Here is a 57,671-nt window from a genome sequence, read left to right as displayed (position 1 = left end):
GCTTATCAGTATCTGCGGCTTCACGTGCATTAAGGCCGTTGTCTTCCATAAAAACTCACTTTGTTGAATTTACGCTTAGCGTATTTCCTGCGCTGAATATCGCCAACAATGTCTTTTGCTAAAACGATACAATGAACACCGAATAATAACCCGTGGTTCAAAATAGGGTAAAGCTGATAGATTGGTTTTCTTTGATTGTCATTTTTTTTCACTGGGGTGGTATTGCTATAGTTTAGGAAAAAGGTTTCGGTAAAGCGGCCAGTCGCTCCTCAATGGCGAGAACTGCCGCTGTATAAAACCCACAAACAGGCAATTTCCGTAACGGATCGCACTTAAAACAAGCGATTGTTTGCCAATTAGTTGATGAAACCCGTTTTCATCGTTGAAGTTGTGCATACACTCGTTATAATCGGCCATCGAAAACATATTAATAATTCAACGTTTTGCTTTGTCGTTATCTTTTGTCGCTATTTATTATGTGCAAACGAACTCTACTAAAATTAGTGGTGTTAACCGGATAAATGCCAACGTTGGAAAAATACGAATAGCGTATTCCACGCTCAAACTTTAAATATGCAAGTGGCGCAGAGTAGGCGTCACCACTGTAAAGGAACATTCATGCCTGTAATTACCCTTCCTGATGGAAGCCAACGCGCTTTCGACAACGCTGTTTCTGTACTCGACGTTGCAAACGACATTGGCCCTGGTTTAGCCAAAGCAACGATTGCCGGTAAAGTAAACGGCGAGCTTGTTGACGCTGTAGACATGATTGACGCTGATGCACAGCTTCAAATCATTACCGCCAAAGACGACGACGGATTAGATATTCTGCGCCACAGCTGTGCTCACTTGTTAGGCCATGCCATTAAGCAGCTTTGGCCCAATACAAAAATGGCAATTGGACCCATTATCGACAACGGGTTTTACTACGATGTTGATATGGAAGAAAGCCTGACTCAGGAAGATTTAGCCAAACTTGAAAAGCGTATGTTAGAGCTTGCCAAAACGAACTACAACGTTGTAAAAAACAAAGTGAGTTGGCAAGAAGCTCGCGATGCCTTTGCAGAGCGCGGTGAAGACTATAAAATTCAAATTCTTGATGAAAATATCAGCAAGGATGATCGCCCAGCGCTTTACATTCATGAAGAATACACCGATATGTGTCGCGGCCCTCACGTACCAAACATGAAGTTTTGCCATCACTTTAAGCTAATGAAAGTGGCAGGCGCTTACTGGCGCGGCGATAGCGATAACAAAATGCTGCAGCGTATTTACGGCACAGCATGGGCAGATAAAAAACAATTGAAGTCGTATTTACAACGACTTGAAGAAGCTGAAAAGCGTGATCACCGTAAAATTGGTAAAGCACTAAACTTATTCCATTGGCAAGAAGAAGCGCCAGGAATGGTGTTTTGGCACAATGACGGTTGGTCTATATACACCGAATTAGAAAGTTTCATTCGCACAAAACTTCGCCAATACAACTACGACGAAGTAAAAGGCCCATTAATGATGGACCGCAGCTTGTGGGAAAAAAGTGGACACTGGGACAAGTACGCAGAAAACATGTTTACTACTGAGTCGGAAAAGCGCGAGTATGCGGTTAAGCCGATGAACTGCCCAGGACACGTTCAAATATTTAACCAAGGTCTTAAGTCGTACCGCGATTTACCGCTACGTATGGCTGAATTTGGTTGTTGCCACCGCAACGAACCATCAGGCGCACTGCACGGTTTAATGCGTGTTCGTGGGTTTACCCAAGACGATGCTCATATTTTTTGTACAGAAGAGCAGATCTTAGAAGAGGTTAGCGGCTGTATAAGAATGGTGTATGAGACCTATGCAGCATTTGGTTTCGACAAAGTGGCAGTAAAGCTATCTACGCGACCTGAAAAGCGAGTAGGGGCTGATGAAATTTGGGATAAGTCGGAAGCGGCACTAGCTGAAGCATTAAAGGCCAACGATATTGAATTTGAATATCAGCCTGGTGAAGGTGCGTTCTACGGTCCTAAAATTGAATTTACTTTGCACGATTGTCTAGACAGAGCATGGCAATGTGGTACTGTGCAGCTCGATTTCTCGATGCCTGGTCGTTTAGGGTCTACTTATGTTGCTGAAGATGGCGAACGTAAAGTACCTGTCATGATCCACAGAGCGATTTTGGGTTCGTTAGAGCGTTTCATCGGTATACTTACCGAAGAGTTTGCCGGTTTTTATCCGTTGTGGTTAGCACCACAACAGGTGGTAGTAATGAATATTACTGACAAACAGGCAGATTATGCGCAAGATTGTGTAAAAAAACTGCATGATTTAGGGTTTAGAGCAAAGTCTGACTTGAGAAATGAGAAGATTGGCTTTAAAATCCGTGAGCACACACTTAAGCGTATCCCATATATGCTAGTAGTAGGCGATAAAGAAATGGAATCGGGCGAAGTAGCAGTGCGCTCACGTCGCGGCGATGACCTAGGCAAAATGAGCCTGGAAGACTTTATTGCCATGTCTCAACAAGAAGTTATGGCAAAGACCATTAAGTAGTTGAGCAAAATTTGTGTATAATGCACACCGGAGTTTGTTTTTGGCTTTTAATAATTGCTGATATCCAGCATCACAAAAACAAACGAAAGAATTAAATGTTTGGAGGAATACCACATTAAAGGCGCTAACAATAAGGCTCAGGGCGACAAAGCCCGCATTAACGATGAGATTAAAGCCAAAGAAGTACGTTTAATTGGCAAAGACGGAGAACAGGTTGGCGTAGTTTCACTCGCTGAAGCAACGCAGCTAGCGGAAGAAGCTACCTTAGATCTTGTAGAAATCAGTCCGAATGCTGAGCCGCCAGTCTGTAAAGTTATGGACTATGGCAAGTTCGTCTTCGAAAAGAGTAAAGCTCAGAAAGAACAGAAGAAGAAACAAAAGCAAATTCAGGTCAAGGAGATTAAATTTCGCCCTGGCACTGATGAAGGCGATTACCAGGTAAAACTGCGCAACCTGCGTCGCTTTCTCGAAGGTGGTGATAAAGCCAAAGTCACAATCCGCTTCCGCGGACGTGAAATGGCGCACCAAGACATCGGTATAGACCTACTAAATCGCGTTAAAAACGATTTAGAAGAGATCGCAAACTGCGAATCTTTTCCACGTCGCGTGGAAGGCCGCCAGATGATTATGGTGCTAGCCCCAACTAAGAAGTAGTAATGGTCTAAAGTTTTCGGGAATCTGCACCCTGAAACACCTTGCTGCAAACATTAACCGACAATTAAGCGACTGCACGCTGAACATGTCGATACAAAACAATGCGGAGTTTTAGCAATGCCTAAAATGAAATCTGTAAGCGGTGCCGCCAAGCGTTTCAAGAAAACGGGCTCTGGTCGCTTTAAAAGCAAGCAGTCTCACTTACGTCACATTCTGACTAAGAAGAGTACTAAGCGTAAACGCCAGTTACGTGGCAAAAAATTGGTTCATGATTCTGATACTAAATTAGTTCAGCGCATGTTGCCGTACGTTTAAGACTTAGGAGACTAAAGAATGGCTAGAGTAAAACGCGGCACGGTTGCACGTGCTCGTCACAAAAAAGTCCTCAAGCAGGCAAAAGGGTATTACGGCGCTCGTTCACGAGTTTATCGCGTAGCGGTACAGGCTGTAACTAAAGCTGGTCAATATGCTTACCGCGACCGTCGTCAGCGTAAACGTCAATTCCGTCAGTTATGGATTGCACGTATTAATGCTGCGTCACGTCAAAATGGTTTGTCATACAGCCGTTTCATTAACGGTTTGAAGAAAGCGTCTGTTGAAATCGATCGTAAGATCCTTGCCGACATCGCAGTTCATGACAAAGCAGCTTTTAGCGCACTAGTCGAAGCGGCTAAAGGCGCATTAGCTTAATTATTAACTAATTAAGTTTAAGTTCTTTCGGGGAAAGGCGAGCAGGATGCTCGCCTTTTTCTTTTCCGCAATATAAGTATTCGAAGTTGAAATATCACTAGCAAACAATTGCTTTTATCTATGTCCGAACAGCCGAACAGCCGAACAGCCGAACAGCCGAACAGCCGAACCCCTGAACACCAAAGATTCTGAACTCTTCAGCATTCAAACCTCCAAATAAACCTCAGTAGTGAATGTGCGCACAGATTTTTCACGTTATCGAAAGAAAAACGGATGTAAAGCAGGGTAAAACAATACCTAAGCTATAAACCTTTGCTGTGCTGAATAAGTTGGTAAACCATATAATTTTAGTTCAAGCGTACGCAAACGAGCGCACGAATTAGCTAATATAAAGCGAAATGTTGTTGAAGAATGGCTGTTTCATTGCTCGTTGAAGTATTGATAGTTTTGCTTAGGCTGCACCATGTGTGACTTTGCCCAAACCGATGAGCAAGATTAAACAGGTAAAAGAAGTAAATCTAAGTGTAAACAAGAGCACAGAGATGGACTCTCTGCGCTAAACATATCCGGTTTTCTAGTATGCGTTTTTATTTAAGAATCCATTGAATACGGTCATAAAAATAATCTTCATATCGAACCAAATAGACCAGCGATGAATGTAATCTAAGTCGTATTCGACTCTTTGTACCATTTTGTTAGTGGTTTCCGTTTCTCCACGCAAACCGTTTACTTGAGCCCAGCCGGTGATACCAGGCTTAACTTTGTGTCGCAGCATATAGCCTGTAATTATCTTTCTATATTCTTCATTATGAGCAACTGCGTGCGGGCGGGGGCCTACAATAGACATTTTGCCTTGCAATACATTAATAAATTGCGGTAGTTCGTCAAGCGATGTTCGTCGTAAAAAGCCACCTATCTTTGTTAAGCGGGCATCATTCTTAGTGGCCTGTTTTACTACTGGCCCGTTGTCTTGGGTTGTCATAGAGCGAAATTTATAAACCGTAATTTGCTTACCATCTAACCCATAGCGTTTTTGCTTGAATATAACCGGCCCTTTAGACGTCGCTTTTACCGCTGCAGCTATGCAAAGCATAGGAAGGGAAATTAATATAAGAATGGCAATACTCAAGACTATGTCTTCCATACGCTTTAATACATCACTGGCGCCCTGAAATGGAGTGTCGTAAACACTTAACGCTTGCACATTACCAACAGTTTGCCAGCGAGCGTTCAATAGGTTGTACATAAAGAAGTTTGGAATAACATAAACACTTGCGGTGGTATCGCTACACTGTTCTAAAATTGAGCGAATACGGTTTTCTGCGCTCATGGGCAATGCAATGTATATATAGTCAACCTCATTGCGTTTTGCCATCTCAATAGCATCGTCTATTTTTCCTAAAACCGTACTTTGTAGTTCGTGCTGGAGTCTATCACCACTTCGGTCGTCGAAAATCCCGTTAAAGCGAATGCCCAAATGTTCGTTGTTTTGAATTTGTAGAGCGACATTTGCGCCAAGCTGTGTAGCACCAATAACGATAGAGCGTCTGGAATTGTGCCCGCTTTTGCGGATTTTAAATAAAAATTTCCGCATAACGTAACGCCATACAATGAGCATGACAAAAGATGAAGCAAACCAGAGCAATATTGCAGTTGAGGAAATACTGATTTCGGAAACGAAAAAATACCCTAGGGTAAGCGTTGCAAATATACTAATAGCCCAGGTTATGGCTGCTGCTCTAAGCATTTCTTGCGTTCCATGACCACGCCAAGAGCGATACAGCTCTACACCTTCGGCAGAAATTTGGAAACAAACTACGTTGATGAATAGAAGAAGTAGGCTAGCGGCATCAATGGTAGACCCAAAATACATCGCACTGGCATAGTAGAGCATGGTTACGATAGCAAGGTCTACAATCCGATAGAACGTAGAGAAGCCGCTCTGATTCCTTACTATTAAGCCAGCATTCCCCGAGGGCTCCATAGAATGAGACTTTAACGCCTTATTAGATTCTTCTTTATTATCCATTAATAAATGTCTCGAAATACTCAGTTGGTTGTAAAATTGCTTCAATTATCTTAAAAAACAGCTCGAATATTTGTTGCTGCTGTCGCGTTATCTAACTGAGAATAACGACGGGCAAGAATTGCGCCACTACTTGGCAACTGAATTCACAACAAAAATCTATTCAATTTTCTACAAAATGAAACGAATGTCAGCCGATTTTGATTAACTTTAATCCCACTCGGTATCACACCGTGTCTTTTATGTAATTTTATTACAAATAGTATTACAGATCCGCTGTCGCAACTACATCTTTATCTGTTAAATCTTTCCATGTTAGCAATAAATGAGATAGCATAAGCTCTTATAAAAGGTTTATTACGAGCACAGCGGTAACCTATTTGAAAACACACCACCTGGTAAATAATAATTGCAAAAGCCTCGCAATCACTTCAATCGGCTAGGCTTATGAAGAACGACTTTATCAAGCCATGTTTTAAAGTAGTGAATATAGTTAATGGGCGCGTTGTTTGCATTAGTTTTGAAGCATTAACTCATTATTTGGCTAGATATCAGGTGTGTTTGTAGAAAAAAGACATATTTATTTCAAAAATATGCAAAAAAGTTACGCTAAAGTACTCAGGTTGCTTTCTTTTGAAGCAGCGGTGTTTGCTTTATGCACAGTTATGGCTCATTCGGATTTAAAATAGAGGAAAACTAATGTTGAGATGGACACGAAACATAGCAGTGATGTCGGCAATTTGCGCCACAGCACCCACCAATGTTTTTGCGCAGGAAGCTGGAAGAATAGAGGCTGGGCAATTTGACATCATTCCCTCTTTAAATTCGTCGATGAGCTATGTTGATAATGTGGCCTATGCTCGTGATGACTTGCCAGAAATTTACAGCTGGAGAGCGATTTTTTCGCCAGAGGTTATTGCAGCAACAGAGCTCGACGGAAACCCTGTTCAATTTGGTTATCGACTCGAACGTGGCGTCTATTTTTCAAGTAGTGCTGACGATTATACCGACCACTTTTTTGAAGCTTCAGGTGACTTTGAGTTAAACAGTCGTCATCGCGTTAATGCTTTAGCGCAATATGAAGACGGCCATGAAGATCGGGGTACTGGTTTCTCGTTAGGTCTTGGCACTAATATAGCAACTCCAGATCGGTATAAAAGTACATTTGTTGGTGGTGAGTACATGTATGGTGCAGCATCGTCTGACGGCATGATTACTTTTAAAGCTAACAGACAAACACTCGACTATGACAGAAGCGAACAAGCTTACCTAATTCGCGACCGAGTAATTAGCAGAGCGGGTGCTGAATTGGCCTACAGAATTGGGTCTGCCACCAATATGGTGCTCGATGTTACTCAAAGCTACGTGAGATATGATAATCAACAGGGAGTTACGACCCGTGATAGTGATGAGACTCGTATCTTAGTGGGTGTTACTTGGGAAACTACTGCCGCTACCACTGGGTTTGCAAAAGCGGGCTATAAAGAAAAAGACTTTAAAGCAGCGACCAGAAGTACCTTTTATGGCACAGATTGGGAAGTAGGTGTTGAGTGGCAGCCTGTTTCATACTCTACGTTTAAATTCTCTACAAGTGCAGACACAAGAGAAACCAACGGCGAAGGTAACTTTATTCGCGGTAGAGATTATACAGCATCATGGAATCATGAGTGGCTTGAACGCTTAAGTTCGTCTGTAAGTATTGCTAAAATTGACGATGAATACGTACTTACCGACAGCGTACTTGCCAATCGAGATGATGAACTAATGCGCTATTCAGCTGCGTTAAACTATAATGCAAGACGTTGGTTAAGTTTTTCTTTATTTTACCAGCTAGATGATAGAGACAGTAACCGTGCGCTTATAGGTTACGACAGAAATGTAGTGGGTATATCGGCAGAGGTAACGCTGTGAAACGTTATGCAGTATCGCTAGTATCAGTTATTTTCTTTAGTTTTATGTGTTCATTTGTTCAAGCCCAACAGGGGAACTTGAGCATGAGCCAATACCAGCTGGGCTCTGGCGATAGAGTTAACATAAGTGTTTTTGGCCAAGACGACCTTTCTATGGAGGTTAGGCTGCCTGATGTGGGCACCATCAACTATCCATTTTTGGGTGAAGTTAAGCTAGTAGGGCTGACTGCGGCAGAGGTAGAGCAACTCATTTATAACGGGTTGCTTGGAGATTACCTTGTTAACCCGTCTGTATCTGTAACAATTGTTGAATACCGTCCGTTTTTCATTGACGGTGAAGTGAAAAGGCCTGGTGGATATCCTTATCAACCGGGCTTGTCAGTTAATAAGGCCGCAGCGCTTGCCGGCGGTTATACTGAAAGAGCTGCGCGTGATAAAATTTCTATTGTGAGAGAAAAAGACGGACAGACCTTTGAATTTACGGTCACTGTCAGCGATATGATACAACCCGGTGACATCATCACCATTAATCAACGCTTTTTCTAATTTATTGATGTTTAGGAACAAAAATGGCAGTTAATAGCAGGGAAGAGCTGAATAATGGTGTGTTCGAAAACGAAACCATCGATATCGCTCATTACTTTGGAATTATAAAGCGCTACGCATTTAGAATTACGTCGTTAGCTATAGCGTTTACGATCCTTGTTGCTCTGTTGGTGATGAGAATGACACCAATGTATACGTCGGCAACGACAATATTAGTGGAGTCTGAAAAAGCAAATGTGGTCTCTATTGAAGAGGTATACGGCTTAGATACTAAACGCAAAGACTATATGCAAACGCAATATGAAATATTGCGCTCACGCCAAGTGGCTGAAAGGACAGTTGAGAGTATTTCGCTATATGACAACCCTGTTTTCATGCCTGTTGAGGAAGGACCTGGTTTTATTGATAACATAAAAACTCAGGCAGCGGAATTTCTGCCGTTTCTTCCACAAGAAGAGGCGGTTATTCTCACTGAAAGTGAGCTTTTAGCGAAGAAAAAACGCCAAGCAGTTTCTATTTTAATGAAGTCTGTAACTATTAAGATGGTAGATAATACCCAAGTTATGGAAATTTCAGTTACCACACCATCTTCTACTTTGTCTGCCACAATTGCTAATACTATCGCAGATGTCTACATAGAAAATTACTTGCAAGCCAAGCTCGATATGACAGCAAAGGCAACGTCGTTTTTAACAGAAAGCTTAGAGGGACTTAAAGAAAAGCTTGATATTGCAGAGCGAAATCTAGAAAAGTTTTATGAGCAAAATCAGGTAGTCAATATTGACGGAGTAGTAGGGTTAGCGGCAGAAGAGCTAGAGCGTTTGAGCGGGCAACTTCTCGATGCGCAAACCGCATTAAAACTAAATGCAGTAATTTACCGCCAGACTCGAAATGATACCTCTCTTGATGATGTGTCAAAACTGCCTGAAGTATTGAATCACCCAACTATTCAAGGAGTTCGACGAGACGAGGCGAAAGCGATGACTCGTGTGAACGAGCTTAGTAAAGTATTTGGTCCAAAACACCCTAAAATGATCGCGGTAAATGCAGAACTTTCTTCAATACGGGAAACGCTTAACAGCCAAATACGCGATTTAATAACCAGTATTACTACACAATACCAAGTTTCAGAAGAGCGCTTGATGCAACTACAGAAAGAAGTAGAGCGTGCTAAATCAGAATTTAGGGCCTTATCGACATTAGATAATCAACGTAAAGGCTTGCAACGAGAAGTTGATATCAATCAACAACTTTACAACTCCTTTTTCACCCGTTTAAAAGAAACCGATGAGCTTGGTGGGTTTGAGTCAGCCAATGCTAGGGTTTTAGATACGGCGATGCCCAATTACATTCCATCTAAACCAAACAAAAAACTCCTTATTGGTGCTGCATTTGTTTTTAGTATGGGTTTTGGTGTGTTTTTAGCTATTGCAATGGAAACATTAAATAGCGGTATTCGTTCTGTGGAGGATGTAGAGCGTAAGTTAGGCCAGCGCATGCTAGGTCTTATTCCTTGGCTTTCTCATAAGAAAAAGACCGATTTACCAATACGCTCATTCTTCGATGGCAAAAAACATCAGTTTGCTGAGTCTGTCCGTACCTTACGTACCAGCTTATCATTGCTTAACTTAGATAAAGACAGACAAGCAATAATGGTGACCTCCAGCGTTCCGAAAGAGGGTAAAACAACGGTTTCTATTAACCTAGCCTTCGCGCTTGGACAACTTGATAAAACAATTTTGATAGATGCCGATTTACGCCGACCGACTGTAGGAAAACAGTTCAACGTACCAAACTATCAGCCAGGGGTAGCCAACCTCATCTTAAAAACTCATACGTTTGATGAATGCTTGATAACAGACGAAGAGTCAAATATAGATATTCTTACTGCTGGCACCATCCCTTCAAACCCACAGGAGCTATTGTCTGATAAAGGGTTTGAAGCGCTAATTGTAGAATTGAAAAAGCAGTATAAATACGTGGTTGTCGACACGGCGCCGACGCAGGCTGTAAGTGATTCTATGGTGGTGGCTAATTCCTGTGATTCCATTATTTACGTTGTTCGTGCCGACAGTACGAGTGAGAAGGTGATCAATACTGGGTTATCTCGATTCCTTCAAGTTGGACATCGTCTTGATGGAGTGGTATTAAATCAAGTAGACTTACGCAAATCTGATGTAGCAAAAAGGTATGCAGGTTTTTATGACCAATATGGATATACCAGTCATAAAAATAGCTAACAGTATTATTTGATAGACGTTCATAGCCATATATTACCTGGCATCGATGACGGTGCCAGATCTTTAGACATTGCCCTTGAAATGGCTCAGCAGGCCGTTGATAACGGTATTTCACATATGGTGTGCACACCGCACATACACAAAGGCTTTTTTGACAATACTTACGCGACTATTGAAAGTGCGTTTGGTGAATTTAGTCAAAGCGTAGCGCAAAAAAATATTCCTCTTTCCCTCTCATTTGCAGCTGAAGTGCGTGTCAATGAGTTCATTCCTATATGGCTGAAGCAAAATCAGCTGCCATTTTTAGGTGCATTAAACGGTAAGCGAGTGCTGCTTTTAGAAATGCCCCATAGCCACTTACCTCAAGGACTAGATGCACTAGTAAAATGGCTATTGAGGAACGACGTTCAACCCTTAATTGCTCACCCTGAGAGAAATCGGGAGTTGCTAGCCGAACAGCATAAATTTTTATGGCTTCAGCGTTTGGGCTGTAAATTTCAGGCTACAGCGGGAGCAATTACTGGAAGGTTTGGAGAAAATGTTCAATCTTTTGCAGGGTCTTTGCTTCAGAAAAAAGCGTTTCATGTGGTGGCATCAGATACTCATGATTTGGTGAGGCGGCCAAACGATATGAGAGCAGCATATGAAAGCGTTGCTGAATTTGACGTAGACTATGCTGAAGAAATTTTTGTATCTACGCCCGCTGCTATTGTCAAAAATGCAACTAATTTATGACTAACAACTCAATGGCTATTCGCTTCTCAAAATACATATCGCTTTTTAAGATTGCGGCTCTTGCAAAGTATGCCACCGTGTTGATAGGTTTTTGGGGCGCATACTGGAGCGCTCAATTTTTTCTAGCGAGCAACGCTTACTACAGTGTAAAAAATAACGTTGAACAGTGGCAGCGCGAGCCAAATGAGGTAAGTGTTGAAAAAGCTAACGCTGCTCTCGCTAAAATTGACACATCAATTAGGTATTTTTCTGAGAATTCGCTGTACTTTCAAATGAGAGGGCAGGTATACGAGTGGCTTGCCTACACGGGTAGCGACAACAGTAACCAATATCTTAATGACGCTATAAGCAGCTATCAACAAAGCATACTGCTGAGGCCTTATTGGGCTGCAAGTTGGGTTGGTTTAGCGTCGTCTAAGTGGAAGCTAAATGAAGTGGATGATGAGTTTTATCACTACTTAGCCACAGCACAGGAAGTAGGCCCTCAAGATGCTGTATTGCATAGCTTTATTTCTGAGTTTGGCTTAAGTATGTACGAAGCCAGAAGCATTCATTATGTGAACGTTAAACCCATACTGACTAAGCACCTAGATTTAGGGCTGCAGAATCCACTAAGTAGGCAACGAATAGTGCAAAGCATAACAGATAAAGCACTAGAGACAACGGCGTGCCGATGGCTTAAATCATCGCAGTATTCGGTGAGAAAGCAAATTCCTGGATGTATTACTTACAATAAGTAACAAAAACGTCGTTATGCAGTTAGGAAAAAGGCTTAAGCGCTATTTTCAGCGGTACTTAATTGAAGTGATAATCGTTGTAATCGAATGAACTCTTTTTACTTTAGAGATTTTAAGTAGTCCCACAAGCCTAGTGAAAAATCTTCAAATAGGTTTATTCCCATCCAACTCTTTAATATATAAAGCAGTACTAAACCAAGTAACAGTGAAGTGCAAATAAATAGTGTAACCGCTGCGGCTAGCGCAAAGCGGCCCATGCGTTGCTCTGCTCTTGATAAGTCGCGCTTGTCTTTGCCTGCCAATAAAACAAAATAATAGCGACTTTTAAAAAAGCCTAGGGTGCCCCTCAAATCGACTTTGTGACTACCCCAGCGCCTTCCGGCCAGAGCGGTATTTAAATGAGTTAGCTGCTCATTAGAAAACGATTGCGCCACCTTTTTAGGCATACGTTCAAGCATGTGTTGCACGTTAGGCTCTTCATTGATGGGGCGTTTGATTTTAAGAACCACGTTTAATCCTTTAATAGCCAGTTAGCAGAATAAAAGCATATGTTAATGTTGCTCAACATTTTTCACTTTCGTTCGCATTGAAATCTCACTGCTGATTATGCCTAGTGAAAGAAGAACAACAAAGTAGGCTGCGTTTGCAGTAGCTTGTAAAGGAAAGTCGACTGTTGCATGAAGCGCCATGCCAATAACGGCCATAAAGCTTGCAAAGGCTGCACCTCTAGGCAGTGGATGCCGTCTTTTTCGAATTGCCCTAAAACTACAGACAGTACAGAGAACAACTAATAAGCCGAGTAACGCTACGCCTACAAAACCAAATTCTAGCGCAAACTGAAGATATTCGTTATGAGCATGATCATAAAAGTGTTGAATTTTTTCGTTCTGAACTCGTGGGTAAAGAGTGTAAAACGTACCACCGCCAGAGCCTAACAATGGATAGTCTGCCAATAAGGGAACTGAATCGGCAATTACTTCGTCTCTACTCTCCTGAGCGAAGCTCGTTTGCTCAAGTCGCTCTTGAACCTGCTTTAGTCCAAATAAACTACTTACAATAAGAATATCTATAATAAGCATACTTACAAACAGCGTGACATAGCTTTTTTGTCTCGGCTTGAAGTAAATAAGGCCAAGCGTTGCGGTAAGTGTCATGCTAATAAAGAACGCGCTATTGCCCATTCTAGAGCGAGACATCACCAACGCGATTACCATTATAATGATACCAATACGAAACAATACTTTATTACTTAGCCAGAATTTTATCATTCTACGTAAGCGTTCTCGCTTCGTCGAATTGTGAGTAAGGTGTAGGCTTGCTATTAAATAGCCAATAGCTGCACTTAATGAAAGTAATAAGTAATTTGCGTAGTGATTTTTATAGACAAAACTGCCAGTAGCGATGTGTGTTACTGGTAAGTCAAACAGCATGCTTTGCTGCATACCCGATAATACTTCTACAGAGCCGTAGATAGCCTGAAATATACCCGCTGCGCTAAGGGTGATTAGCGTCGCCTTAAGTCGTTTAGATGTATTGATAAGTGAAAGGGAAATAAAAAACAAAAAGCAATAGGCCAATGACTTCATGAAAGTAATATGACTTTGCCCAATATCAAAACTTAATGAGAGCCACGGCTTTTCGTGTGAAGGCGCAAATAATGAGTGCTGTGTAATAAAGCCGTGTAATCTCTCAGGCCTTACTAATTCAATGATAAAGAAGGGTAATGGAGTTATATTAATGAGTTGCCATATTAAAAACGCCGCCCACACCCAAATGTATTTCTTATAGGTTGTGTACCAATTAGCATATGAACCATGGTGGATAAGCACTAACAAGGCGCCCTGCATAAATAGGGATACTTGCATTAGTGACCAAGCCCAAGGGCGATTGGTACCAAGCGCAAGGGGGAGCCAAAACAACGTAAATAAAAGAAAACCGAAAAGAAACTTTTCGGTTTTTTGGAAGGGTTGTACTTTCAACTACATCAGTACCTTAAAAAGCGATTGCGTTTTGCCTATTTAGTTAGCTGAAACAGTAGTATCGCCACCGCCAGCACCAGCAGCACCTGTGCCAACACCTAAAGGTGATACAGAATTTCCATCCGCACCTGCAGCCGTGGCTGTTAATGTTGTTGGATCTATACCTGCATTAATTGCGGCTAGCAAAGCGTCATCTTCACTTAACACACCCATTTGAGATGCAATACTGTAAATTTCATCTGCACTTTCTGGGAAGAATATCATCGCTATCGTTACCACTTGGCTAGGCACATCTGGCATTTGGTCTAAACCAGCAATAGCAATCTCGAATCCAGTTGCATTCCCGTTCAGTAATGTCACCATATTTTCATATGATTCTCGGTTTTGTTCTAAATATGCAAAACCTGCGGCTGCAAAGAATAAACCTTCACTCAGCACTGTTTCACTGACTTCACTAGAAGCGATACCTAATGCTTTTCCTGCTTCAACTTCGTTTATTAATAGCCCTCTTACTTGGGTGCCAGGCTGAATTGAGGATGATTGGCCACTTGCTAACGTAGAAAATAACAATGCCGCGCCAACAATTAACGATACAAAAAAAGTGTTTCTCATAACATCTCCGGAAAATTCTACTTAGTTTCTAACTAAGATTGTGTGACATTGTATATCAAATGCGCGATATGTGCTGCTATTTTCTGCACTATACATATCTTAATGTAATGCGCCCTATAACTGCCATAACGTGGGCTTTGCAAAGTAAAAACCTTGCTGAAATTGAACATCAGCTGAAGACAGCGCCACTGACTCTGCTTCATTTTCAATTAACTCAGCAATAACCGATATTCCCAAGCTGCGGGCAACACTCAAAAGGCTACTTACAAACAATAAATTATCTTTGTCAGTATGAATTCCTTTCGTAAGTTTGCCAGAAATTTTTACAAAATCGGGCTGAATGGCACGTAATCCTGTAAGTGATGCAAGATTGTCACCAAAATGTTCAACGGTAACTCGACATCCTTTTTCGATTAATGCATTTGCCAATGTTATTGACTGTTCTTTGTGATGTATTAACGCAGAGTCTTCAATTTCAAACACGAGTTGCTTACACAATTTAGCATGATGAGCCAAAGTATCTATTAACCACTGCCTAAACGCCGTGTTTGCAATAGAGGCATTAGCAATATTGACTGCAATATTTCGGGAGGTGCCAGGTAGTTTTTGCAATATTAAACTAACGACTAGCTTATCCACCTCAGGAATTAAGTTAAGACGTTCAGAAGCGGGAATAAGCTGAGACATTGGAATAATGCTTCCTGTGTTCTTGTCTTTAAACCGCGCAAAGGCCTCAAAATACGTTGGACAATTTTCTCTCACGTTCATAACAGGCTGAACGAGAATATCAGCATATTGCAACTCTAAAACATCATTCAGTCGTTCTCGCCACGCGGTATTACTGTTAATAAAAGTAAGCTCAGAGGCAAACTGCCAGCCTTTCTCTTGTTTAGTGGCTGCCATCAGTGCGCTATCAGCATTTTCCATTATCTCTGAAAAAGATTGGTCATCGGTAAATTTAGTAACTCCCATCCATAGCGCTTTAGAACCATCTTTAAGCGGATTCACACTAACCAGTGCTTCACTAAAAGTTTGTAATCGATTTTCACACTCGCTTTGAGATGTGGCCTCTGTGATCATTACGAAGTCTGCACCAGACACCCTGAAGAGGAATGACTTTTCAGGAAAGCTATTCATTATTTGCTCGAGCTTCTGTGCCACACTAGATACATACGCATCACCCTCTTGAGCACCCAGTTTGGTATTAATGGTGTTTAAATGAGCAAGTCGAGCAATAATGATGTAGCCGTCGTCGCTGTTTGCTGTATTACTTAGCAGAGCTTTCATATGCCGTGTAAATGCATTTCTATTAGATAAGCCGGTTAAGCTATCTTCATAGGCTTGTGCTTTAAAATGTTCAACCTTTTGAGTCAGCTCTTTAAACATTGCTTCAATAGAAAGTGACAGTCTATTAACCGCTGTGGTTATAAAGCCTAACTCTTTAGTGAAGGGGGTATAGTCTATTTGAGAGAACTTTTGATTTTGAATGTCGTCAATTTTACTAACAACCGTATTTAGAGGCCTAGTTATAGCACTGATGATAAATATAAGAACGATATAGGCTAGAACAAACGCTGCAAAGAACATAAACGCACTTTGCTTTACACTTTCCCACAGTGTTTTATTTGCAAGGCCTGGGTGGCTTTGAACGGCTAGCTCACCGGCTATCGTCCAACCATCATTTAATTCGGTTTTTTCAACAGGTGGAGTAATTTCTACCATATCGGTAAACCAGGTGGGAACAGTCTCAACGGTTTTTGGGTTACGCCTTTCAATCAATAAGTTACCTTCCATATCGGTAATGGTTATATATTGATAAAAGCCTCTATCGAAAATAGCATTAACCATGGTCTCGGCAGTGGCTATTCCATTGGACTCAGATAAATAGGGTGTTACAGATAGTCCAAGCGATGTAGCGGTATCTTGGGCATGAGTAGCTAATTGATCGTTAACATACTCTCGCGTAAGCTTTACGTTAATAATAAACGAACCAGCAAACACAAATATTAAAAACACGAGCAAGCTTGTGCTCAGTTGGGTAGATAATCTCATTGTTATTTTTTATCTCCGTTCATTACGGTATCTAGCCGCTCTACCATGTCGTCCCACATTTTCATGGGGCCACCGCTTCTCAGTTTTTTTCCAGTTCCCATTGCTTTTGCAGCCCAAAGGCCATTGCCGTTAAAGCTATAGATGGGCACAAGGTCGCGCCGCTTATTGGCAGGTAGTATACGCCTATTTATATTGTCTAGTACTAAAGGAATGGAAGTAGGGGTTTCGTAATACGCTAGTACCATATGCGGCTGTCCGAGTTCTAAAGCTGTAACATACATAAGGCGTAGTTTGCTCTCAGGCACGCCAAGCTCTATTAACGAAAAGTATTTAGCAATTACGTAATCTTCGCAATCTCCAGCGCCCGTGGCGATAAGTTCTATGGGTGTTGCCCAGTAGTCTTTTTTCTTCCAGTGTACTACATCATCAACAAAATCGAATCGGTTGAAAAAACGATTAACAGAAAAGAGTTTTTCATCTAAATCCTCAGACTGAAGTTCGTTGATGAGTTGTCGCCAATCAGCAACAGAGTTAGATGCCTCACTGCCGTATACTGTTGCAATTCGCTTGTAAACGTTGGTAGTAAACACATTTGTTTGTTGCGCAATCAACGAGGGGAATGCAAGAAGACAGCACACCCCCAGCACTTTACGAAGCACATGAATATACACACGGCATGCGCTGTGCGTGTAACTGCTCTTGTGAGCAAGGGTGCTGTGTATACTTGTTTTTTGGTGCAAAGCGTACTTAATTAGTGCATGGATAGCTGTTGTCAAAAATGCTTCATTTACTTGCTATACATTTTCATAGCAGAACATACGTATATCATTGCAAAGTTACGTTAAACTTGAAAGATATTTACTGTGGTCTGATGTAATAGCTTTTTTCATTTGTGGCACGAATTGTGAAGATGCTATAGATGAGAAGGAAGTGAGCAAAGTATGTGGGCTAGACAAGTGTGAATATATCCTGACGAAGCTATCTGTGAATATTTGCCGGCTTGGCTAACAAAGAGTTGTTCTAGGTATAGACGTGATAAACTACGAAACAGTAAAATACAGCTGATTTTACTCGTCGTTTCAAGTGCTTCGCCCCCTTAACCTATATACTTGTCGATATAGTCGCTTAACGCGAACTAGCAAAAAAATGTATACGATAACGAATAGATAATATTTACGTTGAATTTTGTAGTTTTGTTACGTAAGCGGCCTTGGTCTGTTAGAATTTGCGTGAATTGTAGTAATTTGATCTAAAAAGGAAGGTTCATGGAACATTCAGCACGCCCTGCTGTTTTTATAATAAACTCGTTAGAGGGCGGTGGCGCTGAAAGAGTAATGGTGAAGCTTCTCTCTATTATGGAGAGTTACTTTGCGTTGCAGAACATTCCCGTGCACCTGGTGTTACTAGATAATCTGCCAGAGTCGCAAGTGTGCCCTGATTACGTTCATAAGTCGGTGCTTAATTCTGAAGGAAGCCTGTTACAGGGCTACAAGCAGCTAAAATCGCTGCTGAAGAAAATTGATCCAGCCTTTTGTTTCAGCTTTCTCACGCGCAGTAATTTCTTAAATGTTATTTTGGCTAAGCAGTTAGGGTATAAATCAATCATTAGCGAGCGAGTAAATACTTCCAGTCACTTTTCTGGTGGTAAAAAAGATGCTGTTAGTCGTTTGCTTGTAAAGCTTTTGTATAAGCGCGCTGATTCTGTTGTTGCAGTGTCTGAAGGCGTAAAAGCTGACCTAATTCAACATTACTCAGTGCCAGAATCAAAAATTTCTCTTTTATATAACCCTTACGATATAACGCAACTCAATGAGCTAGCGAGCGAAGTCGTAAATGATATACCTGACGCGCCCTATATTATTGGGGTAGGGCGATTAGTTAAAAATAAAAACTTTTCGCTGTTACTTAACGCCTATGCCAAATCCGCCATTGCGGAAGATTTAGTCATTTTAGGTGTGGGGAATGAAGAGGCCATGCTTAAAACCCTAGCTAAAACATTGGGCATTACAGATAAAGTGCATTTTCTAGGGTTTAAATCTAACCCCTATCCTTATCTTTGTAGTGCGGAATACTTTGTTTCAACCAGCAATGCTGAAGGCTTTCCAAATGCAATTGTTGAAGCTATGTGTTTAAACAAGCCAGTGATTGCTACTAATTGTGAATCTGGCCCAGCTGAAATTATTGCAGAAAGGTATCCTTATCGGGTAAACGGCGCGAGCGAAGAGAAGAACGGTATCTTGTGTGAAGTGAATAATGTTGACGGTTTCAGTAATGCTTTAATTTCATTTAATAGCAGCGTTAAGCGAGAGCATTACGTCAAAAAAAGCAAAGAGAGTGCGCAGCAATTTTCATACGCTGCGTTTTATGAGCGCGTAAAAGCCATTATAGAAAAAGACGACTGATTAATATGTTTGAAGCAATCAAACTTTTAGTAGCTCTGGTTAGCCTAGTGATGGTTTATAGAACTATTTCAGGCAACTGCAATAAGTATCTTGCTTTTGCTATCTGTGCTATTTGGCTTAGGTACTTCCTTTCTGCTTTTCATACTATTACTTACCCACCTTTAGTGGCCGGCTTCTCAATTAATGCATTGGGTAGTATTGGGGTTGCAGGTTTGGGATTACTGCTTATTCCCTCTGCAGTTTTTACTCTTAAAAAGCTTTTTCCTTTTTACGTGTTTTTCACGGCAATTGCGGTAAGTGGATTTGTAAATATGCAAATTCCAGGCACGATAAATGTTTTAGTTAAGTGGTGTTATTTTTTAGTGCTGGCGGGGGCTTTGTTTCTTTCTATTCGGGCCCAAGGGCAAAATGAAACATTTAAAAAATTGCTCGTTGCTTTTTTCATGCCGGTTACACTGCAAGTATTATCAATTCTGCTTGGGCAGGCAAAGGCTACCGAGGCAGATGGTTCTACCAGCTATATTGGTGGGTATAATCACGAAGCTGCGTTTTCTATGATAATAGTAAGCTTTATATTTGTTGTTGGATTAGTTGAACGTAACAGCATCAAATTCAGGACAAGTCTATTTTCAATGGCTGTATTTTTACTCGTTCTTGTAAACTATAGAACGGCAATCCTTACCATTCTTCCTATTGCTGCAGTGTTCTACTTCACATTAGTAGAGCAGCGTCTCAAGCCATCACAAAAAGCCCCAGTGCTTGTTGTTGTGTCTATCTTATTTTTCATGGTCTTTTCTGTACTTTCATTCACGATGCAAGAACGGTTTGCTGATGTGGGTGTATTACTAAGTAATTTGGACTTGATTGTTAAAGCTCCGATGTATTTTAGTGACGCTGAACGAGACATTATGTCGGCGCGGGTTTTCATTTGGAGTCAATACATTAATGCGTTTATGAATGCGGATGTTGTTCAACAAATCTTTGGTTTTGGCCCTGATTCTTGGAAGCAAAAGTTCGACCTATATGCGCATAATACGTTTGTATCCTACTTATACGAATACGGAATTTTAGGCCTTTCGAGTTTCTTTTTAATTTGTACTTCTGTGGTAATTCAGGCTTTAGCTATAAAAGATAACAAGCTATCTAAAATAATTGTTTTATCTTTTGGTGGTTTTTTAACAATGAACTTAGCAACCATGCCGCTTTGGAATATTGAGGGGTTGATCTTTTTTGCAATTCTCAGCGCGCTAGTTTTTAACGGACAGTTAAGTGCTAAGCGAAACGGATTAAATAAAACAATGAGTGCGACATACAATGGAAACTAACAGTGAATTAATGACTAAATTAAAATCGGGTGCAACATGAGTATGGGAGCAAATTCAGTATTTAATAAAAGCTTCGATAGCAATCTTACTATTGCCGGAGTGCATGTAAAAGCCATAAGTAATGTTGGACCTTTACACTATAGGGATGCGAGTAAATGAAAGTAGTTGTAGTCGGGTTAAGAGGCATTCCAAATATCATGGGGGGTATAGAATCCCACTGTCAAAATTTGTACCCACGAATGGCGAAAATGGGGTATGACGTTACGGTGATCGGTCGCACTCCCTATCTTCCTCAATCCGAGTACGAATATGAGGGTGTGAAAGTAAAGGGAGTATGGGCGTTTAAAAGCAAATTTTTAGAAACCTTTCTGCACACATTCGTCGCCATTATTTATTCGGGTTTAGTATTGCGGCCCCATGTTCTTCACATACACGCAATTGGCCCTGCATTGTTCACACCGCTAGCAAGGTTAATGGGGCTTAAAGTAGTGGTTACACATCACGGCGCTGATTATGACAGGCAGAAGTGGAACGGTTTTGCTAAGACTATTTTAAAACTTGGTGAGAGACTTGCCGTAAAGTTTGCCAATGCAATTGTAGTGGTGGGTGTATCTTTGACCGACAAGTTAAAAGAAGAATACCCACAAAGCAGTAAAAAGATAGAGTTTATACCAAACGGTACATTAGTTGGCTTTGCTGACGAGGTTACAGAACAAAACTTACCACAAGATTTAAGGTTGACTCCCGAGAACTACATTTTGGCAGTTACTCGCTTGGTTCCTGAAAAGGGAATTCACGATTTGATAGAAGCTTATGAAAAAAGTGGAAGTACGCTTAAGTTAGTGATAGTGGGTGATGCCGATCATTGTGATGATTATTCACAAAAGATTAAAAAGCATGCGGGTAAAAATATACTCATTGCCGGGCGAAGGAGTGGTGATGAGCTTTCCAGTCTTTATAAATACTGCTCGTTGTTTGTGTTGCCAAGCTATCACGAAGGGCACCCTATTGTTGCATTAGAAGCTATAAGCGCAGGCAGTAAAGTTCTACTTTCAAATATTCTTCCGAATGAGGATATTGGCTTGCCAAAAGAATGTTATTTTCCAGTAGGAAATATTGAAGCATTGGCAAATAAATTGGCCTCTTTGGCATCGCTCAATTTATCAATAGATAAAGAAAAATTTTTGGCAAAGTACGATTGGGATACCATAACTACTGAAACCATGCAGTGCTACTCAAACATTGTGAAGAGTGCTGCTTAATGGACGGTAATGAAAAGATTGATATTGTTTATATTTTGTCTGAAAAGTCATCAGGTTCGAGCTTTCTGTTTAGAAGCTTAAATGACGCTTTAGGCATTACTGCTTACCCAAAAACTAAACACTTCGAGTCAGAAACCCTCTATTGGACAAAAGCGGCATCGCTTCTAGATAAACCGCAACTAAGTATGTTAGCAAGTGCTGTTCCCTACGATAAAGAAAGAGCTAGAAGCGAGTTGACAGAGTTCTTGACCGATAACTTATCTGCCAGTGTTACGTTTAATTCAGATGAAGAATTAGTGTTTAATGGCTGGTACGAACTGATTAAAAAATTCGGTCCGGTTTTTATAGAAAAGTCGCCGCATCACCTTCTTCAGTGGAGTGCTCTATCCTTAATGCTGGAGTTTGAGCAGCGTTTTAGTGATAAAGTTAATTGTCATTATGTTTGTATTGCTAGAAACCCTAAAGATGTATTCTTATCCCAATTTAGGCGATGGAATGTTGATATCTCCCAACTAGAGAATCAATGGATTAATACTTATATGAATTGGCAGAGATTTAACGGTATAAGCAGTTCAAGTTCTAATAAGATATTTACGAAATATGAAGATTTAGTAGCCGATAGACAAAGTGTTATTTCTCTTATTTGTCATGCCGTACAAGTAAAACCTAAACGAAAAGGTGAAGAGAAAGTGAAGCGAAGTAAGTCTTCAAAACAATCTGACGCGTTCGGCTACGCTTTATCTCCTTCTGTTATTAATTTGGCCAAATCAATGGGTTACTCTAATGATGAACTTCGCCACACAACTTCGTTGAGGTGGACGGTATATGAGTTTTATATTCGATATTTTTATAGCCCAGCGAAATTTATATACAAACTGGTAAAAAGGAGCTAGCTATGGAGTTTAGTGTAGTAATAACCACGTATAATAGGCCAGACTATTTAGCCCAATCACTCGAAAGCGTGCTAAGCCAAACCGTATTAGCAAAAGAAATTATCATTATTGATGATAACTCAAGTACAGACTATTCAGCAGTATTAGGAAGGTTTAATGACCCTCGAATTCGCTATATAAAGCAACCCGTTTCGGGAGGCGCGAATGTCGCCAGAAATTTAGGGGTTAAAGAATCGAGTGGTGATGTAGTAGCATTTCTTGACGATGATGACGTGTGGTTACCTGATTATCTTAAAGCGCATAAGGCGCAGTATGAAGACGGAGCGGATGCAGTTGTTTCAGGTTTTAAACATTTGGGCAATGAGAAAGAAGTAAGAGTAAATAATGATAAGAAAGTTACGAAAAAATCATTGGTGCAGGGAAACAAATATTGCGGGATGAGCGGGTTTTCGTGTAAGAAATACATTTTGAGTGATTTCATGTTCGATATAAAACTGAACAATGGCCAAGATTGGGACATGTTCGTTCGATTGTATGAAAATAACGTAGCGATATTCAATGTCTCCAATCCTATCTTTTTATATCGTTTTCAGAACCCAGATGGTATTGGAGCAAAATTACGGTCTATGAAACCATCTGACATTGAAAAACGTTTGGGGTCGGCCAGAAAACATAGGGCATTTTTAGGTGAATATTGGTACAAGCAAAGAGTTGCGGAACAATTGCTGGTATCATTGAGACATAAATCAAATAGGATGAGTTGGCTATATAAAAGTGTCAAAATGGTCGGGATTCTAGCCTCATTTACATATATTGCACGCTCTTTATTCCGCCACATCAAGGCTAGAACCCTATTATGACAAAAAATAAAATCTTTAAGAATACGTCTTGGATGTTATTTGAAAAGTTTATAATGATGGGGGGAAATCTATTCATTACTATTTTCCTTGCTAGAATGCTCGGGGCAAAAGATTTCGGAAGTATTAATTATTTTCTAGCGTTAATTGCAATTATAGCGCCTTTTTCATCTTTAGGAATGAATTCGATATTAACTAGGGACGTAATCAACTCTCCGAAAGATAAAATAATGATTTTTTCTAGTGCAACAGCGATGCGAGTTCTTGGTAGTGTCATAGGGATTATATTATTACTTGTTGTTGGAAAATTTTTTCTAAATATTAATGAAAATGAATACTGGTATTTGGTTATTCTAACAATGTTGAGTGTCACTAGTGCTTTCCAAGGACTAGAGTTTTGGTTTCAATCAGAGGTAAATATGAAACCAGTAATCATTGGGCGCTTACTCATCTTCATTGTTTTTTTTGTTTTAAAATTTGTTGCGGTAATTCTTGGTTTACCTCTGATTTTTGTTATTTCGATATTCGGTCTAGAGCTGTTTTTTATAGGCCTAGTCTACTGGTTGATTTTTGCCTTGAATGGAGGTGGGTTATCTTTTAGTCATGTAGATTTATTATATTGTAAGCGACTTTTCAAAAAGGCAAGTTGGTTGATTCTATCGAGTATAGCTGCAGTCATTTATCTAAAAATTGATCAAGTTATGCTTGCAGAAATGTCTTCAAGAGAACAAGTTGGGATTTACTCAGTTGCTGTAAGGCTTTCTGAAGTGTGGTATTTTGTTGCCACCGCTTTAGTATCTTCCATTTTCCCCTCGCTACTGAAGGCAAAAAATAAAAACCAATCTTCTTATTACGAAAAGTTACAATATACTTGTGACTTACTCTGTTGGATTGCAGTATTTCTTGCGCTTTTCGTCTACTTTGTAAGCGACTATTTCGTTCCTTTGATCTTTGGCCAAGAGTATGTTGAAAGTGCTCTTATTCTTTCTATACACATCTGGTCCGGTGTCTTTGTTTTCATGCGTGCATTAGTCAGTAAGTGGATTTTAGCTGAGGACTGTCTGCATGTGTCGCTTATTAGTCAAGGCGCCGGCGCTGTTATCAACGTAATACTAAATTTTATTCTAATACCATATTACCAAGGCATTGGCGCTGCAGTTGCAACACTTATGTCATACTCCATATCAGGATTTTTGATTTTTTATTTTTCGGGCCACACCAGGCCGATGGCCGATATTATGTTGAAATCTATATTTTTGCCAATTTCAGGTGTTAACAGGTATAAAACTATTTTGAGGGGATTAAGATGAGCGGAAGAAAAGACTTGGTGATTACTAAACTCAAAAAGTTAAAGTCTAAGTTACTAAATTTTAAAAGCTCTCTTGAGTTGAAATTCATACCGGTAATTATGGGGTCAGGCTTTCTATCTTCTCTTTATTTTACTTTTTTCAGCACTAGTTTTTATAGAGAACATAAGTCTGTATTGAGTGGTAGAGTAAACTACGAGCGCTCTCTGAGCACCATTAAAGAGAGTTGCATTTTATTACGACGTAATATTCATAGACTCGAGAAAGGCTTAATAATGCAACCTAGACGAGATGTTTTCGCTAGTGGATATATCGACGAAACAGTAAATTGCTATTCGGTTGCTATTAAAAGCAATGAGCTCTGTGAAAGCGAAAAGAAATGGGCAACAGATGTTTTAGCTGAGTATTTTAATGTTGTAGCTGATGTGGATGATGTTCGAGCAAGTAGAGTAAAGTTTAACAATGTTGCGAAGATAGGAAGTATTACCTCAATACCATACAAATATTGCGAGCTTCCGGAAGCTGAAACTTCTTATGAACAACTTATCGTCGCATTTAAAAGAAGACGTTCGGTAAGGTGGTATCAAGATAAAGTGGTACCCAGAGAGTTAATTGAAAAAGCAATTAGTGCGGCCTCATTGGCTCCCTCTGCATGCAATCGCCAACCCTATAACTTTAGATTAACTACAAATGTAGATTTAGCATCGAAAGTAGCCAGCATTGCAATGGGAACTGGTGGATGGTCTCACTCAATCCCTGCGTTAATCGTAGTTGTCGGAAGTCTTAGTGCCTATCCGAAAGAACGCGACAGGCATGTAATATATATTGATGGGGCGTTAGCTGCCATGCAATTAATGTTAGCACTTGATAGCTTGGGCTTATCATCATGCCCTATAAATTGGCCAGATATTGAAAATCTTGAACGGAAAATGGGAAAAGCGCTCGATTTAGCTGATTACGAGAGGCCAATTATGCTTATATCGATAGGTTACGCGGATGAAACCGGAGGGATTCCATTCTCCGATAAGAAAACGAACAAAGTATTAGTAAAGGATATAATAGAATGATTATTGAGTTGAGAGGTTTACAGTTTGTAAACAAGGGCGCTGAATTGATGTTGCAGGCAATATTACAAGAATTGAAGAATTCAGGCATCGAATATCAATTGGCAATGAAGCACAATTCAAACTGCCCAGTACATAAAGTCGAAAATATTGGCGCGATAAAGAAAGTCATGCTTCAAAAAAATAGGCTAAATCTAAATTTTCTAACTTATTATATACCTTCAGTTCTAAGAAATTATTTAATACAAAAAAAGGGCATTGTACTTGAAGCTGATGTTGATGTAGTACTTGACGGTTCTGGTTTTGCCTATGGTGACCAGTGGGGGTCAATGCATATTAGGCAAGTATGTAGTGAAATATTAAGGTTTGCATCGCACGATAAGAAATTTATTTTTTTACCGCAAGCCCTAGGGCCTTTCACTAGACAGGCAGATATCAAAGCATTAAAAAAAGCTTTGCCAAAAGCTAGTTTAATATGTGCGCGTGAAGCAAATAGCTATAACAATATTTCTGAATTAAACTCAAATAAGTCAAATCTGAGGCAGTTTCCTGATTTCACAAACCTTGTGCCTGGCGATTTACCAGACTACTTTAGAAACGGGGAGGGTAAATTCGTTATAATCCCTAACAATAAAATGCTCAGCGGCCAAAACAATAATACAGAGTGGGGCCGAACTTATATTCAAAAGCTTGTTGAGCTTGGGAAATTAGCAAAACAAGCGGGTCTTTCAGTTGTAATACTCAATCACGAAGGTATTAAAGATAAACAAATATGTCTGAAAATAGAAGATGAACTAGGTTTTAGCGTTGAGCAAATTGAAGAAGCAGACCCATTAAAAGTTAAAGGTATAATCGGTGCTAGTAAGGCTCTAGTTTGCTCTCGTTTCCATGGTTGTGTAAGTGCCCTATGTCAAGGTGTTCCATGTATAGGAACTAGTTGGAGCTTTAAATACGAGCAACTTTTTCGAGAGTACGGGCAGGAAAAATTCCTTTTAGATAGTGGTATGAGTTCAGAAGAATTGTCAAAATTATTTATGATGGCTATTCAAAAAGCGCCTGGGGTAATATCGCCAGAGGCTAGTGGGTACAAAGCAAAGTCAAAGGAAATGTGGAGAGAAGTTTTAGGGCTGATTCGATCTTAACCTAATCGTCTGTTTCAATTCGATGTATGAGGCAAATATAGCTGTATTCTCAAATTGAGGCAAAATAGCTAAAATAGTGTCAAAGATATTTACATTTTATATTTCTTTGATTTGACATTTTAAATAACCCTTTATTTATCAGTCGTTTACAATTTGGCATGTGCTTTGCATTTAATTATTTGTAGTGAAACACGCTTTATTAATATCAGAGGCTTTATGAAGTATATAAATAGTTTAATTCTAGCTTGCAGTCTTTCGTTACTGTCTGCTACGGCTAACGCCACTCCAATCATAAGTTTTTTTATAGACGGTAATACGTTCTACAACTCGTTTGAAATACAAAACGACTCAACCGCTAATGAGAAAATTGAGAGTGCTTCTATAGATTTGTCTGGTCTTGGGGTAGTTTTTGACACAGTCAGTGGCGGCGTAGTAAATAATAGCGATGGCAAGCAATTTACACCGGTAGGCGGCTCTGATTTGGCCACTGGATTGGTTGGCCCAGTAGTTGTGGCTGATGGTGCCTCATTTTTTGAGATGTTTTTTACAGATTTTGATTCAGGTGAGTCGATTGTATGGGACATCGATTTAGATTTTATGCCTTCTCCTACTAGAGTTGATGGTGATGATTTGATTGGTGCTCTTGTGTCAATCGTTTTCTCTTCTGGAGAAACGCTTTTTGGTTCCTTAGAAGCAGTTTCTGGTAACTCCGACGCGTCTCAGTTTGTTGCAAGCGGCATCACTATTGGCGGTCCAGGGTCTTCGGTTGCTGTATCTGCGCCAGGCACTTTTGGTATACTAGTGTTATCTATGGCCCTTATGCTTGTAAGAAGATTTAGATAATCGACTTTGTCTTACAAAAACGAAAAAAGCCCTTAGGGGCTTTTTTTTTAATTTTTTTTAGAAATAGTCATAAGCTTGCGTGCTAATCGATTAACTATTGCAACCAAAACAATGCCCAATCCATAGAAGCCCAGATAAAAGATTTAATGGTTACATTACGAAGCAGTGATAAATTATGCGGCTAATCAGTGAGGTTCAAATGTGATTGTAAAAGCTTTTCGACATTTTCTACTCAAGTTAAAATCTTTTGTAACTGCACATACTTCATATACGGCTTAAATAAATTACAGAACAAATAACAGCTCTCTTAATAAGCTGCTATGAATTGTAGGATGTTTTTTGTATTAGCTAGCCATTGTCAAACTTCTATTTCAACTCATGCGCATTCTCGTGCTAGTTAAGTACTCGGATATCATCAAACTTAACTTTATCGCTGTTATGCGAACGGTTTACCTCGTCATTATCTAAGAGCAAAAGCAGATAGCTTATCTCACCGGTTATATGCTCGCCGATAGGAAACGAAATTATACTAGTTGGGGGGCTAAACGCACTTTCAGCATTTACGCCCCAGTCTTGAGAGCCAGTGAATTTTAAAACCCGCGAACTAGTGAGGCTTTTATTCGTTTCGAAACCAATACCTACTATTTCAGGGTTACCCTGTACACTCAAGGTTAGTTCAAGAACGGACTCTTTTGTTAGCGTTAAATCTACAGGAAATATCCGCCAGTTGTTGCCTGTTAGCGTTACAGAGTCATCTTTTGCAATTTGAGTAGTTCCGTACTTGTACTGCTTCGGAAAGCCTCTGTGCTTTTCTCTATTGTCATAGGCGTTAAACTTCCAAATAGTTTCGTTTTCTTTTATAGACGTATGTAAAACTACATCTTTTGTGAAGTTTGGAATTACGTGCTCGTCGGCTATAAACAGATTAGGATCATCAACTGCCTTCAATGAATCAATATATTCTAAATCATCTGAGTACACGTGCTCTGTAATATTGTCGTAGTTGAATTCGTATCTAGCATCCATCATGTTTTGGTTGTAACACAAATCATTAGTGCTAGTGCTGCCTATATACTTTTCTTTATCAAGTATGCAGTAGCCAACCGTGTTGCCCGCATTCTTTGTGAAAATGACATTGTTTTGTGACGTTATCCATATTGTTGAGTCTCCATTAACTCGGGATGCTGCAATACCATTGCGCTTTACATCAATAAAGTTTTCAAAAATAAACGTTCTACCTGCGGGCTTTGCTATTAACCCGCCGGCTTTTATTGCTGTCCATTCTTTTCCAGTTTCATCACCCAGATTGTGAATGTGATTATGAAAAATATAGCTGGGGCCCAACATGTTCGGTGCAATGCTAATACCTGCGTAACCTTGCTCCATCTCATTATCGTAAACTAGTACATTCTGTTGGCCACCATCAATTTCTATCAAATCGTCATTGGCGTAGGCTAGATAGTTTCCATATATGGCAGAATTTTTAACAAAGCCGCCACGACGTTCAAAATTCATTCTGCCTTCTATTACATCGTTAAATCTATGGCTTTGCGAACCGTAAAATTTGTTATTTCTAACTATAAATTCACCCCGGTATTTGTCGCTATCGTGATATGCCCATACTTGAAGCGCATTGGCCCCTTTTGGGTGCCCAACCCTCCAGGTATTCGCTGCCAAATTCGGGCTATGAACTTCACATTCCTCTATAACAGCAATCCCACTTCGCTCTAAATAAATGCCGGAGTCGTAGTTTATAGGTGAGTTAGAAGTAGTGCTTGAATATGCAATGCCGTTTCGAATATCTACCGCTTTGCGACCAAATTCAGACACATTGCATCCTTTAATCCATATGTGGTGAGCTTTTTTGGCAAAAATGCCATATCTCTTTCCACCCTTAACCGTTAGGTTTTCAAGCATGATATAAGACTGGTTACCAATATTGACTGCTGCCAATGCATCGTCACCAACCTCTATTGTTTGACCATCACCAATAATTTTTGCGTAGCCGTTTTCGTTGCCGGAAATATTTAAAGCTTCTAAGTCTAATTGGCCGCCTGAATAAATGTCTGACAAGTAATGAATGTTGTTAGGGTCAATTGGAGGAGAGTTTGGCTTTGTTGTTGTTCTGAATGAATGCGTAATGCTGTTACCACTCGCGTCTGCTATATCTACCTCAATATCGTATGTTGTATTTGCTTCAAGATATACGATGCTGCCAGCAAATGAGCCGTAAATAGGCTCCCAAGTTAAGTTCAAACCTTTTTTCCAATGTGTTTCGTCGGCAGACATATAGCGAACAGAGGCGGTGCTGTCTTCATCTTGGCCATATACAACTAAGCCAATAGAATTAATAAGTGGGGTCGCGGTATCTGCAAATCCCGATGCGGAAGCGGCGAATACTAAAGAGGGATCGAGACCTGCTGCTATAGCCGCTTCGTAAATATCATTCTTTTCTAGCTGAGAATGCTCAGAAACTAAATTGATCCATTTGGCGGCATCTACAGGGAATAATGCAAATAGAGCAGTGGCTTGTTTTGAACTCAAGTCGCGTAAGCGAGTTGGCTTATGTTGTTCATCACCACCTATTGCAAGTGAAAGAATATCCTTCTCAAACAATTGAGATATCTCGCTAGTATAAGTGTTAACGAGAGATTTTGCTTTCTTTGGTCCGCTATAGTTTTTTAAAAGAAGTAATGCACTATTTTCATTGGTAAGGTTTGAAGATAAATAGCTAAAAACTATTTCACCTGGCTGAGTATTATTTTTGTAAGAAACCTCTTCGTTTTTTACTGTTGCGCAAGAAGCAACAAAGAAAGAAAGAGCTAGAACCAAATAGTGGCCAATTTTCGGAAGCCTAACGTGAAAAGTATTCATTTAACGTTCCTGAAGTTTGAGAATGAAAAGGGAAGAAAAAACGTATAACTACTTAAATGGTAGTGGTTGCGGCTGAACGTAGCAAGGTAGGTTTAATTATTTGCGGTAGATAAATTATGTCTAATAGTTATGGTTAAAGTGTTACACATTGCACACAATTAATACAAAAGTTTAATAACTGCAGGGTTTTTCAAAAATAATAGTTATTCAAAGTACTTTGATCGTATTACTACTTTTTAAATCGTTATAAACTAAAAGAGTCATAAATAGATGAAGTAAGCTGAATTTCTAGCGTTAATCTTCTCTTTCTGATGATTTCTAACAAGATAAAGTTCTATGAGTAAGCAAGGGATGAATAAATGACGCATGTATGTGTAATCGGCACCAGAGGGATACCCGGTTTTGTGGGAGGGGTCGAAACAATTTGTCAAAAGCTCTACCCATTAATGATTAGGGATAATCCGTCTTATAAAATAACGCTTATTGCCAGACTGCCCTACAACAATCAAGATAGTTATCAGTACGAAAACGTTGATGTTAAAGTAATCAAAGCGCTTAAAATTTCTGGGTTTGAGACATTTTTTCACACGTTTGTCGCCTTGTGTTATGCCCGTATCTTCATTCATCCGAAAATTATGCATCTTCATGGAATAGGACCAGGCTTCTTTAGTCTACTTTCTCGACTGCTAGGGTTTAAAACGGTTGTTACACACCATTCCCCCGATTACAAAAGACCAAAATGGAAGTGGTACGCAAAGTTAATCTTGAAGATGGGGGAGCTGTTTACTGTTCTATTTGCTTCAAGAGTTATTTGCGTTAGTTCATCCGTGAAAGAAGAGTTAGATTCTCGCTTTCCGTTTTCTATGCAAAAACGTGTAGTTATTCGTAATGCAGGCTCTCTTAATGAGGAGCCTATTCAAATCGATCAAGAAGCGTTTTTAAAAGAAATAGGGGTAGCGCCTAAAAAATATATACTGGCTGTAGGAAGGTTAGATGCCACTAAAGGGTTTGATAACCTTATTGACGCTTACTTAGGCTTGGAGTCGACGGAGTTTAAGCTGGTAATAGTTGGCGATAATTATATTACTAACGACTTTGTAACGAAAATTACCGAGTATCGAAGTGACAAAATTATCTTTGCTGGTGCACACACTGGGGCAGACTTAGCAGTTATCTACCAGAACGCAGCACTTCTAGTTAACCCCTCATTTATGGAGGGATATTGTTTAGTAGTAGCAGAAGCGCTGTCAGCAAAAACACCTATAATAGCTAGTGATATACCAGCTCATCGCGAATTTAAACTCAATGAGGAAAGCTATGTGAAAAAGGGCGATGTGTCGGCGCTTACAGAAAAGCTTAGAGCTGAAGATTATTCGATTTACAGAAGCAAGTCAGCTGAATTACTTCAATCTAATAATACTTGGGAGAAAAACGCGAAAGAGCATGAAACTTTGTTTAGTTCTTTAATTTCTTAATTTATACGGCAAAAAAATATAAATTCTCAATAAAAAATAGCCTACTTACAGAAATCTCCGCCACACTTCATACTATCTAAGCGGTATGGATACGACGTTCTTCGCGCTACTCATACAATTACAATGTTCTTAGTAATATTGAGGTGCGATTAGCAAACGAATGTATATATTTATTTCAATTGTTAAGGACTGATTTTAAAAACTGCCAATAATCTGTAGCAATTTTATCGATATGAAAATCGCCAACCCGTTCAATGCTCTTCTCGCTGTAATGGCACCTAAGCTGACTATTCTGATATTGGTTTATTGCTTCAGTAAGTTGATGTTCATCGCCTAACGGCACTAGAATTCCGTGTTTAGCTAAATGGAGCTTTTTACTATCAAACGTTTCATCTTCTTCCAATATCTCGGCAGGACCAGAAGGGCAGTTCGTCATAATGACAGGCAACCCGACTGCCATTGCTTCAACGAGCGCATTTGGGAAGCCTTCGTTAGTCGAGGCTGATATATAGTATTTAGCTTTGGCGAGAATTGGAAAAGGGTTTTTTGCATACCCCAAAAGCAACACTTTATCTGCCGCATTTCGTTGCGAAATATAATCTAATAATTCTTCCTTTTGCTCTCCTTCTCCAAGTATGCAAAGTGGGCTAGGTTCTTTGGAAGATAGATAGGAATCAATGAGGTGTTTAAAATTTTTTGCAGGTGTTAAGCGCCCCGTACTAACGATATATTCATCAGGTGTGTTTATTTCCAAAGATAGTTCAGCTTTTTCTGCAATTTCTTGTGTGTTGTAGGGGTTATAAATTGTAAAAGCTTTGGCGAGAGGAAGTGAAAAATTCAATACAAGGTCATTTGTTACGCCTGTCGATACACCTACTACAGCGTCGGCATAACGGTATAATAATCTTGGTAAAAGTGAAGAAAGTTTTCGTTTAATACCCGAAAACTGATTATCCAAATGGCTACTCAAGTGCATTCGCTCGCAAAGTATTGACTTTGGGACCTGATTAAATAGCCTTAAAAAAGCGTTTGAAACGTTCGACCTAACCAAAAAGCTTACTACTAAATCAGGTGAAACTTGCCTTAAATATGAATGCAGGTTAACTACACTATTTAACATAGAACCTTTGCTATTTAGCTTAATTAAGTTAATGTTTTTTGGCATCTCACGTTCGAGCGGTTCGTCGTCAAGCAGCACTATTGAAACATCTAATCCGTCATACAATTCAGGCTTACTAAGAATACTGGCTAAAGCGCGTTCCGCGCCGCCATATTTTATTGAGTTTATTAGAAATATAATTTTTTTATTCATAAAAATTAGACGTAGCCCCTATTTTCATCACTAAGCTTTCAAGTTTTAGCCTGTAACGCCTCAATTTATTTACTTAATTTTTAGGTACGTAACTTAGGGCTGAACCCCAGTAGTTGTATTTACGATAAACAAAGCACCTTGATATGCAGAGGATGTTACTACATTAATCAGATAATCCAGTATCAGAATTATAGTCGATAAGTATAATCATCTATTGATATCATGGGTTGCCTACTAAAAATCTGCCAATATCAGCTATATAGGGTAGCGGTAATGTCTGTCACTCGTGTAAACTATCGTTTTTATTTCAAGCAAGCCTTTGCGCGCAGATTTATTCTAATTATGCGAGGGCCATGCAGTCATCATGCACATTGAGGAAACCATGGAGCTTGACGCGATTATCAATCAGGCGCAGAGCCAGATTGACGCTGCCGAAGATGCAGCCACATTAGACCAAGTTAGGGTCGAATTTATGGGTAAGAAAGGTAAACTTACCGACTTACTGAAAGGCTTAGGAAAGTTATCTAACGAAGAACGTCCTGCCGCTGGCCAAAAAATTAACCAAGCGAAACAGGTTATTCAGCAGGCTATTTCTGCCAAAGGCGAACATTTACGCACTAAAGAGCTTAATAAAAAGCTTAGCGAAGAAGCGGTAGACGTAACGCTACCTGGGCGTACTGAAAAACCGGGTAATTTGCACCCGGTTAGCCGCACCATTGCACGCATAGAGTCGTTTTTTGGAGAGTTAGGCTTTTCGGTAAAAACAGGCCCTGAAATTGAAGATGGTTTCCACAATTTCGATGCGTTAAATATTCCGGCCAATCACCCTGCGCGCGCCGACCACGATACGTTTTACTTCAACCCAGACATGATGCTTCGTACGCAAACTTCTGGCGTTCAAATTCGTACGATGGAAGCTGAAAAGCCGCCGCTACGTATTATCTCGCCAGGCCGCGTGTATCGTAACGATTACGATCAAACACACACGCCAATGTTCCACCAAGTGGAAGGCTTGATGGTAGATAAAAACGTAAGCTTTACCGAGCTTAAAGGTATTTTGCACGACTTCTTACATCATTTCTTTGAAGAGTCTTTAGAAGTGCGTTTCCGTCCGTCTTACTTCCCGTTTACAGAGCCTTCTGCTGAAGTAGACGTAATGGGTAAAAACGGCCAGTGGCTAGAAGTGCTTGGCTGCGGCATGGTGCACCCTAATGTACTTAAGTCTGTTGGAATAGACCCAGAAGAATACACTGGTTTTGCCTTTGGTATGGGCGTAGAGCGTTTAACTATGCTGCGTTATGGCGTTAACGACTTACGCGCGTTCTTTGAAAACGATCTTCGTTTCCTCAAGCAGTTCAATTAAGGCAGAGAGTACACATGAAATTCAGTGAAAAATGGTTAAGAGAGTGGGTTAACCCGTCGCTGTCGGCACATGAGCTGTCTGAACAGTTGAGCATGGCTGGCCTAGAAGTAGACGGCGTAGAGCCTGTGGCAGGCGAGTTCACCGGCGTTTTAGTGGGTGAAGTGGTAGAGTGCGGTCAGCACCCTAATGCCGATAAGCTTCGCGTTACCAAAATTAATGTAGGTGGCGATGAGCTGCTCGATATCGTTTGTGGCGCACCTAATTGTCGCCAAGGCATAAAAGTCGCGGTAGCCTGTGTGGGCGCGGTATTGCCTGGTAACTTTAAAATTAAAAAAGCCAAGCTTCGCGGCGAGCCGTCTTTCGGTATGCTGTGCAGTTTTTCTGAGCTAGGCATAAGCGACGATCACGACGGTATTATCGAGCTTTCGGCAGAGGCGCCAGTGGGCACAGATATTCGTGAATATCTTGGGCTTGATGATAACGCTATTGAAGTGGATTTAACGCCTAACCGCGCCGACTGCTTAGGTATTCGCGGTATTGCCCGTGAAGTAGGCGTGCTAAATAACTTAGACGTTTGCGAACCGTTAGTTGAAGACGTTGCACCATCTATTGATGATAAGCTTGCTATTACTCTTAGCGCAGACGATGCATGCCCACGTTATTTAGGCCGCGTTGTTAAAGGCGTTGATGTATCTGCAGCTTCACCACTGTGGCTGGTTGAAAAGCTACGCCGCTGCGGTATTAGAAGTATCGACCCCATTGTTGATGTGACTAACTTTGTGTTGCTTGAACTTGGTCAACCTATGCACGCATTCAACCTTGCAAGTATTGAAGGCAACGTAAATGTTCGCATGGCAAAAGAGGGCGAAAAGCTTACTCTGCTTGACGAAACAGAAGCAACACTTAAAGAAAACACGCTGGTAATTGCCGACGATAACAAAGCGTTAGCCATGGCCGGTATTTTCGGTGGCTTGCATTCAGGTGTTACCACTGAAACTAAAGACATTTTGCTTGAAAGCGCGTTTTTTAGTCGTGATGTGATTATGGGCCGTGCCCGTCAGTACGGTTTGCACACCGATGCATCGCATCGTTACGAGCGTGGCGTGGATCCACAGCTACAGCGCAAAGCCATGGAACGCGCTACCGCGCTTGTTCTTGAAATTTGTGGTGGTGAAGCGGGCCCAGTTGTTGAAGCGGTTTCAGAAGATAAACTGCCTAAACAAGCCACGGTTACACTTCGTCGCGACCGCTTAACTCGCGTGCTCGGTATTAGTATTGATGACGCAAAGGTAAGCGAGATGCTTTCTCGTTTAGGCTTAGACGTTACCGCTACCATCGAGGGTTGGAAAGCCGTTGCACCTAGCTATCGTTTTGATATTTCAATTGAAGAAGATTTGATTGAAGAGATTGCCCGCGTTTACGGCTACAACAACATTCCTAATGTTGCGCCTGCCGCAACGCTTGCCATGTTGCCTTCCCAAGAAGCGCAGTTGCCGCTAGGTACAATGAAGTCGTTGTTATTAAGCAGAGGCTATAACGAAGCTATTACGTATTCGTTTGTCGACCCTAAAGTACAAAACGCATTGTTCCCTGATGTAAAAGGCATGGTGTTACCACACCCAATATCATCTGATATGTCGGTAATGCGCGTAAGTTTATGGCCAGGTTTGTTAGGCGCTTCAGCATACAATCAGAAGCGTCAACAACAGCGAATTCGACTGTTTGAAACCGGATTACGCTTTATACCTCAACAAGATGCACCAAATGGTGTATTGCAACAGCAGGTAATTGGTGGTGTAGTAGCAGGGCGTCGTAACGAAGAACATTGGGACTTAGGCGATAGCCCAGTCGATTTCTTTGATGCAAAAGCAGATGTGGAAGCGTTATTGGCACTTACCGGTAAGCACGGTGAGTTTCAATTTGTTACTGGCGAACACAGCGCGTTGCATCCTGGTATGACTGCAAAAATTTTGCTTAACGATGAAGAAGTTGGCTATATTGGTGCTGTTCACCCACAATTTACTAAATTGCTGGGCGTAAACGGTCGTGTATTTGTGTTTGAATTAGCGGTAGACGCTATTAGTGAACGTAAATTACCGTCTGCTGCACCTATATCGCGTTTTCCATCTAATCGTCGTGATATAGCTATTACAGTGAAAGATGAAGTGCGTGTAGGAAATGTTCTTTCTTACATAGAAAAAATTGGCGTAAATCAACTAGTTGCTCTAAACTTGTTTGATGAATACAAAGGCAAGGGAATTGAACCTGGTTACAAGAGCCTTGCATTGTCACTTCATTTACAAGATCCAGAAAAAACCTTAGAAGAAGCTGAAATTCAGCATGCTGTCGATACTGTAGTTAAAGGTTTGGAATCTGAGTTTGGAGCCGCGTTAAGAGAGTAAACTATGGCATTGACCAAAGCCGAGATGGCTGAACACCTATTCGAGAAACTAGGCATTAACAAGCGTGATGCTAAAGATCTGGTAGAGCTTTTTTTCGAAGAAATTAAAGGCGCTCTGGAATCTGGTGAGCAAGTAAAACTGTCAGGTTTTGGCAATTTCGACCTGCGAGATAAGAACGAACGTCCTGGACGTAACCCTAAGACGGGTGAAGATATTCCTATTAAAGCGCGTAGGGTGGTAACATTTCGCCCTGGTCAAAAACTCAAAAGCCGAGTTGAAAACTCAGCACCTATCGACGAGTAATTTGCACTCTGCTGCAATTATAACGTTGTAAAAACATGAGAAGAGCGGGGGAAACCCTCGCTCTTTTGTGTTTCTTCTTTTTACAGTGCGCCCGCACTGAATTTCTTATGTTAAATCTTCGGAGGATAGTGTGAAAAAAGCACTTGTCGTTCTTTCTATTGTATTGCTCGTCATAGCGGCGTGGTTTGTGTTTTTATCGGTAGACGCTGATAATCGCGATCAGGATGCGGCTAGTGTACCCGTAATTACGGTAATGGAAATACTGCATGCAAGCGACTTGCAAGAAGGCGTAAAGCAGGCGGTCAATCAAAACAACGATGAAGAAATTCAATACTGGCTTCAGCAAGCTTCAAAGGTTGGTGAAGCGGCAAACTTAGCGGCTGACGACCTTGAATACTTGCGCTCTCGCGCTGCGAGAGACTATGTAGTGTTTAACGCGAAGCGCCAGCTTTTTAACGAAGAATTTGAAACTCATTACTATGCATTAGAAAGCATAGAAGGTCTTAAGGCTAGATACCCGGAAGCACAGGACTTGTTTGCCCGTGCTGATGCATTGCTTGAAAAGCGAGATGCTATTATTCAGCAAATCGCCGTGACCATTGCGGGTAATGACGCTCCCAGTGATGCAGTACGTAATGAGGCGAGAGAGCAATGGCTTCAACAAGCCAATGCGGTGCCTGTAAACTCTCGGTAGTAAGAGCTAGGTAAAACAGGCTCTTAAGCACTCACATCGATAGTGTATACCGAGTACTCATATGAATAGCTCACGTCGAGCGCTCATACCGAGTACTCATATGAATAGCTCACGTCGAGCGCTCATACCGAAAGCTCATATATATAGCTCATACAGATAGATTGGCAAATTTTGCATTAGTGAGTGCACCGAGGTCGGTGGCACTTAACGCAACCTCTAAACCACGTTTACCTGCACTCACATGAATGAGCTCGAGTTGTAGCGCACTTTCGTGAATAACCGTAACAAGTCGCTTTTTCTGTCCTAGCGGGCTTACCCCACCAAGCACATACCCTGTTGATGCGACTACTTCGTCGGCACTGGCCATGGTTACTTTCTTTGTTCCTAGCACTTTTGCCATTTTCTTTTCGCTCAGCTTAGTCGTAACGGGTACAACGGCTACTGCCAGTTCCTTATGCTCCTTATTTTCCTTATTCTCATACCTCACTACCAGAGTTTTAAACACGCTTTCAGCAGCCACGCCTAATTTCTCAACGGCTTCTAATCCATAAGATGAGGCGTTTGAGTCGTGTTCGTATTTTAGCACGCTGTGCTTAATACGCTTTTTGGATAGCAGCGTAATGGCAGGTGTCATTCTTCTTCTTTCTGATAAAATGTGCGTGAATAAATAATATCGCCAGGCAAAAGAGGCGTCGCCGCCTGAGTGGCATAGTCATCAAAACCTGCTGTAAAAAATTCTGACAGAGGATGGCCAGACTGCCCGCCAGGCAGAGTAAGAATAGCATTGTCTAAATGCCCTGGGCTTACAAAGAAACGCTCTGAAGCACCAAAGCCAGAAGACTGTACCGCGGGCATGTAGGTATCACCAAAACCTGAAACAGGGGCCATATTTAACTTATCATCTATTAACGGTATTTGTGCCGAGAAGGGGTGTTTAACTGTTAGCGCGTTTACACTTCCCCAGTTAAGCATGTCCATATTTGCCTCAAGAGGAGAGTATTTATTGAGAAGCTTATGCTTGGCTCGCCTGTAGGCATCTACCAACAACTCATCGAAAGTATCAGTTCCCTCGGGAAGCCAGCTGTTTGGCTGACTTTGTATTAGCTGCCACGTGGCAGGCTCGATGCCACGCAAAAGCGTTCGGCTTTGAACGCCTTGCTCATCGAGTGAGGATAAAATACCACCAAACAGTGTTTGTACTACTTCACGGCGAAAGTGCTTTACTAAGGTGTAACCCACAGAGTCGTCGCAAGCACAACTTTCCCATGTGTTTAAATAGGCTAGATCGGGCTTAAACTCTACATTTTGCATAGTTAAAAGGCCACTGAGTAAATTATGCCACGGAATAAGGAACTGAGCATGGTTGTCTAACTGGATGGCGTAAAAATCAGTTTCGGTGAAGGTGTCTTTTTCAAACAGTCGGTCTCTTATTTGTCTACCTCTTGCTCCAAGTGCGTATCCACCATCGCCTAGTCGAGATAAGTCTTTCGCTGCAATAACCCGAGCGTTGGCTGTCCATAGTCTATTAGATACAGGGTTTTTTACCATAGGCAGCATGGTTGCCGGGCGCGGGGGATTATTCCGCATTTCTTGTTCAGATATTGCGATATAAGACGCTTTTTCTCTGTGTAGTAAAGCGCCGCCAGGCATCCATGCCGTATTACCTTCACTATCAACCATCACCAAGTTTTGCGTTGGATTAGCAATTTGCTTCCCAATGTCTATTGCCTCATCCACAGATTTAGCGTTACCAAATTCGGTAATAGCTAAGTTGGCAGCAAACGCATGATGGGCTACCCAATTAAGGGCGTAGCGTTTACCGTTAAGTGTTTTTACCGGGCCAAATTCACTAACTTCCATGGTGTATTCATAGCTGCCAGAGGGAAGGGGAATGGTTTCTGTCACTGTAGTGGTTTCTGTATCGCTATTAAGCGCCACCCAATCTACGTTGTCTAAATTAGCATTGGTAAAACCCCAGGCAATATTGCCGTTAGTGCCCACAACAATACCGGGTATACCTGGTAGCGATACGCCCGTAATCGAAATATCTTGCCCAGCTTCACTGTAATTTAGCTGAGTGCGATACCAAATAACGGGAACACGAAGGCTTAGGTGCATATCGTTTGCCAGCAGTCCTGCTCCGGTTGGCGTAACTGCGCCCGACACCGCATAGTTATTGCTGCCTATGTCGGGAAGTTCAGTGCCACTATAGCTAAAACGAGCGCGGTTATAGCGAGCGCGGTTGCTATCAATATCGCCGCCTGAATAATCATAAATGTCACCTGACAGGGCTTTATTATTACCGTTGATATAGGCTCGAATATCTGCATTTTCACTTTCATTTTTACTTTCGTCCGCAGCTTTAAGCTTGCTAGGGTATTCGGGAATAGGAGCCGTAGACAAAGGGAGTTCGCTGCCATCGAGAGCGGCCTGAAAAGGACTTTGTTGGGTAACAAAATGATAAATTTCATCCCCAAAGGTATCTTTAAGGGCGGTTCTTGCAAGATCCAGCTTTACTTGCCCGTCCTGCAAATCTAAATACATGCTGTAAATAACCAAAATACTGTCGGTAGGCCGCCATTGTGTTATCTCCATACCGGCTGCAATGTATTCAAAAGGAAGAGTAGTGTACTCATCAATGGCTTCATTTACCCCGTGAGCATAGCGAATAAGCAGTTCTTGTTGTTTACTGGGTAAGTTTTCGAAAACGGTTTGTGCTCGTTGTTCAAATTGATGGAAACGGGCGTTTTTATCTATGTCTAAGGCTGCGCTGCCTACCCAGGCTGATAAATTGCCAGAGGCTGCTCTGCGCTGCAAATCCATTTGAAAAAAGCGGTCTTGACCGTGAGCAAACCCCAATGCATAGGCAGCATCAAATAGGTTATCAGCGTTTATAACGGCATGACCTAGCGAGTCTCTCGAAAGCTGGGTAGGCTGGGTTACGTGATAAGTGGCACTGTTACCGTCTAATTTGGGTAAACTTAAATGTAATGTGGTGTATACAGCAGTTGCGGCAATCGACAACAATAGTACCGCACCCACAACAAGCCACTTGATCCAATTTATCACGTGAATTACTCCGCTTTTTTCTCTATCCTACCCCAATAAACTCAACAATGAGAAGTGATGTTTTATGAGACTAATTGAACGCGCTATTCCTGATGAAAATAAGGATGTGCTGTGGGCCCATTAATGCTCGATTGTCAGGCAGAGGAGCTATCGCCTGAAGAAAAAGAGAAGCTGGCGCACCCCGTGGCGGGCGGCGTTATTTTATTTTCTCGTAATTACCATGATAAGCCTCAACTGTCGGCACTGATAAAAGATATTCGCCGGTATGCGAATAAGCCTTTGCTTATCGCAGTTGACCACGAAGGGGGGCGAGTACAGCGTTTTCGTGAGGGATTCACCGCCATTCCTGCCATGGGCGATATCTTGCGCCATACGAAAAACGAAGGCGAAAGTGCTGCTCTTGCCCACGCTTGCGGACTTGCGTTAGCCGTAGAGCTTAAAACACTGGATATCGACTTTAGCTTCGCCCCTGTATTAGATATAAACGGCGTGTCGCAAGTAATAGGCGACCGCGCTTTTGCTGATAATGCCACTGATGTAGTGCGCTTAGCCGCGTCTCTTATCGACGGGCTTAAAAGGGCAAACATGCCTGCTATTGGTAAGCATTTTCCTGGCCACGGCAGCGTTGCCCCAGACTCACATATTGCATTGCCCCTTGATGAGCGCGATTTTGACGAGATAAAACTCACCGATATGGTAGTGTTTGAACGATTACTAGAGCGCGAATTACTAGATGGCGTTATGCCTGCTCACGTTATTTATAATCAAGTGTGCTCAGAGCCTGCTGGTTTTTCTTCCCGTTGGCTTAAGCAGATACTAAAGACAGACCTTGGTTTTAGAGGCGCTGTATTTTCTGATGACTTATCTATGCACGGAGCGTCTGTTGCCGGCGGCTATGTCGAGCGGGCAGATGCGGCATTAAACGCAGGGTGCGATATGGTATTGGCGTGTAACAATGTTGAGGGCGCTGAACAAATTTTAGATGGATTGGAGGGGCGTATTGCCCAGCAGTCTCAAGAAGATATTCAAAAGCGCGACCGCGTCATGAAGCTGTATGGACGCGTATTGCCCTCTGGACTGCGTGAGCAGTACCAGAGCGCCGTGGCGCTTATAGAATCGCAGATACGCTTATAGAGAGCGAGTGGGGCGGTTGTTAAACCGCCACCTCGTCGACACCGGCTTCAATATTTAGAAAGCGTGCAAAGGTAAATAAGAAATCACTCAAGCGGTTTAGGTATGCATGCACCACTTCAGGTACGTCGTAGTGTTTGGCTAGGCTTATTACCGCGCGCTCTGCACGTCTACACACCGCGCGACACACATGGGCTTGCGCCGCATCTTCACTGCCGCCCGGCAATACAAAAGACGTATTCGGTGGCATTTGATTGGTTAACTCATCAATAAGGCTTTCAAGGGCTTCAATATCTGATTGGGTTAACGTTGAGCTAGCTGAAATAGCAAAGCCTGCCTGAAAGAGATTGCGCTGAATAGTGTGCAATTGGGCGCGATGTTGCCGCGCTACAGAAGCGGCTAATAAACCAATATGGCTGTTAAGCTCGTCAATATCACCGTAACTTTGTACCACTAAATCATCTTTATCTACGCGGATCGCTTTGTCTGCGTATATTTGTGTACTGCCTTTGTCGCCAGTACGAGTATAAATTTTCATATAACCGCAATCCTATTTATTTGTATCTGCCTGTAAAGGACGTTTGTAGCGTCGTATTTGCACAATAAATCCGTACAGCGGATGGTCGAAGTAATGTAGCTGGTTACTGATAACGCGACGTTGCTCTGCAAGAGGAATAGAAACCAGCTGATACTCAACTGTTTGGGGACCGGTTTCTAACACGCTGCTGTCAGCGTCGTCATTTAACGATGTACCGCTTTTAGATGAGGTAAGCTCTGAAGCACCATTAATACCGGTAAAATACTGTGTAGGCACTTGATGGCGATAAAACATTTCACTGTCGATGTGCAAATAGGGCACTCGGTTGATGTATTTTAAAAATACCTTCATTCGCCCGTCAATTTCCCAAATTGGCTCACGGAATGCATTACTCGTGTCTGCGGTCTTGTCGCTTAAATTGCCCTCTGTTCCCAAGCGTTGAAGGGCTTTAAATGAGACTGGTTCAGGTTGTGACAAACGCTGCTCTAACGACGTGAAAAAGCCGCTACGGATGTCGGCAGTTTGTTCATCCTCATTGAGAACACTTACCCTCACTTGTTTTTCAGAAATGAACGTATCGTCAGCTGTAGCGGGTTTATCTTTTATTTGCTCGCCGGCTTGATTAAAGCGACTCGCGTAATTAGTGCCGCCAAACAGACGCACGTTAAAGGCTTTATTTTTACCAAACTCTACGGGTTGACGCCACGTAACATGGAGCAGCCGTTCTAATTGACGGTTAGAGCGTATTTGCCGAGAAATAGAGGTTAGCTCTTGCATATCGCTAGACAGAAGGTGAGACGTGGATGCTAGCGGCCAGTCGTGGCCTTCAATTTCAACAGGTAATTGGTCTGGCGCTGGCATACTGTAATCAACGCTATGTCGCTGCCATTTAAATCCGTCTGGTTGCTGCTTTACGCTAAGCCAAGGCTTCTGAGTTTCGCAGTAAGTAGATTGAGGCATTGACACTGTTGGCTCTGAATGAGCACCAAAAAAATCAGTCCAGTTTACGCTTGTCCAATAGGATGCAATAGCTTCTAAAGAAGGTGATGATGGGCTTTGACTAGCCTCACCGCTTTGCGCAAAATCGCTGTTTCCGTAGCTACTATTTCCATAACTACTATTTCCATAGCTACTATTTCCATAGCCACTGTTTTCATAAGAGCTGCTTTCATAAGAGCTGCTTTCAACATCGCGGCTTTTATCATTTTTGCTTAATACAGCGGAATAATCATCAGCATTGCCAGAGGCTTTGAGTGATTCTGTGCTTTCTACCGTATTTGAGTCTTTAAACTGGCTTGGCTCGCTAAGTAGGTTACTACTATTCAACGCTACAAAGTCAGTATCGTAAGCAGGAACTAGTAAACCCAGATCTTTTGGCCAAGCGGGCAAAGCTGCTTTTTCAGGCTGGCCGTTGATATCGCAAGTGGCTAAGTTTTGTTTGATAAAACGAATATCCGGCATGATTACCGCACTGATCACATCGGCTTCACTCGCGGGTATTGCAAATGATTCAGCAAGGTCAAACTGCTCTTCTAACTCTGTGAGTGCTATGTTGCGCTTAAAGGCAACCACTTCTACATCAAACCACCAGTCGTCGCTGTTCGCTGAATTGGCCGTTAACGGATTAGTAAGACAAGCGGCCAACACAGCAGCTAATGTGCACCTGCGAAATAACATCATGTTATCGCGACTCCTTTGCAAAATCGGCAATGATATCGCTAACAAACGCAATGCGCTCTTTAGCTGTCTCGGTTTTCTTTACCAAACGAAGCTTTTGGCTACCTTCAAACTTAAAGGTGTTTGGCTTGGTTTGAACCTGTTTTATTATGTAGGCAGGGTCAACCTTGGTGGTTTCTTTAAACTCCATGGTACCGCCTGTAGCAGACAAGTCTACTTTTAGTATGCCTATGGCTGCGGCTCTTATTTTTATTTCAGCCACATCCACAAGGTTTTTAGCAGGCTCTGGTAATAGGCCAAAGCGGTCGATACATTCCACTTGAAATTCATCAATGTCGTCTTGGGTCATGCAGCTTGCAAGACGCTTATAAAGCGACAGTCGAGTATTGACATCGGCAATGTAATCTTCTGGCAGTAATGCTGGAATTCGCAACTCTACTTCGGTGTGACCAGACAACGCATCATCAAGCGACGGCTCTCTACCTTCTTTTAACGCATTTACCGCTTTATCCAGCATATCCATGTACAGGCTGAAACCAATGCTTGCTATTTGTCCAGACTGATCGTCGCCAAGCAACTCACCCGCACCACGAATTTCTAAATCGTGAGTCGCCAAAGCAAAACCAGCGCCTAAGTCTTCTAACTGCGCAATGGCGTCTAGGCGTTTGCCGGCGTCTTTGGTCATACGCTTAGGGTGAGGTGTTAACAAGTATGCGTAAGCCTGGTGGTGAGAACGACCCACACGGCCTCGTAATTGATGCAGCTGCGCTAAGCCCAAATGATCGGCTCTATCCATAATAATAGTATTAGCACTTGGCACATCAATACCGGTTTCGATAATGGTAGTACACACCAGTACGTTATAACGTTGATGATAGAAGTCGCTCATTACGCCTTCCAAATCGCGCTCACGCATTTGTCCGTGGCCTACAGCAATTCGAGCTTCTGGCACTATTTCGGCAATTTCTTCGGCGGTTCGGGCAATGCTATTCACTTCATTGTGAAGGAAGTAAACCTGACCACCACGCAAAATTTCCCGCATAATGGCTTCGCGAATAGTGGCTGTATTACGCTGCTGCACAAAGGTTTTTATGGAAAGTCGTCTTGCAGGCGGTGTCGCAATAATTGACAAGTCGCGCATGCCAGAAAGCGCCATATTTAGCGTTCGCGGAATAGGCGTGGCAGTCAGAGTGAGTATATCTACATCGGCGCGCAGCGATTTTAGCTTTTCTTTTTGACGAACGCCGAAACGGTGCTCTTCATCAATAATAACTAGGCCCAAATCTTTGTACTTAATGTCGCTTGATAGCAGCTTGTGCGTTCCCACCACAATATCAACTTTGCCTTCACCAATGCGCTGGGTGACGTCTTTTTGCGCTTTACCGCTTACAAAGCGGCTCATAACTTCTATTTCAAAGGCCCAGTCGGCAAAGCGATCTTTAAAGTTTTCATAGTGCTGCTGAGCAAGCAGTGTTGTAGGTACCAAAATCGCCACTTGTTTACCGTGGTTCGCCGCCAAGAAGGCCGCACGCATGGCCACTTCTGTTTTACCAAAGCCCACGTCGCCGCATACTAAACGGTCCATGGCTAATGGATTGCCCATGTCGTGCATTACCGCGGCGATGGCTTGAGCTTGGTCTGGTGTTTCTTCAAATGGAAAACTATCGGAGAATTTTTGATAGTCGTCCCAGTTTATTTTGTAAGCAAAGCCTGGTTTAGCGGCGCGGCGAGCATACACATCGAGCAGTTCAGCGGCCACATCGCGCACTTTTTCAGCGGCTTTTTGCTTGGCTCTCGACCACGCATCTGAGCCTAGAGAGTTAATAGGGGCGCTATCTGCATCACCGCCGGTGTAACGAGAAATTAAATGCAGTGAGGCAACAGGCACGTACAGCTTCGACTGTTTGGCGTACTCAATACATAAATATTCGGTAGCAACGCCGCCTGCATCAAGAGTTTGCATACCAAGATAACGACCAACACCGTGGTCGAGGTGCACCACCGGCTGGCCAACAGACAGCTCGGCTAAGTTGCGAATAATAGCGCTTTCGTCGGTGGCGGTGCGCTTGTCGCGAAGACGGCGCTGACTTACTTTATGGCCTAAAAGCTCGGTTTCAGTAATGAAAAGCAGCTCGCCTTCTTTGCTTTTCCAACGAAAGCTATGTTCTACCAAGCCAACGGTAATACCAATAGCATCATGATTTAAAAGAAATTGGTTAAATGAGTCTACGGGCTTAGGTTTAATACCTGCTTTTGCCAGTACCGTCATTAGCCCTTCGCGCCGGCCTTGAGTTTCGGCACAAAACAGCACCTTTGCGCCTTGTTTGGTTGCCTCATTAACGGTGGCAATTAAGCGCTCAGCCGGTACTTTTTTCTGCGAGTTTATGGCAATGTCGTCTAGCTTTTCGCACAGCAAGTTTGTACTGCCCGCTTTTTCTTCTAGCACTTCACTGCGCATGGAGGCGCGGGGCCACTGCTTTATTTCGCCGAACAACTCGTTAATAGGTAGAAATAAATCATCAGGTGCTAGCAGTGGGCGAGCTAGGTTATACCGATATTGTTCGTAACGTTCTTGTACATCAGCCCAGAAAAACTCACTGGCATCTTGCACATCGCCATGAAGCAGCAACATGCTTTTAGGGTGTAGATAGTCGAATAACGTGGCAGTTTTTTCAAAAAACAGCGGAAGATAATATTCTACGCCGCTAGGCATGGTGCCTTTGCTAACTTGAGAGAAAATACTTTCTGAGGCGTTGTTGGCGTCAAACTTTTCTAAAAATTGCTGCCTAAATAGTGTAATTGCGTCTTTGTCTGTAGGGAACTCACGAGCCGGAAGCAATCGAATGTTATCAACGGCATCGCCGGAACGCTGGGTTTCGGTGTCGAAAAAGCGAATAGAGTCTATTTCGTCATCAAATAGGTCTATTCTGAAAGGCTGATCGCTACCCATTGGGAACAGGTCGATAATACTACCGCGCACTGAAAATTCACTGTGGCTCATTACTTGGCTTACATGCAGGTAGCCGGCTTGTTCTAAATTGCGTCTAAATTGGTCTCTGTCTAGGGTTTCACCTTTATTTAGCATTAACAGATATTTGGCAAGATAATTTGTGGGTGCCAAACGCTGCATTAGGGTGTTAACGGGCACAATAAAAATACCGTCAACTTGCTGGGTAAATCTAAATAATGTTTCTAAACGCTGAGACACTATATCTTGATGGGGCGAAAACGAGTCGTAGGGCAGGGTTTCCCAATCAGGAAATAGGGTTATAGGAACATCTTTCGCAGAGGGCTTATTGGCCATAAAGAACGCGAGTTCTTTCTCTAATTTCATCGCCGATGGCGTATCGGCGGTAATCAGCACTATTGGGCCGTTATACTGCTCCTGTGCTTGGCTTATACAAAGCGCAGTACTGCTACCCTGTAATTGCCCCCATTGCTTATGATCCTGAGACGATGCGTCTTTCTTCTGCGCCGGAAGGGGCAGCGATAATAAGGTGGCTGTCATGACGTCCTATAACTGTTTAATACAATTTATACCAATGTAAGATGGCAATGAGTACTGCTTATGGTGCCAATTAGGATCCAGATTTTTTCTCTTTCGCCCGTTTTCTAAGCTGCTGAGTTTGAACATGCAGGCTAGCTCGCACCAATAATTCTTGATCTTGCTCTCGAATGGCACTGAAAATAAAGGCTATATGGTAGCTATCTTCCACACTCTCGCAAGTAATAACTTCACCGTAACAGAATATGGCTGCCGCTTCGGCATCTAGAAAGAGCTTGAGTTCAGCAAAAGACCCGACCTCTAAAGGAGAGCCTGACTCGATTACAACACCGCCGCCTCCATATTTCACAGAGCGATAGCGTTGCGCCTCTTCGTCTTGCTGATGCAGCACAAATGACATCATCAAATCTATTTTCCTAGATTGATGGTTAAGAAAGTCGGCTAACGATTCGGCGTGATCGCCCAAATTACGCAGGGGCCTTATGGCCTGCGCTTCAATAGTGGCCATTTCACTGGCAATACGAAATGCGTAAGGCATGGCTTCTTCAATAGCGTATTCATCCGGAACAACTTCGTTGTCTTCTAATGGCCTAACATTTACGTTGATGCCAGAGGCAATTGAAAAGTATTCGTCGAATTGGGCTTTTTTTTCATCTAGGCTAAGTTTACTCACGACATTCCCCTGCCACTAATTCTTGTGCAGCCAGTAGCTTACACGTAGTATAGCCACTTTACTATTTTGGGTGTATCTCGTCATCTCACCTTTTGACTAATTAAAGCTAGGTCCACACTAATGGGGTGACCACGCTACCGGTGGGCGAGACGTTAATTTCTTTTTTAAGCAAGGCGCCATGTCCTATCCTCTTTCAGCATCAATAGCCTATCGGTATGCCAAATCTAGCAAGAGCAATCAAACTAGCTTTGTGTCTTTTATTAATCGCTTTTCAGTAGCAGGGATAGCCTTAGGGCTTACGGCGCTTATTATTGTTGTATCGGTAATGAATGGCCTAGAAGGGCAGCTAAAGCAGCGCATTCTTGGCATTGTTCCCCATATCGAAGTCACCTCAGCGGCCAACGACAACATAGCGTCCACACTTGCCGAGTCGTCTATTCACGACGTAATCGCAGTAATGCCTTACCGAGAAACTGAAGCGGTTGTGCAGTCTAAACGAGATTTAAGAGGTGTGCAGGTTCACGGAATTCTTCCCGCACAAATGAAGCAACACACCATGGTAGCCAATAACATGGAGCAGGGGCGTTTTACCGACTTAGAAGCGGGCAGCTTTAGAGTCATCATAGGGCGGGCATTAGCGCAAAAGTTAGATGTGCGCGTTGGAAACCGCCTTCGCGTAATGGTTGCCGGTGCTAGCGTTTATACACCATTTGGCAGAATGCCGAGCCAACGCCTGGTAACAGTATCAGGTGTTTTTGATATGGGCTCGCAAATGGACGACAAAGTGTTGTATATGAACATCAGCGACGTCAATCGCTTGCTTCGCGACACCAAAGGACAAGGCGAGTCAGTACGGCTATTTTTAAACGATGCATTCAATTATTTAGCCACTGTCGAAACCCTTACCAGTGAATTTGGTATTAATGCTGCCGCTATAAAGACGTGGCGCGAGCGGCAGGGGCCTTTATTTGACGCGGTAAAAATGGAAAAGAACATGATGATGCTGATGCTGCTACTTATTATTGCAGTGGCGGCGTTTAATATTATATCTGCTCTTGTAATGGTGGTATCGGAAAAGCAGGGCGATATTGCAGTATTGCAAACCCAAGGCATGACGCCTAACACCGTGATGTGGATTTTTGTTTTAAATGGTTTATTTAACGGTATTAAGGGCGCAGGAATTGGGCTGATATTGGGCTGTATTATTACCAGTCAGCTTAATAATCTGTTAGCACTGGTTAACTCGCCACTTGCTCTAGCTGCCGATGGTAGCGGGCTGCCTATTGATATGGATGTCGTACAAATTGTCAGCATTACAGGTTTTTCTGTTCTGCTATGCGTTTTGGCAAGTATTTACCCTGCCTTCAAAGCAATGAAAACTCAGCCTTCCCAGGTGCTACAAAATGAGTAATTTACTCACTGGCTTTTCAAGCCAATAAAAGAGGTAGTCAACTACGTGGCCCAAAAACGCTAAATCGTTTTGGCAACTAAATCGATTACTAGTTTGTGTCTGATTTGATAACAGCTGAATTAACCGAGTTTTCCGTGCAAAATGCCCTGAAATTCACTATACTCGCGGTCTTTTAAATTTCGCCGAATGAGACGTTATGAACAAGAATTTTATCACCTCGCAATCCCTATTACAGGACTCCTTTCGTTTAGCTGCAAAGGTGTATGACGACGGCTTTCGTCCAGATTTCATTATAGGTATTTGGCGTGGTGGTGCACCGATTGGTATCGCTGTGCAGGAGTTCTTTGAATTCAAAGATACGTCGACTGATCACATTGCCGTTCGCACTTCGTCTTATTACGGGATTAATCAGCAGGCAAAAGAGATTCGCGTGCACGGTTTGCATTATTTAGTTGAAAAGGCGAATGCGGGCGACAAGCTTCTAATTGTTGATGATGTATTTGATTCAGGCAGAAGTGTTGATGCGCTTATTAATCAAATCAACAAGTTGATGCGTTTAAATACTCCAACAGACATTCGAATTGCATGCCCGTGGTACAAGCCGCAAAACAACAAAACCGACATAGTGCCTGATTACTATATTAATGAAAGTGACGAATGGCTTGTGTTTCCTCATGAAATTGCAGGGTTGTCTGAAGAAGAAATTCGCGCTGGAAAAGGTGAGTTGTCTGAGGTAATGGATATTCTGTTCAAAAAATAATGTTAGTAACGTGAGTGTTGAGTATCGTTGCTTTGAATAACGTTTTTTTGAAGCTGCGATGCAAAAAGCTTTGAAAGCCTAAAATGAAAGGCCGTGTTGATTGGTAAGTCGATGCGGCTTTTTTGTTTAGGGCGCCTTATTGTTTAGGCAGATCGTTAGCATTGTGTTTTTGCTCTGCTGAATCAGCAAATTTAGTGCGAGTAGGGTTAGTATTATCCGCAGCGTCTTCGCCTGTAACAGGCAGTTGAAGAATGAAGGTGGTGCCCACATTGACTTCACTTTTTACCTTTATTGTCCCGCCCATAGACTCAATAATTGAGAACGAGATATACAGCCCTAAACCTGTGCCTTTACCCGTTGGCTTTGTTGTGTAAAAAGGGTCAAACAGTTTTTCTAAGTTGTCTTTCTCAATACCGCTACCAGTGTCTTGCACACTCACTATCACCACTTCCTTGTTGTCTTGATAGTCGCATTTGGTTTTGACGGTTAACGTACCGCCAGTGTCCATCGCCTGCGCGGCGTTTACAAAAAGATTGACCAAAACCTGATTCAGTTTACCGGTTTTCCCGCGAATTAACGGTATTTCCGCGAGGTCGGTATTGATGGTTACCTTGTGCTTGAGTTCGCTATTAACTAACCGTAGTCCGTTAGTTATACATTCATTGATATTTACAGTGTCGTCATCTGATACATCTGAACTGTGGGAGAATGAACGCAGGCTCGTAATGATCTCAGTAACGCGATTTAATCCCTCTGCCGATTCTTCGCAGATATCGGCTATTTCATCAACAATAGGGCCTATTTTATTGCTGTTAGACCACTGTTTCGCTTGTTCGGCTAAGGCCGCACGCTCTTCGTCACTGGTGGCCGCGGCAAGTCCCTGTACAATATCCTGCATGCTTGTTAAAGAGGGTAGTATCTCTTTAATAAACATCATGTTGCTATTAACAAAGGCAATTGGGTTGTTTATTTCGTGGGCTACACCGGCGGCAAGCAGACCTAGTGACGCCATTTTTTCCGACGAGATCAGGCTCTTCTCAACCTGCGCTTTTTCTTCTTTTAATTTAATCGTTTCAAGTGCCATTAATTTGGCCTGAACACTCATAGACATTTGTTGAGTAAAGGTGCGGTAGCGGTTTGCCATATCCACATACTCTTGGGTATAGAACCCCAAGGTTTGATGACAAAACACCATAACCGCCTGCTGGTGCACTCTAAATGGGCACAGTAATGCAGAGGTTACCGGAGTATCAAAAAGGTGAAGGTGTTCGCGCCATGTTGGCTGTAGCTTTACATTAAAAAGCGCCACTGGAGAGCTTTTTATGGCCCTGGAAAGTGTTTCGTCCACATTCCACATGGTATCTAATAACGCAGGGTGTGTGGTATTGGTGCAGCGCATTTTACCTTTACTGTCGTTTTCCAGTACAAAGCAAACATCGTAGCTATAAAGGTTGCGAAAAATACCAAACATTTTGGTATACAGCTCTTTTTCGTTTCTTGCGGTAAGCAAAGCCCGAGTGCCAGCCAGCAGCGCATCGCTTTCTTTTTTGTGTGCTTCTGCTTGTTCTTTCAGCCGGTATACGAGGGCTAGGTCTTCGAGAACGTTTTCGTAATCTTTACTCATTTAAAAGCTGCCATCAAAAAACACCTTCGATACAATTCACTGTGAAAAAAGAACTGCCAGTTAACAATCATTATTCCAAAATCGCTAATACTTAGAACCTATTTGGCACCATTATCTTCTTGTAGAATCATTTGGAAAAGACAACCGCCGAAATCATCAAATTGCCATGTCGGCTTTTACCGTCTAAAAACCGGCCTTGTTCACCAAAGGTGTAAGTACCGCAAATAGGCAAGCTCTCAAATTTTTGTTGTAGCGATGTCAGCATAGGGTGAATCTCATCGCCAACAGTCAACCGGCATCCAGCACAATAAACCAAGAGCACACCAACGGCCTTACTGTTATCGGGCAGCAGCATTATAGCGTTATTGATAACCCGTTCTGCCCGTGCTGTTAAACTGGCGATGTTGCCCTCCATGAGCACCAACTCTTCGCCTTCTATCACCTCAGAGAATACGTTTAAGCCGCCATCTTGGCAAACCTCATCGGGGTGACATAAAAGATAATTGAGTGCACCATTTTCCAGCTGAACCGGTTTGCCTAGTGGTGCAGTAGAGGTTAGGCCCAGAATTTGCCCCCCTGTCAATTCGTTAGCTATTAAGCCATTAGTAGCCTCGTTATACGCCTTGGCAGCAGGCACACCGTTGAGTTCTACTATGTGCCTGTTGTGGGCTTTTGATGCTTTGAACGCTATATCAGTTGGTTTGTAACCAGAACTGTAGCTAAGCCCTAGCGGCGAGGAAGGATACATCACTGCCACTGCTAAGCAATTGGCGCCGCTGTGTGATGAAGTGCTGATATACCAATTGCCCTCTACGGTATTGTCTGCGGCCGAGCCGCCAAAAATAGGTACTTGCTCGCCTACAACGCTGGTAAAACCATTGAGTATGGCTTCTTCCTCACCGGGTGGAAGCGCGCACCATATAAGAGAGGGGCTTTCAAACGGACGTCCTGCACTCATAAGCGCATTCTCAAGGGCGCTAGCACCTGCACTAAAGGCGTCAGTTTCTGAGCAATCGGCGCTTCCAACACCAAATGCGCCGGTTTTATCAAAAATTGAAAAAAGACTAAGTCCAGCGTCTGCTTGGGCGCGGGACTCATCGCACAATAAACTTCCAAGACACGACGTCGCCAATAAATAGGGGACGTTAATGTCGTTGAGCGCTGCTACTAATGTACTGGGGTCATGGTCGGCATTAGTAAATGCAATAACCAATGATGTTGGTCCATCGCTTTGAAGTGCATCGCACACTTCTTTTGCGGACGCCAATGTGTCTTTTTCATCTGATGAGTAGGTTTTTATGCGCATAGAATTAACTACATAATTGCTGATAGGCATAGTGTAGATTAAAAATAATTAAAATCTCATTAACAATTAGTTATAGAAATTCGGCTGCTAGAGTATGTCTACCTATCATCAGTTATCGAGGTAAAACTTATCGTGGAAGGTATAAACCCATGTGGGCTGATAAATAACAAGTAACGTAATTGCCATGCCGTTAAGCAATGCTTCAGGAAAAATAAGCAGTGGAATAAGCACCACGTAGTTTGAGAAAACAATGTCCCAGGAGTAGACGCCTTCAATAAAGAAATAACCGCCTAATGCAAAGGTTTTTAGTGCAATACCCACTGCCGCTGGGAAAAAAGCGCACACAAATATGTAAACAAAAAGCTGTCTTGGAATACGGTGAAACGACAGCATAAAGAAAAAGTACGTAACGGCGATGGGAAGTACGGTGCCGAGCAGGCCATTTACCCCAAAACTCTGCCAGGTTCCGTATCCAATGATGTGAGCGCCAATAAGTGCAATAAAAGATGAAATAACCGCGTAGCGAAAGCCGAGCATGAGCGTGAGTACAGACAGGCCAAGGAAGTGTACGTCTAACCCTTCAAAGATACCTGCCTTTAGCAACCACAGCACAAAAAGTGCAGCAGCAGTACCAAACACCAGATGTTGCTGATGTTTGGTTTTCGCGAAATGAACGAGGTCTATGTTTTTAAGCGAGCCTAGTACGAAAAGCCCGTAAACAACCATCGCCAACGTTTGCAATGTACTCACTGTTTCTCCTGTGTGTAGTATTAGCTAAGCGCTACGCGTTTTAAGTACTACTAGTTTTAATACTACTAGTTTTAGTATTACTAGTTTTAGTATTACTAGTTTTAGTACAACGCGTTTGTGCACTTAAGAGCGTTTAACGTTTACCAATGAGTATGAGTCACTAATTTACTCATACGTTGCCCAAATGGGGGCGTGATCAGAGGGCTTTTCAATTCCCCGTAATTCGTAATCTATACCTGCGTCTTTAAGTGCGTTGTGCAACGATGGCGTAGCGAGGATCAAATCTATTCGCAGGCCGCGGTTATCGTTAAACCCTTTAGAGCGGTAGTCGAACCACGAATACTCATCGTCTCTTTGTGGGTTTAGGCTTCGGTAACTATCTTCAAAACCCCAAGACATGAGTGTGTTTAGCCACTCACGCTCTTCTGGTAGGAAGCTACATTTTCCCGTTCTTAACCAGCGCTTTTTGTTTTCTTCGCCAATACCAATGTCTAAATCGGTGTGCGACACGTTAACGTCTCCCATAACAATAACTTTCTCGTCAGGCGTATGGTTGTCGTTAAGGTATGTCATTAAATCTTGGTAATATTTTTTCTTAGCGGGGTATTTGGTTTCGTGCTTTTGATTCTCACCCTGCGGAAAGTACCCGTTCAAAATGGTAACGGGGTCGCCTGCATCGTCGATGGTTTTGAGAATTATCATGCGGCGTTGGGCATCCTCATCGTCTGTAGGGAAGCCCTTTATGACAGCCGTTGGCGATTTCTTCGCTAAAAAGGCCACACCATAATGGCTTTTTTGGCCATGAAAAAAGACCTCATAACCCATGTCCTCAACAGCTTTCACAGGAAACTGTTCATCGTGAACCTTTATTTCCTGCAAACCAATAACGTCGGGTTGGTGAGCATCTATTAATGCTTGTAGCTGATGAAGACGGGCACGGATCCCATTTATGTTAAACGATACAACTTTCATATTTTTCTTTTCTAACAATTCAATGATGGGCCTAGAATACCAGAAACTTGCGACACGCTTAACGGGCTTGATGCATATCGGCGCTAATGTTTGGTGCTAATGTTCGGTGCTTGCCGCTATTTATAAATTCTTTAAGAATAATATACCAACAAGCAGAGAGGGTTGATTAAGATAATTTATACGTTGGAGAATAAAAGGAGAGATTCAGGGCTTACTTACCTGTCTGGGCCTTGCCTAGGGAGATTAAAAATGAAAACCACGAGTTTGCATCTTCCACAATATCTCGAATACCCTTGTCATCATCAAGCTTTAATTCAGCCAAAATATGTTCAACGGTTTGCTTAAACGGGACCCACGCTTTAGCGCATCCTGCCATTGCTGAATAATACGCTGTTGGAACATCGTTATTGAGCTTTTCAAGACGTCTGCTAATCATGTTGGCTCCCATGGAAGATCCTAGCCATACATATATGGCTGCGATAGCCGCTGAGTTTTGCCCGCGAAAGCTGAGTTGGTTCTCAAGCGCATTGACTGTCTGAATATCTAGGCTTTGGCTAGTTTGTGCCTGATTCTCAACGTTCGTCTCAGTATCAAAGCTTTCGGCAAAATTAAATTGCAATGCGTTGGTATCGCGATGTAGTGCAGCAGAAACTTCATCTGTGTTTAACATCTCTGCAAGCCTATTAAGACTCGGTGTTTCGTTTTGCGCTTTTGAAACATGAGACGATGTCGTGCTATGAAATACTGACATTACGCTAAGCACATCGTTATACGTTGAAGTACTAAACTCGGATAGGTTGTGAAATAGCGAAAAAGGGGGCGTTTCTTCTAATGTGGTGTGTTTATCGAGAGTATCTTGTTTTAACGCGGTAAATAGTGTGTGCATGGAGGTAATCTTTTGTCCTGTCTCATCATTTGTATGTGTTCTGGGCAATTTATTTAGACTCGGATAACACTTAAAAGTACGTTAAAGATACCTGACTAGAGACAAACAAAACGATTTGGTAAAACGCCGTAGATGCTGTCATAAATAGACCACGTGTAAATGGTATCACAGACGTTTGAAAAGCGGCATCTCAACATTGGTCTAATTGCCGTTGCACCCACAACTGGCATAGGTATACTTGCCGAAAATTTTAAGACGAGAACCGCCGTGTTTCCAAATACTATTAGTGAAAAATTAAGTGATACAGTAATAGACCAAGCAATGAAGCTGTCTGCAGAAGAAAGACAGATGTTGGTTATCAGTTATGTGAGTAAAGCCAAAGAGGTGTGGTTAGTACAAGGCTCTGAAGGTTTCGTTATGCTTGAAGATGATGGTGCAGTGCGTCTTCCTATTTTCCCCCATCGCGATTTAGCGAATGCCTTTGTTACGTCAAATGGCCTTGACGGAATGTGTGTAAGTACACCATTGGATGAGTTCATATCAACATGGCTGCCTGGTTTAGAAAGTAATAGTGTTGAACTGGTGATGTTTCCAACTCAAAGCGATGTTGAAAACCTGGTGATGACGGCACCAGAGCTCAGCCAAGAGTTAAGTGAAGAGTTAAAGGCTTAGCGAATATGCAATTACTCCCTATTGCAGAGCAACTTTCAAATGCTAAAAGTTGGGATGAGTTTACTCGAACTCTTATGCTTGCAGGTAAAAAGTTACCTGCAATGCCTGAGCACTTGCAGAGCGATGCTACCTCAGTTGAGGGCTGCGAAAGCCCGGTGTGGCTGGTTTTACTAAATGCTGAATGCAGTAAAGATGAATACAGTAAAGGTGAATTTGTTGCTTATTCACCGAGTAAAGTTATTCGCGGCGTACTTGCGGTTTTACTGGAAAAAGCAAACCATTTAGAAAGACGAGAGAGAGTGAACTTTGACTTCGGGGCATATTTACACGAGTGTCAACTACAGCGCTATATGAGTGAGTCACGAGGTAACGGTATAAAATCAGTGATACGTCGATTACAAGTGCTGTAAACCCTCTCAATGTGGGCGCAATTGACAGAGTCTGTACTTATACTTTCCTGCTA

General features: G+C 42.1%; 49 protein-coding genes and 1 pseudogene (2 of these 50 running past the window's edge). 28 read left to right on the top strand and 22 right to left on the bottom strand.

From position 1 onward, the window contains the following. Positions 1–49, bottom strand: the 5' end (the start) of a protein-coding gene (locus O9X84_RS11935; RefSeq protein ID WP_269519995.1) for a pteridine reductase. The gene continues 746 nt to the left of window position 1, outside the view; the window shows 49 of its 795 coding nt (coding positions 1–49); it begins with the start codon at positions 47–49; its stop codon lies beyond the left edge, outside the window. Beyond that, positions 30–248 (bottom strand): annotated as a pseudogene (locus tag O9X84_RS11930) (fructosamine kinase family protein); the annotation flags it as partial. The gene O9X84_RS11935 and the pseudogene O9X84_RS11930, both read right to left, overlap by 20 nt. Before the next feature lie 370 nt (positions 249–618). Between O9X84_RS11930 and thrS the strand changes: the two are divergent. The 4 genes from thrS (at position 619) to rplT (ending at position 3,879) form a co-directional block, all read left to right on the top strand. After that, positions 619–2,535 carry a threonine--tRNA ligase gene (gene thrS / locus O9X84_RS11925; RefSeq protein ID WP_269519994.1) on the top strand — a complete coding sequence of 639 codons (1,917 nt, stop codon included), beginning with the start codon at positions 619–621 and terminating at the stop codon, positions 2,533–2,535. A gap of 99 nt (positions 2,536–2,634) precedes the next feature. Then, positions 2,635–3,189: a translation initiation factor IF-3 gene (gene infC, locus O9X84_RS11920; RefSeq protein ID WP_081926491.1), complete on the top strand. Its 555-nt coding sequence runs from the start codon at positions 2,635–2,637 to the stop codon at positions 3,187–3,189. 117 nt (positions 3,190–3,306) lie between these two features. Then, positions 3,307–3,504, top strand: coding sequence for a 50S ribosomal protein L35 (gene rpmI / locus O9X84_RS11915; protein ID WP_032095095.1), 198 nt, complete (start codon positions 3,307–3,309; stop codon positions 3,502–3,504). An 18-nt stretch (positions 3,505–3,522) separates the two neighbouring features. Next, entirely contained in the window at positions 3,523–3,879 is a 357-nt protein-coding gene (rplT, locus tag O9X84_RS11910; RefSeq protein ID WP_032095096.1) for a 50S ribosomal protein L20, read from the top strand. A 574-nt stretch (positions 3,880–4,453) separates the two neighbouring features. Here the strand turns inward: rplT and O9X84_RS11905 are convergent. Beyond that, positions 4,454–5,908 (bottom strand): undecaprenyl-phosphate glucose phosphotransferase, encoded by a 1,455-nt coding sequence (locus O9X84_RS11905; protein ID WP_269519992.1) that lies wholly within the window; start codon positions 5,906–5,908, stop codon positions 4,454–4,456. Positions 5,909–6,604: 696 nt separating this feature from the next. Here O9X84_RS11905 and O9X84_RS11900 point away from each other — a divergent pair. Genes O9X84_RS11900 through O9X84_RS11880 form a run of 5 tightly spaced genes read left to right on the top strand, consistent with a single transcriptional unit; the run spans position 6,605 to position 12,076 of the window. Continuing rightward, complete coding sequence (locus O9X84_RS11900; protein WP_269519991.1) at positions 6,605–7,816, top strand: outer membrane beta-barrel protein; 1,212 nt, start codon at positions 6,605–6,607, stop codon at positions 7,814–7,816. Positions 7,817–7,860: 44 nt separating this feature from the next. Next, a complete protein-coding gene (locus O9X84_RS11895) occupies positions 7,861–8,361 on the top strand; it encodes a polysaccharide biosynthesis/export family protein (protein ID WP_269520011.1) in 501 nt (166 codons plus the stop codon). 23 nt (positions 8,362–8,384) lie between these two features. Further along, on the top strand, positions 8,385–10,601 hold the full coding sequence (locus O9X84_RS11890) for a GumC family protein (protein WP_269519990.1): 2,217 nt from the start codon (positions 8,385–8,387) through the stop codon (positions 10,599–10,601). A gap of 9 nt (positions 10,602–10,610) precedes the next feature. Further along, positions 10,611–11,336, top strand: coding sequence for a tyrosine-protein phosphatase (locus O9X84_RS11885; RefSeq protein ID WP_269519989.1), 726 nt, complete (start codon positions 10,611–10,613; stop codon positions 11,334–11,336). Continuing rightward, on the top strand, positions 11,333–12,076 hold the full coding sequence (locus O9X84_RS11880; protein ID WP_269519988.1) for a VpsP family polysaccharide biosynthesis protein: 744 nt from the start codon (positions 11,333–11,335) through the stop codon (positions 12,074–12,076). Before O9X84_RS11885 ends, O9X84_RS11880 begins: the two co-directional genes overlap by 4 nt. A 95-nt stretch (positions 12,077–12,171) precedes the next feature. Here O9X84_RS11880 and O9X84_RS11875 read toward each other — a convergent pair whose 3' ends face one another. The 5 genes from O9X84_RS11875 to O9X84_RS11855 form a co-directional block, all read right to left on the bottom strand. After that, positions 12,172–12,582 (bottom strand): 3-phosphoshikimate 1-carboxyvinyltransferase, encoded by a 411-nt coding sequence (locus tag O9X84_RS11875; protein WP_269519987.1) that lies wholly within the window; start codon positions 12,580–12,582, stop codon positions 12,172–12,174. Positions 12,583–12,624: 42 nt separating this feature from the next. Next, positions 12,625–14,052: an O-antigen ligase family protein gene (locus O9X84_RS11870; protein WP_269519986.1), complete on the bottom strand. Its 1,428-nt coding sequence runs from the start codon at positions 14,050–14,052 to the stop codon at positions 12,625–12,627. Positions 14,053–14,091: 39 nt separating this feature from the next. Beyond that, complete coding sequence (locus tag O9X84_RS11865; RefSeq protein WP_269519985.1) at positions 14,092–14,664, bottom strand: hypothetical protein; 573 nt, start codon at positions 14,662–14,664, stop codon at positions 14,092–14,094. Positions 14,665–14,778: 114 nt separating this feature from the next. Then, positions 14,779–16,716, bottom strand: a complete 1,938-nt coding sequence (locus tag O9X84_RS11860) for a bifunctional diguanylate cyclase/phosphodiesterase (protein WP_269519984.1) — start codon at positions 16,714–16,716, stop codon at positions 14,779–14,781. A gap of 2 nt (positions 16,717–16,718) precedes the next feature. Next, positions 16,719–17,381 carry a transglutaminase-like cysteine peptidase gene (locus O9X84_RS11855; protein WP_269520009.1) on the bottom strand — a complete coding sequence of 221 codons (663 nt, stop codon included), beginning with the start codon at positions 17,379–17,381 and terminating at the stop codon, positions 16,719–16,721. Positions 17,382–17,981: 600 nt separating this feature from the next. On the opposite strand from O9X84_RS11855, the gene O9X84_RS11850 reads away from it, so the two are divergent. From O9X84_RS11850 to O9X84_RS11810, 9 genes are all read left to right on the top strand, one after another. Continuing rightward, positions 17,982–19,118, top strand: coding sequence for a glycosyltransferase (locus tag O9X84_RS11850; RefSeq protein ID WP_269519983.1), 1,137 nt, complete (start codon positions 17,982–17,984; stop codon positions 19,116–19,118). A gap of 5 nt (positions 19,119–19,123) precedes the next feature. Then, complete coding sequence (locus tag O9X84_RS11845) at positions 19,124–20,443, top strand: O-antigen ligase family protein (RefSeq protein WP_269519982.1); 1,320 nt, start codon at positions 19,124–19,126, stop codon at positions 20,441–20,443. Between the two features lie 155 nt (positions 20,444–20,598). Further along, the gene (locus tag O9X84_RS11840) at positions 20,599–21,705 is read left to right on the top strand and encodes a glycosyltransferase family 4 protein (protein ID WP_269519981.1); all 1,107 of its coding nucleotides are present in this window, start codon (positions 20,599–20,601) and stop codon (positions 21,703–21,705) included. Continuing rightward, on the top strand, positions 21,705–22,598 hold the full coding sequence (locus O9X84_RS11835; protein WP_269519980.1) for a sulfotransferase: 894 nt from the start codon (positions 21,705–21,707) through the stop codon (positions 22,596–22,598). Before O9X84_RS11840 ends, O9X84_RS11835 begins: the two co-directional genes overlap by 1 nt. Before the next feature lie 2 nt (positions 22,599–22,600). After that, positions 22,601–23,458 carry a glycosyltransferase family 2 protein gene (locus O9X84_RS11830; protein WP_269519979.1) on the top strand — a complete coding sequence of 286 codons (858 nt, stop codon included), beginning with the start codon at positions 22,601–22,603 and terminating at the stop codon, positions 23,456–23,458. Next, positions 23,455–24,765, top strand: coding sequence for a flippase (locus tag O9X84_RS11825; protein ID WP_269519978.1), 1,311 nt, complete (start codon positions 23,455–23,457; stop codon positions 24,763–24,765). The genes O9X84_RS11830 and O9X84_RS11825 overlap by 4 nt, the downstream gene beginning before the upstream one ends. Beyond that, positions 24,762–25,829: a nitroreductase family protein gene (locus O9X84_RS11820; protein ID WP_269519977.1), complete on the top strand. Its 1,068-nt coding sequence runs from the start codon at positions 24,762–24,764 to the stop codon at positions 25,827–25,829. Before O9X84_RS11825 ends, O9X84_RS11820 begins: the two co-directional genes overlap by 4 nt. Continuing rightward, a complete protein-coding gene (locus O9X84_RS11815; RefSeq protein WP_269519976.1) occupies positions 25,826–26,968 on the top strand; it encodes a polysaccharide pyruvyl transferase family protein in 1,143 nt (380 codons plus the stop codon). The genes O9X84_RS11820 and O9X84_RS11815 overlap by 4 nt, the downstream gene beginning before the upstream one ends. Before the next feature lie 216 nt (positions 26,969–27,184). Beyond that, positions 27,185–27,811 (top strand): hypothetical protein, encoded by a 627-nt coding sequence (locus O9X84_RS11810; protein WP_269519975.1) that lies wholly within the window; start codon positions 27,185–27,187, stop codon positions 27,809–27,811. A gap of 393 nt (positions 27,812–28,204) precedes the next feature. Here O9X84_RS11810 and O9X84_RS11805 read toward each other — a convergent pair whose 3' ends face one another. Beyond that, a complete protein-coding gene (locus O9X84_RS11805; protein ID WP_269519974.1) occupies positions 28,205–30,685 on the bottom strand; it encodes a right-handed parallel beta-helix repeat-containing protein in 2,481 nt (826 codons plus the stop codon). A 359-nt stretch (positions 30,686–31,044) separates the two neighbouring features. Here O9X84_RS11805 and O9X84_RS11800 point away from each other — a divergent pair, with 359 nt between their 5' ends. Then, entirely contained in the window at positions 31,045–32,160 is a 1,116-nt protein-coding gene (locus tag O9X84_RS11800; RefSeq protein WP_269519973.1) for a glycosyltransferase family 4 protein, read from the top strand. A 175-nt stretch (positions 32,161–32,335) separates the two neighbouring features. On the opposite strand, the gene O9X84_RS11795 is transcribed toward O9X84_RS11800, so the two are convergent. Then, entirely contained in the window at positions 32,336–33,472 is a 1,137-nt protein-coding gene (locus O9X84_RS11795) for a glycosyltransferase (RefSeq protein WP_269519972.1), read from the bottom strand. Positions 33,473–33,854: 382 nt separating this feature from the next. On the opposite strand from O9X84_RS11795, the gene pheS reads away from it, so the two are divergent. The 4 genes from pheS (at position 33,855) to O9X84_RS11775 (ending at position 38,234) form a co-directional block, all read left to right on the top strand. Further along, on the top strand, positions 33,855–34,835 hold the full coding sequence (pheS, locus tag O9X84_RS11790; RefSeq protein WP_269520008.1) for a phenylalanine--tRNA ligase subunit alpha: 981 nt from the start codon (positions 33,855–33,857) through the stop codon (positions 34,833–34,835). Between the two features lie 14 nt (positions 34,836–34,849). Next, complete coding sequence (pheT, locus tag O9X84_RS11785; protein WP_269519971.1) at positions 34,850–37,237, top strand: phenylalanine--tRNA ligase subunit beta; 2,388 nt, start codon at positions 34,850–34,852, stop codon at positions 37,235–37,237. Positions 37,238–37,240: 3 nt separating this feature from the next. Beyond that, positions 37,241–37,540 carry an integration host factor subunit alpha gene (gene ihfA / locus O9X84_RS11780; RefSeq protein ID WP_269519970.1) on the top strand — a complete coding sequence of 100 codons (300 nt, stop codon included), beginning with the start codon at positions 37,241–37,243 and terminating at the stop codon, positions 37,538–37,540. Between the two features lie 130 nt (positions 37,541–37,670). Next, positions 37,671–38,234 (top strand): hypothetical protein, encoded by a 564-nt coding sequence (locus tag O9X84_RS11775; RefSeq protein ID WP_269519969.1) that lies wholly within the window; start codon positions 37,671–37,673, stop codon positions 38,232–38,234. 148 nt (positions 38,235–38,382) lie between these two features. Here the strand turns inward: O9X84_RS11775 and ybaK are convergent, their stop codons facing one another. Continuing rightward, the gene (ybaK, locus tag O9X84_RS11770) at positions 38,383–38,868 is read right to left on the bottom strand and encodes a Cys-tRNA(Pro) deacylase (RefSeq protein ID WP_269519968.1); all 486 of its coding nucleotides are present in this window, start codon (positions 38,866–38,868) and stop codon (positions 38,383–38,385) included. Next, positions 38,865–41,303 carry a penicillin acylase family protein gene (locus O9X84_RS11765; protein WP_269519967.1) on the bottom strand — a complete coding sequence of 813 codons (2,439 nt, stop codon included), beginning with the start codon at positions 41,301–41,303 and terminating at the stop codon, positions 38,865–38,867. Before O9X84_RS11765 ends, ybaK begins: the two co-directional genes overlap by 4 nt. A 123-nt stretch (positions 41,304–41,426) precedes the next feature. Between O9X84_RS11765 and nagZ the strand changes: the two genes are divergently transcribed. Next, entirely contained in the window at positions 41,427–42,437 is a 1,011-nt protein-coding gene (gene nagZ / locus O9X84_RS11760; protein ID WP_332108328.1) for a beta-N-acetylhexosaminidase, read from the top strand. Positions 42,438–42,456: 19 nt separating this feature from the next. On the opposite strand, the gene O9X84_RS11755 is transcribed toward nagZ, so the two are convergent. The 4 genes from O9X84_RS11755 to O9X84_RS11740 all read right to left on the bottom strand — a co-directional run bounded on the left by O9X84_RS11755 (position 42,457) and on the right by O9X84_RS11740 (position 48,827). Beyond that, positions 42,457–42,972, bottom strand: coding sequence for a cob(I)yrinic acid a,c-diamide adenosyltransferase (locus O9X84_RS11755; protein WP_269519964.1), 516 nt, complete (start codon positions 42,970–42,972; stop codon positions 42,457–42,459). Between the two features lie 12 nt (positions 42,973–42,984). After that, positions 42,985–44,652 carry a CsiV family protein gene (locus tag O9X84_RS11750; protein WP_269519963.1) on the bottom strand — a complete coding sequence of 556 codons (1,668 nt, stop codon included), beginning with the start codon at positions 44,650–44,652 and terminating at the stop codon, positions 42,985–42,987. 1 nt (position 44,653) lies between these two features. After that, complete coding sequence (gene mfd / locus O9X84_RS11745; protein WP_269519962.1) at positions 44,654–48,157, bottom strand: transcription-repair coupling factor; 3,504 nt, start codon at positions 48,155–48,157, stop codon at positions 44,654–44,656. A gap of 70 nt (positions 48,158–48,227) precedes the next feature. Beyond that, on the bottom strand, positions 48,228–48,827 hold the full coding sequence (locus tag O9X84_RS11740; RefSeq protein WP_269519960.1) for a PilZ domain-containing protein: 600 nt from the start codon (positions 48,825–48,827) through the stop codon (positions 48,228–48,230). A gap of 178 nt (positions 48,828–49,005) precedes the next feature. On the opposite strand from O9X84_RS11740, the gene O9X84_RS11735 reads away from it, so the two are divergent. Together O9X84_RS11735 and O9X84_RS11730 are read left to right on the top strand one after the other, a co-directional pair. Then, positions 49,006–50,238 (top strand): lipoprotein-releasing ABC transporter permease subunit, encoded by a 1,233-nt coding sequence (locus tag O9X84_RS11735; protein ID WP_269519959.1) that lies wholly within the window; start codon positions 49,006–49,008, stop codon positions 50,236–50,238. A 196-nt stretch (positions 50,239–50,434) separates the two neighbouring features. Next, complete coding sequence (locus O9X84_RS11730; protein ID WP_269519958.1) at positions 50,435–50,998, top strand: phosphoribosyltransferase; 564 nt, start codon at positions 50,435–50,437, stop codon at positions 50,996–50,998. Between the two features lie 136 nt (positions 50,999–51,134). On the opposite strand, the gene O9X84_RS11725 is transcribed toward O9X84_RS11730, so the two are convergent. From O9X84_RS11725 to O9X84_RS11705, 5 genes are all read right to left on the bottom strand, one after another. After that, positions 51,135–52,622, bottom strand: a complete 1,488-nt coding sequence (locus O9X84_RS11725) for an ATP-binding protein (protein WP_269519957.1) — start codon at positions 52,620–52,622, stop codon at positions 51,135–51,137. A gap of 127 nt (positions 52,623–52,749) precedes the next feature. Next, positions 52,750–53,928 (bottom strand): FIST signal transduction protein, encoded by a 1,179-nt coding sequence (locus O9X84_RS11720; protein ID WP_269519956.1) that lies wholly within the window; start codon positions 53,926–53,928, stop codon positions 52,750–52,752. A 108-nt stretch (positions 53,929–54,036) separates the two neighbouring features. After that, positions 54,037–54,678, bottom strand: coding sequence for an energy-coupling factor ABC transporter permease (locus O9X84_RS11715; protein ID WP_269519955.1), 642 nt, complete (start codon positions 54,676–54,678; stop codon positions 54,037–54,039). Positions 54,679–54,843: 165 nt separating this feature from the next. Then, the gene (xthA, locus tag O9X84_RS11710; RefSeq protein WP_269519954.1) at positions 54,844–55,650 is read right to left on the bottom strand and encodes an exodeoxyribonuclease III; all 807 of its coding nucleotides are present in this window, start codon (positions 55,648–55,650) and stop codon (positions 54,844–54,846) included. 211 nt (positions 55,651–55,861) lie between these two features. Next, positions 55,862–56,536, bottom strand: coding sequence for a biliverdin-producing heme oxygenase (locus O9X84_RS11705; protein WP_269519953.1), 675 nt, complete (start codon positions 56,534–56,536; stop codon positions 55,862–55,864). A 159-nt stretch (positions 56,537–56,695) separates the two neighbouring features. Between O9X84_RS11705 and O9X84_RS11700 the strand changes: the two genes are divergently transcribed. Beyond that, positions 56,696–57,208, top strand: coding sequence for a DUF2750 domain-containing protein (locus tag O9X84_RS11700; protein ID WP_269519952.1), 513 nt, complete (start codon positions 56,696–56,698; stop codon positions 57,206–57,208). 5 nt (positions 57,209–57,213) lie between these two features. After that, positions 57,214–57,618: a SufE family protein gene (locus O9X84_RS11695; protein ID WP_269519951.1), complete on the top strand. Its 405-nt coding sequence runs from the start codon at positions 57,214–57,216 to the stop codon at positions 57,616–57,618. Between the two features lie 50 nt (positions 57,619–57,668). On the opposite strand, the gene O9X84_RS11690 is transcribed toward O9X84_RS11695, so the two are convergent. Then, positions 57,669–57,671, bottom strand: partial view of a glycosyltransferase family 4 protein gene (locus O9X84_RS11690; RefSeq protein ID WP_269519950.1) — the 3' portion only. It continues 1,317 nt past the right edge of the window; 3 of the gene's 1,320 nt are visible here — the last part of the coding sequence; its start codon lies off the right edge, out of view — the gene reads right to left on this strand; it ends in the stop codon at positions 57,669–57,671.

The sequence above is a fragment of the Alteromonas sp. BMJM2 genome (assembly GCF_027257845.1).
In the GTDB taxonomy this organism is placed as follows: domain Bacteria; phylum Pseudomonadota; class Gammaproteobacteria; order Enterobacterales; family Alteromonadaceae; genus Alteromonas.
This window is presented reverse-complemented; position numbering and strand designations above follow the sequence as displayed.

What these genes read in the sequence shown, in the direction of transcription:
- thrS (WP_269519994.1), top strand. Translation starts at nt 619, where the DNA reads ATGCCTGTAATTACCCTTCCTGATGGAAGCCAACGCGCTTTCGACAAC.
- rpmI (WP_032095095.1), top strand. Translation starts at nt 3,307, where the DNA reads ATGCCTAAAATGAAATCTGTAAGCGGTGCCGCCAAGCGTTTCAAGAAA.
- rplT (WP_032095096.1), top strand. Translation starts at nt 3,523, where the DNA reads ATGGCTAGAGTAAAACGCGGCACGGTTGCACGTGCTCGTCACAAAAAA.
- O9X84_RS11905 (WP_269519992.1), bottom strand. Translation starts at nt 5,908, where the DNA reads ATGGATAATAAAGAAGAATCTAATAAGGCGTTAAAGTCTCATTCTATG.
- O9X84_RS11900 (WP_269519991.1), top strand. Translation starts at nt 6,605, where the DNA reads ATGTTGAGATGGACACGAAACATAGCAGTGATGTCGGCAATTTGCGCC.
- O9X84_RS11895 (WP_269520011.1), top strand. Translation starts at nt 7,861, where the DNA reads ATGTGTTCATTTGTTCAAGCCCAACAGGGGAACTTGAGCATGAGCCAA.
- O9X84_RS11890 (WP_269519990.1), top strand. Translation starts at nt 8,385, where the DNA reads ATGGCAGTTAATAGCAGGGAAGAGCTGAATAATGGTGTGTTCGAAAAC.
- O9X84_RS11880 (WP_269519988.1), top strand. Translation starts at nt 11,333, where the DNA reads ATGACTAACAACTCAATGGCTATTCGCTTCTCAAAATACATATCGCTT.
- O9X84_RS11865 (WP_269519985.1), bottom strand. Translation starts at nt 14,664, where the DNA reads ATGAGAAACACTTTTTTTGTATCGTTAATTGTTGGCGCGGCATTGTTA.
- O9X84_RS11860 (WP_269519984.1), bottom strand. Translation starts at nt 16,716, where the DNA reads ATGAGATTATCTACCCAACTGAGCACAAGCTTGCTCGTGTTTTTAATA.
- O9X84_RS11850 (WP_269519983.1), top strand. Translation starts at nt 17,982, where the DNA reads ATGGAACATTCAGCACGCCCTGCTGTTTTTATAATAAACTCGTTAGAG.
- O9X84_RS11845 (WP_269519982.1), top strand. Translation starts at nt 19,124, where the DNA reads ATGTTTGAAGCAATCAAACTTTTAGTAGCTCTGGTTAGCCTAGTGATG.
- O9X84_RS11840 (WP_269519981.1), top strand. Translation starts at nt 20,599, where the DNA reads ATGAAAGTAGTTGTAGTCGGGTTAAGAGGCATTCCAAATATCATGGGG.
- O9X84_RS11835 (WP_269519980.1), top strand. Translation starts at nt 21,705, where the DNA reads ATGGACGGTAATGAAAAGATTGATATTGTTTATATTTTGTCTGAAAAG.
- O9X84_RS11830 (WP_269519979.1), top strand. Translation starts at nt 22,601, where the DNA reads ATGGAGTTTAGTGTAGTAATAACCACGTATAATAGGCCAGACTATTTA.
- O9X84_RS11825 (WP_269519978.1), top strand. Translation starts at nt 23,455, where the DNA reads ATGACAAAAAATAAAATCTTTAAGAATACGTCTTGGATGTTATTTGAA.
- O9X84_RS11820 (WP_269519977.1), top strand. Translation starts at nt 24,762, where the DNA reads ATGAGCGGAAGAAAAGACTTGGTGATTACTAAACTCAAAAAGTTAAAG.
- O9X84_RS11815 (WP_269519976.1), top strand. Translation starts at nt 25,826, where the DNA reads ATGATTATTGAGTTGAGAGGTTTACAGTTTGTAAACAAGGGCGCTGAA.
- O9X84_RS11810 (WP_269519975.1), top strand. Translation starts at nt 27,185, where the DNA reads ATGAAGTATATAAATAGTTTAATTCTAGCTTGCAGTCTTTCGTTACTG.
- O9X84_RS11805 (WP_269519974.1), bottom strand. Translation starts at nt 30,685, where the DNA reads ATGAATACTTTTCACGTTAGGCTTCCGAAAATTGGCCACTATTTGGTT.
- O9X84_RS11800 (WP_269519973.1), top strand. Translation starts at nt 31,045, where the DNA reads ATGACGCATGTATGTGTAATCGGCACCAGAGGGATACCCGGTTTTGTG.
- O9X84_RS11795 (WP_269519972.1), bottom strand. Translation starts at nt 33,472, where the DNA reads ATGAATAAAAAAATTATATTTCTAATAAACTCAATAAAATATGGCGGC.
- pheS (WP_269520008.1), top strand. Translation starts at nt 33,855, where the DNA reads ATGGAGCTTGACGCGATTATCAATCAGGCGCAGAGCCAGATTGACGCT.
- pheT (WP_269519971.1), top strand. Translation starts at nt 34,850, where the DNA reads ATGAAATTCAGTGAAAAATGGTTAAGAGAGTGGGTTAACCCGTCGCTG.
- ihfA (WP_269519970.1), top strand. Translation starts at nt 37,241, where the DNA reads ATGGCATTGACCAAAGCCGAGATGGCTGAACACCTATTCGAGAAACTA.
- ybaK (WP_269519968.1), bottom strand. Translation starts at nt 38,868, where the DNA reads ATGACACCTGCCATTACGCTGCTATCCAAAAAGCGTATTAAGCACAGC.
- nagZ (WP_332108328.1), top strand. Translation starts at nt 41,427, where the DNA reads ATGCTCGATTGTCAGGCAGAGGAGCTATCGCCTGAAGAAAAAGAGAAG.
- O9X84_RS11755 (WP_269519964.1), bottom strand. Translation starts at nt 42,972, where the DNA reads ATGAAAATTTATACTCGTACTGGCGACAAAGGCAGTACACAAATATAC.
- O9X84_RS11750 (WP_269519963.1), bottom strand. Translation starts at nt 44,652, where the DNA reads ATGATGTTATTTCGCAGGTGCACATTAGCTGCTGTGTTGGCCGCTTGT.
- mfd (WP_269519962.1), bottom strand. Translation starts at nt 48,157, where the DNA reads ATGACAGCCACCTTATTATCGCTGCCCCTTCCGGCGCAGAAGAAAGAC.
- O9X84_RS11735 (WP_269519959.1), top strand. Translation starts at nt 49,006, where the DNA reads ATGTCCTATCCTCTTTCAGCATCAATAGCCTATCGGTATGCCAAATCT.
- O9X84_RS11730 (WP_269519958.1), top strand. Translation starts at nt 50,435, where the DNA reads ATGAACAAGAATTTTATCACCTCGCAATCCCTATTACAGGACTCCTTT.
- O9X84_RS11725 (WP_269519957.1), bottom strand. Translation starts at nt 52,622, where the DNA reads ATGAGTAAAGATTACGAAAACGTTCTCGAAGACCTAGCCCTCGTATAC.
- O9X84_RS11720 (WP_269519956.1), bottom strand. Translation starts at nt 53,928, where the DNA reads ATGCGCATAAAAACCTACTCATCAGATGAAAAAGACACATTGGCGTCC.
- xthA (WP_269519954.1), bottom strand. Translation starts at nt 55,650, where the DNA reads ATGAAAGTTGTATCGTTTAACATAAATGGGATCCGTGCCCGTCTTCAT.
- O9X84_RS11705 (WP_269519953.1), bottom strand. Translation starts at nt 56,536, where the DNA reads ATGCACACACTATTTACCGCGTTAAAACAAGATACTCTCGATAAACAC.
- O9X84_RS11700 (WP_269519952.1), top strand. Translation starts at nt 56,696, where the DNA reads ATGGTATCACAGACGTTTGAAAAGCGGCATCTCAACATTGGTCTAATT.
- O9X84_RS11695 (WP_269519951.1), top strand. Translation starts at nt 57,214, where the DNA reads ATGCAATTACTCCCTATTGCAGAGCAACTTTCAAATGCTAAAAGTTGG.